Here is a 56,184-nt window from a genome sequence, read left to right as displayed (position 1 = left end):
GGGTTCCTGCTCGGCGTCCTTGGCTATGCCCGTCCGCGCCTGCGCCCAGTGCTGCTCGGCGCGCTCGACCTGATGCAGACCGTGCCGGCCTTCGCCTATCTCATCCCGCTCTTAATTCTGTTCGGCTTCGGACCGGTGGTCGGGCTGATCGCCAGCGCGATCTATGCCACGCCGCCGATGGTGCGAAACACGATGCTCGGCCTCGACCGCGTGCCGGACGCCATCAGCGAGGCCGGGCTGATGAGCGGCTGCACCCGTCGCCAGCAATTCTGGCAGGTCGAGGTGCCGACCGCTCTGCCGCAGCTTCTCGTCGGCTTCAACCAGACGACCATGGCGGCGCTGTCGATGGTCATCGTCGCCGCCATCATCGGCGGCTTCGAGGACATCGGCTGGGAGGTGCTGTCCTCGATGCGCAAGGCCGAGTTCGGTCAGAGCATTCTCTCCGGCCTGGTGATCGCGCTGCTTGCCATCCTCATCGACCGCCTCACCATCGGCTTTGCCAGGGAGCCCGAGGCCGGGCCGACGCGCGCCATGCGGTGGATGACGCCGCGTCGGCTGATCTTGTCGCTGCTGCTCGCTCTGGGCATCGCGGTCGTCATCCGCCTCGTCGCGCCGGAGGGAGCGTTGTTGCCGGAAACCGGGCTGCGTACGGAGATGGGCGCCGTCAACCAATGGCTGCTTGGGATCGTGCGCGACTATGCCTGGTTCTTCGACGGTGTCCGCAACGCGGTCCTTTATTGTCTGCTTCTGCCGCTGCGGGTCGGCATTTCGGGCTCCGCCACGCCGGCCATCTGGGGCTTCGCGCTGTCACCGGCGATGGCAGCCGCCTATTTCGCTCTCGTTCTCGCCGCGGCCGGGTTGATGCTGCGCGGCCTCGGCTGGCGGGCGGCCCTGGCGGTGCTGGCTGCGGGCCTCATCCTCTACACCGGGTTCCTCGGCCTTCCTTGGCCCGTCTTCATCCTCGCCGTTGCGCTGCTTGCCGGGCAGGTCGCAGGGCTGCGACTCAGCCTTTTCGCGCTTGCCGGCTTCGCGCTGATTCTGGTCAACGGGCTGTGGTCGCAACTCGTGCAGTCGCTCTATCTCTGCACGCTGGCGGTGCTGCTCTGCCTGCTTGTCGGCGGCGCGCTGGGGACATGGGCGGCGCACAGCGACCGCGTCTCGCGCATCCTGAAGCCGATCTGCGACGCGCTGCAGACCATGCCGCAATTCGTCTTCCTCATCCCGGCGCTGATGTTCTTCAAGGTCGGCGAGTTCACCGCGCTGATCGCCATCATGCTCTACGCCATCGTGCCGCCGATCCGCTATGTCGAGCATGGGCTGAGGCATGTGCGCGCCGACGTGGTCGAGGCCGTCGAGCAGATGGGCGCGACGCCGACGCAGACGCTGCTGCAGGCCAAGCTGCCGCTGGCGCTGCCGGTCGTCATGCTCGGCCTCAACCAGACCATCATGGCGGCCTTGTCGATGCTGGCGATCGCTGCCCTTGTCGGCACCCGCGATCTCGGGCAGGCGGTCTATGTCGCGCTCGGCAAGGCCGATGCAGGCATGGGCCTGATCGCCGGCCTGTCGATCGCCTTCCTCGCGATCCTTGCCGACCGGCTCATCCAGGCGGCGGTAAGGCAGCGGACGCCAGCCCCCTAGAGCGTTTCACCGTTTCATGGAAACGGCGAACCGCTCTATCTCTTTGTTTTTACGCAATTCCGGACGGAGGCTACGGCGAAGGCGCCGAGCCTAACCGTTACACACTTTTCCTGGAATTGCTCCAGAGCGGTTCACCTCTCGACGATCCGATAGGCTGACGAAAATATCTCGCTTGCAGGCGGATGGCCGAAGGTGCGCTGCGGATATTTCTGCATCAGCCCCTCGAATTGGCGCTGCGCGCGCACCGCGTATCAGGAGTTCGTTGGCCGTCATGCTGGCCAGCAGCGTATGGAAGTCGCCGGACAGCCTTATCGATTCGGGGCCGTCGCGGCCCTGGGCCCGTTCAGCCACAACCTGGCTGCGGTGCGCCACGTCTCGGATCGTGTCGCGGTGATGTATCTGGGACGCATCGTGGAGGAGGGTGCGGTCGACGAGGCATTCGACCGGCCGAAGCATCCCTATACGCGTTTCCTCCTCGACACGGTGCCCAACCTCGACCAGCCGCAGCGCGACCGCGTCTCGGCGGCGATCGACCTGCCGAGCCCGATCAACCCGCCGCCCGGCTGCAGCTACAATCCCCGCTGTCCGCTCGTCACCAGCCTATGCCGTAGCCAGGCGCCCGAGGTTCGCCCGTTGGGCGGCGCCCTGGTGCGCTGCCACAACACGTGGGCCGAGCGCCGCCGCGGGTGAGCCCGTCTTCCGTCTCGGGTGTCCGCGACCTCAATTGCCACCAGACCAACAAAGGAGTTCCAATGATCAGACCTCGTCATTTCATTGCCTGCTTCGTCGCGCTGCTGAGCAGCGGCGCTTCGGCGGAAGTGCTTCAAGAACGGAACATGCCGATGGACATTGCGCTCGAGCTTGCGCAGGGCGCCGTCAAGGCGTGCGCCGCGGACAATTACAACGTGTCGGCGGCGGTCGTGGACCGCGCCGGCGTCCTGCGGGCGCTGCTCCGGGCGGACAACGCCGGCGTCCACACACCCGACGCGGCGCGGCGCAAGGCCTATACCGCGGTCTCCGCGCGCGCGCCCACCAGCGCCATGGCCAAGAATGTCCAGGACAATCCCGGTGCGGCCCAGCTTGTCGCCATAGATGATTTCCTGATTCTTGCCGGCGGCGTGCCGGTCAGGATCGGCAATAGGACCATCGGCGCGGTCGGCGTCGGCGGCGTTCCCAGGGGCAATTTGGACGAGGCATGCGCGCTGGCGGCGATCAAGGAGATCGAGGGCAGGCTGAAGTAACCGGCCCGCCGTAGTCGTTCGTGCGAGGAGGACGCAGGGCGCCCCTCGTCGCGACCCGAAGGGAATGCGCCCGCCAGGGCGCCGACCGAAGCCGGCGCTTGTGCCGATGCCGAGGACGATGTCCGTATGCGGGAAGGCCCGAGCCGCGCTCCCGCCCCATTCCGGCCTTTTCGCCATGCGATAGAGCGTCCGCTAGCCGCTCGCTCCTTTTGCCCGTGACAAGATTTCCGGTTGAGCCGCCGGCGATAGGGCGATAGGTTATGCTGCAGTGCACAATAAACCCTGGCCGGGCCGCACGTTGGCGAGCGTCGGCAGCGAAGGCTCAACGGGCGAAAAATCCGGCATGAAGATTCCGAAATCCAATCTGCTCGATCCGGAGGCAAACAAGGCCTATGGCGCCTTTGCCGTCATGGTTTCCGTCTTTGCCTTTGCCTATTCCAGCAGTTTCGGCCAGGTCCTGATCCTTGCCTATTACGCGGTCTGGCTGCCGCTGCTCTTTGTCGACTACAGGCACTTCACCTGGAACCTCTCGAGCGCCTGGTTGCCGGTACTCTTCGCGACCTATGTCTGCCTGTCGGTCTTCTGGTCGCAGGCTGCCGGCACTAGCGCGCGTGCGGCGGTGCAATATTCCTCGCACATCGTCTGTGCCTATATCGCGGCCCGCACGATCAGCGTCCGGACGCTGGTGCTGGGCTCGTTGATCGGCATCTTCGTCGTCCTGCTCTATTCACTGAAAGTCAACGCTTACGCGCTCGACACGATCGACGGCACCTTCAATTTCGTCGGCGCTTTCGCCTCCAAGAACCAGGTCGGTTTCTTCTCGTCGCTCGGCATCTTCTTGTCCATCGTCTTCCTCATGTTCTACCGGCGCAACTGGCTGAGCTTCTTCTGGACCGCACCTATCATCCTGATGTCGGCATACATGCTGGTGATCGCCCACTCGGCGACATCCGTCGCCTCGCTGCCGGCAGTGCTCGGCATCGTTATCTTGCTCACCATGAGCAGGGTCCTGTCGCGCCGTTACCGCCGTGTGCTGTTCGTGGTCGGCGGCGGCGCGCTGGTGGCCGGCGTGGTGGCCGCGCTGAACCTTGGCCTGCTGGACTTCGTGCTCGGCATCTTCGGCAAGGATTCGACGCTCACCGGCCGCACCTACCTCTGGCAGCAGGGTTGGGAGGCGGCGCAGTTGCATCCGTTGCTCGGCTACGGCTATGCCGCCTACTGGGTGCAAGGCTTCGCCGATCCGGAACGGTTGTGGGCGGAGTTCTACATCACGACCCGTACCGGCTTCCACTTCCACAACACCTATATCGAAACCCTGGTCGAGATCGGCTTCGTCGGCGTCACCATGCTGGCGCTGATCATCCTGCGCGCCTTCTATGGCCATATATCGAAGGTGGTATTCGGCGCCTGGAACGCCGATTCGGTGGTGCTCGCCGGCGCTGTCGGGCTGATGCTGATCCGTTCCTTCTTCGAGGTCGAGATCCTCGGCCCTTACTTCATGGCCTCCTTCGTCGTCTACTACGGCCTGTTCAAGCTGAGCCCGATGCCGGCCGCCCGGCGACGGCGGGTTGCCATCCCGGTCCAGGATGAAAAGCCGGCCGCCGGCCACATGCCCGCCCCGGTCTGACCGACTGCAACTGGGAAAAGTGGCGGGGCGGGTTCCGTCGGGAAAAGCTGAACCGCTCCAAGGTCTGTTGAGATTCAGGTCAGGCCGAGCCGGAGTCGAAGACGGGCGCGAAGCGACCAAAATGATGGCTTCCGAGAACCGGAGCGGAGCGTACTTGAGGTCCGTGAGCACCGGCCTACGCCGACCGCAGCCTTAATTGCCACGCCACTCTCATGTCATGGATGCTTCGGCCGGCGAAGGCCGGAAGCGCAGGAAGCCGCCGTTCGCAGGCCGGCATCGCCTGATTCTCAACAGACCTTAATGCATGTTGCCCAAAAGTGCGCAGCGGTTTTGGGAGAACGACATACATAAAGACAAAGATCTAAAACGCGTCGCCTGAATCCGCTTCAGCGCGACGCGCTTTACGCCACGGCCCGCGAGCGCTGCATCTGCCGCTGCAGGAAGCGGCGCACCGGCTCGTCATAGATGCGGGTGGCTATATCGGCGATGACGATGACCGCAGCGGCCATCAGGAAGCCGAACCAGGGATGGTGCGCGAACGGGTCGACCGAGACCGCCTTGCCGGCGCCGGCGATGATCATCAGCATCGGCGTGTGGATGATGTAGATCGGGTAGGAAATCCGCCCCAGCCAGCCATAGAACCCCGCCAGTCGCGGAGCGGTCGGCGCCACGGCGCCGGTCACCACCATGATCGGGAAGACGATGGCGACAGAGGCGAGGTCATAGGCGACGCGCCCGGCAGCGCCCGCAGGCGCGATGGCAAAGACGATCAGCGTGAGCAGGATCGCGGCCTCGACCCACCAGCCCCGCCGCAGGAAACCGAGGCCGTCCTGATAGCGCGCCATCGACCGGCAGAGCAGCACGCCCAGGAAGAAGGAGAACGACACGCGCGGCAGCCCGCTGACGATGGTCTTGCCGGTCATGCCGAAATCGAGCGTGCCGACGACCACAGAGGCGACGATCAGCAGCACGAGGCTGACGGCGATCAGCGCTGTCAGCACGCGCCGTGACAGCAGGAAGAAGACGGCGACATAGGCGACGTTGACGATAAGCTCGAAGAACAGCGACCACGAAGCGGGATTAAGCGGAAAGATCGTATGGTAGGCCTCGCCGACCAGCGGAATGAAGAACATGCCGGTCGTCAGCTGCATGCCGATCTCGGATATTGGTATGTATTCGGCCGGCATCAGCCTGTTCTTGACCAGTAGGTAGAAGAAGCCGAGCAGCGTGCCGGCGAGATAGAGCGGATAAAGCCGGATCAGGCGGATGGCCACGAATGTGCCGAAGCCCATGCCGTTCTCGATCTTGCGGTCATAAGCGTGGGCGATGACGAAGCCGCTGAGCAGGAAGAACAGGTCGACCGCGAGATAGCTCGAAGGCAGCACCTTGCCGTCGGCCAGGAACGGCGAGAAGTGATAGAGCATCACGCTGATCGCGGCCACGCCGCGAATGGCGTCGAGATTGAGGTAGACGTGACGCGGGGCGGCGGGCTGCATTCTGTGCCTTCAAGCGGTCCAAACAGATCGCTCGCCCGCACCTTGGCGCGAACGAGCCTGCCATGTTCCTCCCGCCTCCGTGACACAGGCCTCGCTCAGCAAGGCCTGTGCGGTGGCGCTATTGGCTGGCCGTCGGCGCCAGCTTGACCTTGATCACGTCGCCCGGCAGCACCGGCGTGTCTTCCTTGGCCTGGACCTCGCTGGTCTTGCCGTCGGCAACGCGCAGCAGCGAGTAGAGCAGGGTCGGTTCCTCGCTGCCGGTGATGGAAGCCATCGTCGCGGGATCCGACGCCTGGGCGATCAGCCCTTTCTGCATGGCCGTCCTCAGCGTCGCCTCGTTGAGGTCCGCTTCGGCCTGCTGCCGGCTGGCGGCCAGGTTGGAGTTAAGCGTGTTGCGGGCGTCGATGGCGTCCTGCTCAGCCTTGCTGATCGACTGCTTGGCGGTGAGGATGGCTGTTTCATAGTCTAGGATCTTGCCCTGCAGGTCGGCCACCGACTGTTTCGAATCAAGCAGGCGCGCATTGGCGACCAGGCCCTTCTGCGCCAGCGGACCGATGCTGGTGAGCTGCTGCTGCGCCAGATCCACCTGCTGCTGCTGGTTGGCGATCTTCTTCTCCAGCGATTCGATTTCGCCCTGCAGGACACCCTTCAGGTCGTCGAGCGCGTCCAGCTTCAGCTTCAGCGCCTTCTGGTCGGCCGTGAGGATCTGCATTTCGTCAGAGGCTATCGCCTGCACGCGCGGGTCGCCCTCCACCTCCTTCGGCACGTCGAAGCTCTCCTTGCCGGCGAGCTCAGCATCGATGCGGGCACGCTTGACGAGCAGCCGCAGCCGCTGGTCGTCATAGATGTCGAAACTACCCTTGGCGGTGACGAGGTCCTTGCCGAGCTGAGGGCCGTAGTCGGCGCTGCGCCGGATGCCGCCGGCGATGCTCACCGCCTTCAGCACCGTCAGGTCGGGCACATAGGGAAACTGGCCGGGGTTCTGCACTTCGCCCGAAATGTAGAATGGCCGGAACTGCGCCATTTCGACCGAGGCTTCGGGTTTGTCGGGCAGCGCCAGCTTGCGCTGCAGCGCCAGCCCGATCGCCGCCGCGATCTCCGACGTCGTCTTGCCGGCAGCCTGCATCTCGCCGACGAACGGCACCGAGAGCGTACCGGCAGGGCCGACCGAATAGTCGCCATTGATGGCCGACCAGTCGCGGAACGTGCCGTCGACCGTCTGCCACTCGGCGACACGGATGTTGAGCTTGTCCTGGGGACCGAGACGATAGTCTTCGGCCGTCGCCATCTGCGGCGTCGCAAGACACATCACAAGCGCCACGGCCGCAAAGCGGCTGGGCGCCTTGGAAAGGAGTCCGAAGGGGTGTTTTCTCAAATGAACGTTTCCGATCCGCGTTGGCCCCATCCGCCCGATGAGATCACTGCCGGACGCCTGCCCCGGGTTTGGCGGGGCAGGTCCGTCGGTCAATAGCTGCCGCGCGACATCCACACGGCAGGCACGGTCTTCACGATGATGCGAATGTCCTCGACCATCGACCAGTTCTCGACATAATGGCGATCGAAAGCGACGCGCGTGTCGTAGGACACGTCGTTGCGTCCGCTCACCTGCCACAGCCCCGTGAGGCCGGGGCGCGACTTCAAATAGTAGACGGCGGCGCTGCCGTAGATTTCAAGCTCGTCGCGCACGACCGGGCGCGGCCCGACCAGGCTCATATCGCCCTGCAGGATGTTGATGATCTGCGGCAGCTCGTCAAGGCTGAGCTTCCGCAACACCTGGCCGACACGCGTCACGCGCGGGTCGTTCTTCAGCTTGCGCGTCGCCGCCCATTCGGCAGCAGCGTCCGGATTGGCGGCCAGATGCGCGTGGAGCACCTTCTCGCCATCCTGAACCATGGTGCGGAACTTGAGGCAGGCGAAGATCCTGCCGCCGCGACCGATTCGCTTGTGGCCGTAGAAGATCGGACCGCGGTCGGAAAGCTTGACCAGCAGGGCGACCATCAGGAAGAGCGGGCTGAGCAGAACCAGGCCCGTCAGGGAACCGACGATATCGAAACTGCGTTTGAGCAGACCGCCGATGGGGGGTGGAAAATCAATGCCAGCCTGCGAAAAACCCGCATTGGCCGACTTGGCGACGTCCCTCATGCAAAAGCTCCATACGTTGAACGGATGGTTTACGGCACGATATCAAAAAAATGCTGCAGCGCAACACACAATTTCCCATCTGGATGAAATGTTCACGTCATGAATTGATTAAATAATAAACGTACCCTGCTCATAATTTGGCCTTTGTGGCATGTTTATGACGAGATGAGAGAAAATCGAGGAAATGTAGTGCGCCATTTGGGCCGTTTTTGGACAACGCATTCTTTGCTGCAGACGATTGGCGGTTGCATGGCGGCCGAATCACTCGCGTGGGTAAGTTCCTAGCGTAAAATACTAATTAATATTTTGAGTTTTACTGTAGTAGGTTTAGCGATCTTGAATGTATGGCGGTGCCCGAGTGTGCGTCGCAGCATGGTAGAGTCGATCCCGCAAAACCATTGGAAATCTCCTGCGCCTGGCCTTGCTGCGAAGGTCTCGCCTTAATAGAGTCGCAAACTGTTTCTGTCATAGTCTGGATGGGTCAGAAAGGCCGGAAGCAACCGGCCGAATTGGGCAGCCAGAAATAGCTCTTTGGCGGAACGGGGAGTTGCGCGGGTGGGTAAGTCAGTGCTTTTGCGCGCTCGTGCCGGTTGACGGGACGACGAGCATGTCTTTGCCAAAATTCATCGTCGGGATGATATTCGCACTCGCGATCGTGGTCGGCTGGTCTTACTTCGACGGCGCGTCGCTTGGCACCATCATCATGCGTGCCGTCATTTGCGCCGTCATTATTCAGCTGGGTTATTTCCTTCTGGTCTTCGCCATGGTTGCCAGGAACAGGCCGATGCCCGCCGACAGGGCGCGAGAGGCCGACCGCGGCATCAAGGTGGCCGAGGGCGAAAAGCTAACCGCCAGGCGCGGCAGCGTCCGCTGATTGTTCAGTCGGCACCGGGAGCGGCGCCTTGTCGGCCAGCGTTGCGGGTTCCGGCCCGGCCCCTTCGCCGGAGAGCATCCTGGCTAGCCGGCTGCCCGGCTTTGCCTTCAGCCGCTGATATTGCCCGACCTCGACGATACGCCCGTTCTCGATGGCCACGACCCAGTCGGCGAAAGCGATCATCGATGGCCGGTGCGCGATGGTGAGGATGGTCATCTGGCCCCGCAGTTCCTCGATCGATTGGGCGATCAGCGACTGATTCTGCCAGTCGAGCGCGCTCGTCGCCTCGTCGAGGATGAGCAGCGAGGGCTTGCGCAACAGCGCCCGTGCCAGCGCGATGCGCTGACGTTCGCCGCCCGAGAGCCTGACACCGCGGTCGCCCACCACCGTTTCCAGCCGCCGGTCGAGCCGCTCGACGAAGTCGGCCGCATGCGCCTTGCGCAGCGCCGCCCAAAGCTTCTCGTCGCCGGCCTGCGGCGCCGCCAGGCGCAGATTGGCGGCGATCGTGTCATGCAGCAGGAACACGTCCTGCGGCACATAGGCCACCTGGCTGCGCCAGGCCCTGCGATTTTGCACGGTGATCTCGACACCGTCCGCCAGGATAGTGCCATGGGTTGGCTCGAGCAGCCCAAGCAGCATGTCGGCGATCGTGCTCTTGCCCGAGCCGGACGGACCGATCAGCGCCGTCACCTTGCCGGCGGGAAGGCCGAAGGTGATGTCGCTGACCACCGGCTTACCGTCGCCATAGGCAAGCGAGACGTCGCGGATGTTGAGGCCGCTGTCGAGCGACAGCCTTGCGTTCTGCGCGCCATCGCCCGGCTCCATCTCGCGCTCGGCGTCGAAACGTGCCTGCAAGGCCTGCATGGCGGTGTAGGCCGGCAGGTTGATCAGCATTTGCTGTGCCTGCACCTGCATATCCATGAAGCGCGGCGCGACCCGCATGAAGACCAGAAGCAGCACGACGATTTCCGCAAGCGACAGGTGGAAGCGCACCAGCGCGACGTAGATGAACAGGCTGAGCCCGATGACGCTCGCCACCTGGAACAGCGCGGTGCCGACGGTGCTGTTGCGGACATAGGCTACGTTGTCCGCTTTCATCTTTTCGAGCGTCGCGCGGAGCTGCGCGAAATAGCTGGCCTCCACGTTCAGGCTCTTGGCCACCTTGATGCCGCCAAGGAACTCCGAGACCGTGCGGTACTGCTCCTGGCGGCTGCCGGTCAGAACGCGGCCATAGGCGGTGGCGCGCGCACGGAAGGGCTGCAGCGCAACGAACAGGATCACGCCGATGAGGATGGCGAAGGACGTCATCACCGGCGAGATGAACAGCGACACCACGAGATAGCCGGCAAGCAGCAGCGCCGTCTGGGCGAGCATCAGCAGCGAGAAGGCGGCCGCCTGAACGCGATCGATGTCGCCGGTCAGCGCATGATCGAGATCGGAGCTGCGCATGCGGGTGAAGACGCCCCAGCGCGCCTTGCCGATGCTCTCGAACAGGTTCATGCGCACGCGGTTGACGAAGTCGTAGAGCAGCCGCGCCATGTAGAGCGACTTGAAGCGGTTGAACATCGCCTGCAGCGCGACCAGGGCGACGAGCAGGCAGAGCACCGTCGCAAGTGATAGTGTCCCATCGGGCTCCAGCCAGCGCAAAGCGTTCGGCACCCGGACGGCGAAATCCTGGTCGGCATTGCCGATCAGATGCAAGAGCGGGATCAAAAGCAGGATCGAGAGGCCTTCGGTCAGGCTTCCGAGGATCAGGAATGCTAGCGCCGTCAGCGTGCGCTGCCCGCCTATATGCGCCATCATGCCGCCGAAGCCGGCAACATCCCGCAAAAGCGACAGGCGAAGTTTTGAGGACCAGGCCATGCCTCTGCTCACCTTGCCTGTGCGCCGGCCGCCGGATCGCGCTCGATCAGGGCGACGGCTTCATCGATCCGCTCCAGACCTGCCGGCACGTCGAGCCGGCTGACGCCGATCCGGGCGGCAAGCTGCGCGCATTGAGCGAGATGCGTGGACGCGAAATCGCCGACCAGCGCCTGCCGGCCGAACCGGGTGACGTAGGAGAACTTGATGGTCGCTGCCAACGCGCCGGCGCCCGGCAGCGGCGTGATCGCCGCCTGCTCGCCGCGCTCCAGCACATAGATCCGGGCCGCCGGCACGGCTTCGCCGGAAAATCCTTTTTGCAGGCGATGCTGCGCTTTCTCGATCTGCGGATGCACCTGCGGCCGCACCTCCGCTTGTCCGATCCGGATGACGTCGGCGGCATCCGCGGCAAGCTTGAGCTGCGGAAAACCGGGCAGGATCATCGGCCGTGAAGGATCGGACAGGTCCAGCGCCACGACATCGTCGGTAAGCAGAAGGTGACCGGCGCGGATCATCGCGCCCGCCGTGGTCGACTTGCCGGCGCCCTTGTCGCCCATGAAGATCACGCCTTGCCCGTCCACGGCGATCGCGCTGGCGTGCAGGACAAGCAGACGGCGCTGATGCAGGGTGAGCGCCAGCACCGGACCCAGAAGCGGAAAGGCCAGCAGCGGATCGTCGATACCCGGCGCCGGATCGACATCGATCCTGGAAGCATCGCTGATCAGAAAGGTGCCGACGGCTTGCCAGGACAGGTATTGGCGCGTCGGCTCGAAACGAAAGGCCGTGGCGTTCGGCGATGCGGCCTCCGGAAAATCGATCGGCCCAACAGCGATCTCGATGTCCGATGTTGCCGGCGCGGTCGGTTCCAGCTCCGGCAAAATCACTTCGGACCCGATCGTCAGGCCGTACGCCTTATAGAAGCGCCGGGCACGTCCCTTTCGAATGGCCGCTTCGACGGCGGAGCCAGGCCTCGTGGCAAGAGAAGCGACCGGAGGGTTCATGCAGGGCTTCCATCCCGTTGGACCTGCCGCAGCCACAGCGACAGCGAGGCCGACCGCCAGATATGCTGGACATCGGGCAGCGTCGCCTGCTCGGGCCGCCGCAGCATGCGGGCATAGACGGCGTTCACTTCGGGCAGATTGACATAGGGGGCGATCAAGTCGCTGTCCGACACCAGTAGCCTGTCCAGGAGATCGCGATGGTTGACGATCATGCCTTTGACCAGGCTGGCGGTAAAATCGATCTTGTCACGCCGCCACTGCACCGCCGGTGGCAGCACGCCTTCCATCGCCCGGCGCAGCACATGGCGGCCGAAGCCGTTGTGCAGTTTTTCCGCGCCCGGCAATGCCAGGCAGAACTCGACCAGCGGTTTGTCCCAGAATGGATAGCGTGGCTCGATGCCGAAATTGGCGGCGGCCTTGTCGAGGACCTCGAAGGCGTGCGGCACCAGGCCGGTGGACAGAAGCCAGCGATGCGTCAGCGCTTCGCTGGTACTGACATTGGCGGGCATGTAGCCGGCGCGATGGAAACGCTCGGCGAGGTCGGTGCGCCTGGCAAGCTCCGGATTGACCAGTCCCGCCCAGGCGGCGCGCGGCGCGTGCAGTGGTCTGCGCCGCAGCTTGCCGAGGAAGCGTTTGGCCATCGCTCTCATCCTGGCAACCCGCCAAGCCGGCCCGTAGGCGGCGAGGAACTTGAAATACAGAGATAGCATCCCCTCGCCATAGGTCTTGGCGGCGCCGTGCAACTCGCGCCACAGGTCTAGCCACCTGCCGCCATGGGCGAGTTCATGTAGGTGCCCATAGCCTTGCGATACGACCTCGTCGCCGCCATGGCCGTCGAGAAGCACCTTGACGCCCTTGACGCTCGCGGTGCGATAGATGCTGCGGGTCAAGGACAGGCCGGGCGCCAGGAAAGTCCCTTCCTGTTCCTCCAGAATGCGCTCAAACTCGGCGAAGGGCGCATAGTCGCCGACGGCAATCAGTGTGCCGTCGAGCTGATATCGGTCAAGCACCGCATCGATGAAGGGCTGCTCGTCCATCGACGAACCTTTCTCGAAGACCAGCGAGAAGGTTTTGAGCTTCGGCTTCTGAGCCGCCGCTGCTTGAAGTCCGGCCACGCAGGCGATCGAGGACGAATCGAGGCCACCGCTCAGCATTGCGCCGACGGATGGCGTGCCGCGCATCCGGTTCTGCACCGACTGGGAAAAAAGATGCCTGAATTCCTCGGCCGCATCCGAGCGCAGCGGCTTTGCCGAAGGCTCGATCTGCCAGTAGCGACGAAGCGTCACCTGGCTGCCCGTCACCGTCAGGGTGTGGCGGGCCGGCAGGCGGAAGATTTCGGCATAATGGGTTGACTGCGGATCGTCCGGCAGGCCGGCGAGGAAGCCGGAAATCTGATGCTCGCTGAGATTCCTGCCGACGCCATCCAGGGTAAGCAGAGGGCCGATCTCGGAGGCGAACGCGAAGCGCCTGGCGGTCGAGTGATAATAGAACGGCTTGACGCCGAAATGGTCGCGCACGCAAAACAGCGCCCGGCGCTCGGCATCCCAGATCGCGAAGGCGAAATCGCCTTGCAGATAGGTCGGACAGGCCTCGCCCCATTTGAGATAGGCGCGCATCAGGAGCATCGCGTCGGCGACTGGCCGGTCGCGTATGCCGAGCCGCGCCAGAAGCTCGTCGCGGTTGTCCAGCCGGCAATCGGCCGTGATGGCGAGCTTGCCTCCGGCCATGGTCAGGGGGCCGGGGCCGTCCTCGCCCGTGGTGTCGAGCCAGGCATGGCCAAGCGCCGCACTTCTGTCCGTCCACCACGAGCTGCCGTCGCGCGCCCGGTGGCGCATGCGCGCCAGCATCTGCTGGATGTCGGCTGCCGCGGCGGGCCTGCCGTCCTGTCTGAGCAGAATTCCGGCGACGCCGCTCATGGGCCTATTGCCCGTGATCGACGAGATGGGCGAAGCCATCGATCGAGCCGCCAAGCACGATGTGGTTGCCGCTGACCAGCCACGCATGCGCCTTGAGCTCGACGCCGGTGTCGCGCTCGATGCCGATGCGGATCTTGGAAGCATTGCCCTGGCGGGCAAGCAGATATTGTCCGGCGAGCGCCTGGGTGAGGCAGCTGGCGCCGGGCACGAACCGTGCAGCGGCGGCAACGCCCCATGCGACGCGCCGCAGATCGGCGATACCGGCGTCATTCCTTGCCTCCAGCCGGTTCACCAGAATGCGCACGCGGTTATAGGAGGAGAGTGTCAGCCCCAGCCGCACGGCGCTGACCACCGCCAGACAGTGCGCCAGAAACAGCATCTCCGGGCCGCTCAGCGAGAGGACCCTAGGCCAGTTCCTCATGGTGGAGCCTCGCAAGCCCGGCTTCGAGCAGCCCCTTGAGCAAGCCTTCGACATCGGCCTTGCAACGTTCGGCATCGACGTCATAGCGCGCGAGCACCGCGCTTTTTATGTCGACGATCGGTCGCGGTTCCTGGATCAGCTCCCAGATGTAGGCGCCGACGCCGTTCAGGCTGTAGTAGATGTTGGATTTGAGATGGAGCAGCGCCAGTCCGTTGCCGAATTCGCAAGCCACCGCATCGCCGGTCGCGACCACGCGGTCATGGTCCGATGGGTTCCAGTGCATCCTAAAACCTCATTGTTTGAACGCCATGCGTGACCTGGATCGGGATCGGTTGCCTGCGATCGCCCGGCCAGGAAGCCGGGGGATACGAGCCCCCGGCCCACTGTTCAAAAGAGAACGCCCGGAGCCACAACTGCGACAACCCCAGGCGCCTGCAAGCTCAGGAGAAGGTGAGCTCACCGACCGGCGTGTGCGCGGGAAATGCCGCGTCCAGCGCCGTCGTGCCGGAGGCACCCTGCGTGATCGTTTCGATCGAACCATGAACCGTCAGGCTGGGGGTCTCGTACTCTTGCTTTTCAACATTCTGTTCCATTCTACTCTCCAACTGAGGACTGGAAGCGGCGTCAGAATGCCGCCAGCATACTGCTATGCTGCGTTGCAATTGCTGCACGGCAACATTTATGAGTCAAGCGTGATTTACCTTGCATTAATCAATTCTTGGTTGCGCCGGCATCCGCCGATGATGGAGCGGCAGACATTCCCATTTTAGGCGGATGTCATCCGGTAGCTAGGCGGCGCATCTTTGCCGTTTAAGTAAGCGTATGATTTATTTGCAATAACTTCATAAGCTCAAATACCTGTCTCACGACCGCGGGGAGAATGCTGCAGAAAGTATCGATTGCCGGCTTACGTCACCGCAGTCGGATCTGTCTTCAAAAGTGATCGGCGAGATGGCGAATATGAACGCTAAGGTTGCAGGGGCGAGGCCGCTTCGGAAGGCGCTGGATGGCTGCCCTGATTTTTGGCGATGCTTTTCTTCGCAGTTGCGGTATAAACGCCGCCGCGGGCGGTTTTGCGGAGAAACGACAACGGGGCATGGCCGTGCAGGACGCTTCTTACGACAGGCTGCGTGCGGCCGGCTGCGCCGACGAAGTCGCCTATGTACAGGCCTGTCTGCGGCTGTTCTTCAACCCGGCTGCGGGAGCCGTCGATCATGGCCGCATGCCGGTTCCGGCAATCTCGGTGGCCAACGTCGCCGACATCGCGAGGTTGAACAAGGTCGCTGTCTTTTTGCTCAAGGCTCTGGCGCGGGCGGCGACCGGCGCGGCGCCTCCCGAACTGCTCGCATGGCTCGAAGCTTATCGCCGGCGCACTCTGTCGATGAACGCCGCCTGCATCGGCGATTCGATCGCCATCCATCAGGTGCTGCGTGACAGGCAGGTAGACTTCGTCTTCCTGAAGGGGCCGCTGCAGCAGCAATTGCTCTATGGCGATCATTTCATGAAGCCGTCCGGCGACGTCGACATCCTGGTTTCGCCGTCCGGTTTCTCGGCAGCTCGCGAGGCCCTCCGCTCGGCCGGCTATGAGGTCGCGGGCAAGTCCCGTTCGGTCTGGTGGGTGCGTTTCCTCGGCGAGCAGCACATGGTCCGCGACGACGGCGTGCGGGCCGCCACGGTCGATCTCCATTATCGGCTGCAGCAGCCGGGTTCGCCAAGTCCGCGCGATATCGACTGCTTCCTGCGCCGCAAGCGCGAGGTCAAGGTGGCCGGCGCCGCCATGCCGCTGATTTCGGCATCCGACACGTTGCTTTTGTCCTGCATCAGCGTCGCCAAGGCCTTCTTCAATCGCGAGCCTTGCGCCGGCTATGTCTGCGACGTCAGAGCCGCGGCCAGCCGGCTGAACGAAGCCGAGCAGCAGAAAGTGCTCGACCATGCCGCCGAGCAGGGCCTCGCCGACACGCTGCTGCTCGGTCTGCGCGCGGCCGATGTCCTGCTGGGCGGTACCGCCACGCTGCTTTCGGATCGCGCCACACGGATCCTGGCGCGCATCGACAATGCCGACCTTTTCCACATGGTGATCGCGCCCTGGCTGTCGTCGCTGTGCTGGCCGCAGCGGCGCACAGTGCTGTGGGAGCTCTGCGGCCGCGAGCCCGTGCGCTATCTGGCCGAGGCCGGCTGGGCGGCCTCCGCCGATCTCAGCCGGCGCATCTTCGAGCGGCCGGCCACCACGCCGGCGCGGGGCAACGGATGAAGACCGGTTTTGCATTCATGGGCGGGCTGTCACTCACGCAATCGAAAGGTGAATCATGCCCGTGACGACCCCCAGGGTCTGCGTCATCATCGCCGCCCGCAACGCGGCGCGGACCATACCGGTCGCCATCGCTTCGGCTCTGCGCGAGGCGGAGGTGGCGGAGGTCGTCGTGGTCGACGACGCCTCCACCGACGACACGCAGTATGTGGCGCGGGCCGCCGATGACGGCAGCGGCCGGCTCAAGGTGATGCGTCTCGATGTCAATCGTGGTCCGTCCTTTGCCCGCAACGCCGCCATCCAGGCCTCTGTTTCGCCTTTCATCAGCATCCTCGACGCCGACGATTTCTTCCTCGAAGGTCGTTTCCGCCGGCTGTTTGACGGCGCCGACTGGGATTTCGCGGCCGACAACATCATGCTGATCAGGGATGATGCCGCGGCCGATCCCACCAAGGTCTCGGCTCCGTCCTTTGCGCCCGAACCGCAATTTCTCGATTTCGAGCGTTTCATCGACGGCAACATTTCCCGCCGCCGCGTCCAGCGCGGCGAACTGGGCTTCCTCAAGCCGGTGATCAGCCGGGCATTCCTCGAGCACCACGGGTTGAGCTATGACGAAAACCTGCGGCTCGGCGAGGATTACGAGCTCTATGCGCGCGCGGTCGCCTGCGGAGCGCGTTTCAAAATCATCAAGTCCTGCGGCTACGGCGCGATCGTTCGTGCCGATTCGCTGAGCGGCCGCCACCGGACGCAGGATCTGAAACGGCTTGCCGATGCCGACCTGGCGCTGCTGGCGCTGGGCAACCTGCCGGAGGGTTCGAAGGCCGCATTGCGGCGCCATGAGCGCCATGTGCGCGACAAATACCGGCTGCGCAATTTCCTCGACGTGAAGGCGGAGCGTGGCCTGGCGTCGGCCGCGGCCTATGCCTTCGCCAGCCAGTCCAACCTGATCCCGATCATTCGCGGCGTGGCCGCCGACAAGCTGGACGCTCTCTTCCGTCGCGCAGGCATTGCTGCAAAGCAGCAGGTGCCGCCGATGCGCTTCCTGATGCAGGCAACAAGTGCCGCAAAGGAATGATCGGACAAAGGCGCCAGCTGTTCCCAAAAAAATCCGCTTTCCGAAACTACGAGGTTGCCTAGTTACTCCGAGAATGGCACTCTATGTTGCGGTGCAGCAATTTCGAAAGACCGATCGAATGGCTTCGATTTTCGGCTTCAGATCCAGGGACCCGGCCCGTGACCGGCAGACTGATCTCCAGCGGCTCGACCGTCTGGCGAAGCTGTTCGACCAGATCAGCGCCGAGATCGAAGCGGAAAAGACCGGGCTGGAGAACCGCTATCGGTCGACGGCGACCAACGCGGCTTTCCTGGTCGAGGCAATGGAGAACGGCTCCGCGTCGACGGATAAATCGTCGGACGTCAGCGCGATGACCGGCGCGATCCTGAATTACGAGCGGCGCATTGCCGAGCTCACGCGCCAGAAAGGTCTGATGAAGGAACTGCGTCATTCACTCGACGCGATTGTCGACGACAGTGCCGGGCAACCCGGTTCGCAGCCCGGACAGGCAAGGTCTGCGGGAAGAGGCTGACAGCGCATCCAGGCGGCGTCATCGGTACAAGACACTGGGTCATCGGACACTGGGTCATCGGTAGAAGACATTAGAGAGGAGTCCAAAAGGGCGGAGGATCAGAAGCGGCTCTCTGGAGGCGGGCCAGGAATGACTTTGGGTTGGGGCGGACAGCACAAAGGTAAGATGTCATGAACGCATATCCGAACGACACCTCCACCGTGGCTGCTTCCAGCATGCCGCGCGCGCATACGAATAGGTCAACGAGCCTGCACCTCTGCCTCGCGGGCGCGTTGCTTGCGGCTGCGGCCGCTATTGTGGCCCCACCGCATCCGGCGCATGCCGAGGAGATGCAGAGCGCGCCGTCCTTCGTCGACAATTTTTCGAATTTCGACCGTTCGCGCTGGTTCGTCTCCGACGGCTGGAACAACGGCAATCATCAGAACTGCACATGGTCGAAGGACCTTGTCCGGCTTTCCGACGGCGTGCTCTCGCTGAGCTTTGAAAAACGCAAGCTGAAGGATCGCGAGTTCGCCTGCGCCGAGGTCCAGACCAAGCAGCGCTATGGTTACGGCGTCTATGAGGCGCGGATGAAGACGGATACCGGATCCGGCCTCAACGCCGCCTTTTTCACCTATATCGGGCCGCAGGACAAAAAGCCCTGGGACGAGATCGACTTCGAGATCCTCACCAAGGACCCGACCAAAGTCCAGGTGAACAGCTACATCCAGGGCAAGCCGAAGAACGGCAAGCTGGTCGATGTCGAAGGCGGCGCCGACAAGGGCTTCAACGATTACGGCTTCGTCTGGGAAAAGGACCGGCTGCGCTGGTATGTCAACGGCAAGCTGGTCAACGAGGTGACCAATCCGGACGAATTGCCGACCAATCCGCAAAAGATATTTTTCAGCCTGTGGGGCAGCGACAAGCTGACCAACTGGATGGGCGCCTTCGCCGATCCCGGCCGCAAGGTAACGATGCAGGTCAAGCGCATCGCCTTCACCGCTTTGGGCCAGCCATGTCAGTTCCCGGAATCGCTGGCATGCAGCATAAGTAACAGCAACTAGGCATGATCCCCAAACCGGGAACCGGTTTTGGGATAAGATCATGCGGAACATCTGGGCCCACGAAGGGCCTGGGGGACATCTGAACCGGCCGGGCCGCCTTGCGGCCCGGCCTTGAACAGGAATAGAACCGAATGAACTTGACGGTGTTTGGAATTGGCTATGTCGGTCTCGTCCAGGCCGCGGTGCTCGCGGAGGTTGGGCACGAAGTGGTGTGCGTCGACATCGATGAAGCGAAGGTGGAGCGGCTCAATCAGGGCTTCATCCCGATTTTCGAACCCGGGCTGGAAGCTCTCGTCAAGGAGAACCACGCCGCCGGCCGCATCCGCTTCACCACCGATGCGGCCGCGGCGGTCAAGCATGGCCAGATCCAGATGATCGCGGTCGGCACGCCGCCCGGCGAGGACGGCTCGGCCGACCTGAAATATGTGCTTGCCGTCGCCGAAGCCATCGGCCGCGAGATGGACGCGCCCAAGATCATCGTCGGCAAATCGACCGTGCCCGTCGGCACCTGCGAGAAGATCAAGGCCAAGGTCGCCGAAACGCTGAAGAAGCGTGGCCGCGAGGACCTGGCCTTCGACGTCGCCTCGAACCCGGAATTCCTCAAGGAAGGCTCGGCCGTTGCCGACTGCATGAAACCGGACCGCATCATCGTCGGCACGTCCAGCGAGGACACCGAGGCGGTGATGCGCGAGCTCTACGCGCCGTTCAACCGCAACCACGAGAAGATGATCGTGATGGATGTGCGCAGCGCCGAGTTCACCAAATATGCGGCCAACTGCATGCTGGCGACCAAGATCAGCTTCATGAACGAGATGGCCAATCTCGCCGAGCAATTGGGCGCCGACATCGAGGAGGTGCGCAAGGGCATCGGCAGCGATCCGCGCATCGGCTACCACTTCATCTATCCGGGCCTCGGCTATGGCGGCTCGTGCTTTCCCAAGGACGTCCGCGCGCTGATCAAGACCGCCGAGGGCGTCAAGTTCGACGCCAAGCTGCTGCGCGCCGTCGAGGAGCGCAACAACGCGCAGAAATCGGTGCTGTTCGACAAGGTCGACCGCTATTTCCAGGGCGCTCTCAAGGGCAGGACCTTTGCGGTGTGGGGACTGGCCTTCAAACCGAACACCGACGACATGCGCGAGGCCCCGTCGCGCACGCTGATGGAGGCGTTGTGGGCAGCGGGCGCCAAGGTGCAGGCTTATGATCCCGAGGCCATGCAGGAATGCCAGGCCATTTACGGCCTGCGCGAGGACCTTCTGCTGTGTGGCACCAAGGAAGCAGCGCTGCGCGGCGCCGACGCGCTCTTGATCTGCACCGAATGGAAGAGTTTTAGGGCGCCCTCCTTCGATGCGCTCAAGGACGCGCTGACGACGCCGGTCATCTTCGACGGCCGCAATCTCTACGATCCGAAGGTCATCGCGCGCTATGGCATCGAATACCATTCGATCGGCAGGATGGCGGCATGACGGTGGTGCGCGTCTCGGGAAGGGGTTCGATCCGATGGTGATGGATGTTCAGCCCGAACAAATCGCCAGCGAGCATTTCGATCTCGTCGTCATCGGCTCCGGTTTCGGTTCAGCCTTTTTCCTGCATGAGTTCCTGAAGCGGCGCAAAGCCCGCGCCCTGGTGCTGGAATGGGGCCGCCACAACACGCATGAATGGCAGCTCAACCAGAACGCCAACACGGACATAGACGACGAAAGCACCTACAAGACCGACAATGCCGACAAGCCGTGGAACTACACGATCGGCCTCGGCGGCGGCACCAACTGCTGGTTCGCGCAGACGCCGCGCTTCCACCCCAACGACTTCAGGCTGAAGAGCACCTACGGCGTCGGCAACGACTGGCCGATCAGCTATGACGAGCTGGAGCCGTTTTACTGCGATGCCGAGGAGGTCATGTCGATCTCCGGCGATCCCGACATGGCCCGCATGCTGCCGCGCTCGCGGCCGTTCCCGCAGCCGCCGCACCGCATGTCGACGCCGGACCGGATGATGAAGGCGGCGCAGCCCGAGCAGCATTTCGTCATGCCGACCGCCCGTGCCCGCGTGGCGACGGCGCAGCGCACCTCATGCTGCGCCAACCTCAGATGCTGGCTGTGCCCGGTCGATGCCAAGTTCACCGCCAACAACGGTTTGATGCACGTCTTCCAGCACCCCGACGTGTCGGTATGCCTGGGCGCCGAGGTGCGCCGGCTCGACCATTCAGGCGGCGCGGTGCGTTCGGTTACCTTCGTGCGCAACGGCAAGGACTATTCGGTCAGCGGCGATCTCGTCATCCTCGGCGCCAATGCCATCCAGAGCCCGGCCATCATGCTGCGCTCCGGGCTCGGCGGCGAGTTCGTCGGGCTCGGCCTGCACGAATCCTATGGCTGGAACTACGAGGTCTATCTCGACGGCGTCGACAATTTCGACGGCAGCACCATCACCACCGGCTTGAATTTCGGCCTCTATGACGGCCCGCATCGCGCCGAGCACGCGGCGGCGCTGGTCTATTTCGAAAACCGCTGGCAGCATGGCATGCGCGCCGACAAGGGGCGGCTGCGGCAAGTGCTGCCGCTGGTCATCGTCACCGAAAATCTGCTCGACCCGGAAAATCGGGTGGTCCTCGACAAGGACGAGAACGCTTTCGTCAGCTTCAAGGGCGCGTCCGACTATGCAACCAAGGGCATGGCCAAGGCGCTCGAGAGGCTGCCGTCGCTGCTCAAGCCGCTGCCGGTCGAGCAGATCTTCGATCGCGGCATCAGGCCGACCGAATCGCATGTGCAGGGCACCTTGCGGATGGGCACGGGCCCGGCCGACTCGGTGGTCGACCGCGACATGATCCACCACCAGCTCCGGAACCTCGTCGTCGTCGGCACCAGCACCTATCCGAGCTGTTCCTGCGCCAACCCAAGCCTGACCGCCGCCGCGCTTTCGTTGCGGGCGGCGAGCCGGCTGGCATGAAGGAGGGGCCGATGAAGATCACGCGACGCGCTGCACTGGCCGTTGTTGCCGGCGGCATTGCTTCGACCGGCATTGCCGCCGCGGCCGTATCGTCCTTCTCGGATGAGGATCTGGTCCGCGTCACGCTCGAGAAATATTTCGGCCCGCTCAATATGCGCATCGAGCATCTGCAACAGTTCGTGCTTGAATTCCGCAACCGTAATCCGTGGGTATTCCCGAGCGACAAGCTGGCGGATGCGGTGACGCTTTTGGAGACCGTGAGGCTCGACAAGGCGCGCGAATTGCTGCCCAGGCAGAAGCAGCAGGATGTCGGGAATTTCGAGCGCTGGGTCATCGCCGAGTTCCACATGCTGACCGACTACGCCTGGCGCAGCTCGCCCAATGATCCGATCCGCTTCACCGGCTGGCATCCATGCACCAATCCCTTTGCCAACCTTGAGCAGCAGAGTGCCTGACACTGCTCGGCGGCATACTCGCCGCCAAGCCAAGAAACGACTTGGCCAAGAAAAATGTGACAAGGAGCCGAACCATGAAAGTTCTCTTCGCAGGCGGCAACGGCTATCCGCCGCAATTCAGCGGCGGCGTCCAGTCGAGCACCCATCACCTGGCCGAACAGCTGATCGAACATGGTCATGAGGCATCGGTGCTCGCCGCTTTGTTCGGCCAGGGCATGTTTGGCTACAAGGCGCGCGCCAAGATGAAGCTCCTCGGCCAGCGCGCCGTCATCGACAGCTTCCCCGGCTATCCGGTGGTGCGCGCCTGGTTTCCCTGGGAAGCGGCGGCCTTTGCCGTCAAGAAACTGCAGCCGGACGTCGCGGTGGTCCAGTGTCATAAGTCGGTTCCGCTCGGCAAGGCGCTGGAGGCCGAGGGCGTGCCGCTGGTGGTCTATCTCAGGAACGTGGAATTCCATGAACTGGGCGGCGATCTGCGCGAGCTGAACTCGGCATCTTACATCGCCAATTCCGAGTTCACGGCGCGCACCTACAAGCGGCAGTTCGGCATCGATTCCACGGTGATCCCGCCGACCATCAATCCGGCCGCCTACAGCACGCCGACGACGGGCGAGTACGTCACCTTCATCAACCCTTACGAGGAAAAGGGCTTCGAGCTCGCTGTGCGCATCGCCGCGGCCTGCCCGGAGATACCTTTCCTGTTCGTCGAGAGCTGGAAGCTGGAGGACGATCACCGCGCCCGTGTCGCTGAGACGATCGCGCCCTTCTCTAACATCAAGCTCGAGAACCGCACCGACGATATGAAGACCCTCTATGGCCGCACCAGGATCCTGTTGGCGCCGAGCAAATGGGAAGAGGCCTGGGGCCGCGTCGCCTCGGAGGCCCATTGCAGCGGTATTCCCGTCATTGGCTCGCGGCGCGGCGGTCTGCCGGAGGCGATCGGCTCGGGCGGCGTCGTGCTGGATTATGACGCGCCGCTCGAGGACTGGGTCGCGGCGGTCAGGCGGCTGTGGAACGATCGTGAGGAATATGAACGGCTCTCGCAGGCGGCGCTCACTTTCTCGCAGCGCCCGGAACTCGATCCCGAGCGCCAGTTCGCCACCTTCTTCGCCTTGCTGGACAGGGCTGCCCGGCAGCGCGCCCGGCGCGCTGCATAGAATTTGCCAGACAGCGCGCTCGGTGCGCTGCTTAAAATTTGCGTAAGATTTTACTTACGCAGGCCTTTTGACGCGGCTTTTCAGCATTTCGTAGACGCGTTCGCCAAGCAGGGCGCGGGCGGCGGTCTTGAAGACCTTCTTTCGCCCGGCGGGCGAATTGATCTGCCTGAGCCGCGCCGGCAGGTTGCGCGCCGCCTGCTCCAGCGCCGGCAGGGAAAGCGCGTCGGGAAAGCTCACAATGTTGGTTTCGACACAGAGCACCGGCTTGCCCGACAGCTTGGCGATCTTGAGCGCCTGCTCATGCTCGCTCTCGATGAACAGGATGGCGTCCGACTTGCGGTAGAAATCAGCCTTGAAGCTGCCATGCGCGCCGAGCCGCTGCCGCTCGGCCTTGCTCGGCAGGTCGAGCATGATGAGGTGGTCGTATTTGATTTCGTGCTTTGCGAGCCATGCCTCGGTCAGCTTGCGGTACTTTTCCAGCCGGCTGGTCACCAGCCAGCCGATCTTGCGCGTCGGCCCGAGCAGCGGCCGCGCCTCGGCGAGGAATTTCTCGTAGGCCGGACCGTCGTCATTCTCTTCCTCGGTCGGATCGAGGCAAAGCACGCCGTCTATGTCGACGCAGCATTGCTCGAGGAAGACGTGGTGCATGAAATTCCACTGGAACATCCTGGGATGCGGCACGACCTCGAAGACGATGTCGGTTTCCTTGTGCTGCGACAGCAGCCCGAATACGGCCGCGTACACGAAATCGCCCTTGATGCCGGCGGCCGCGATCTTGCTGCGTGCATCGCGCATGGCGTTGCCGCCGCTGACGCTGTCGTCGATCACCAGGATCTTGCGCATTTCGGAATGTTGCCGGTCGAGCGCGGCGCGCCGCTTGGTGATCCCCGACGTGTAGATCTTGCCGGCGAGGAAGCTGTCGAGATCGGTCATCGGAATGTTCGCCGTCAGGCTGACCAGCGTCGCGGCGAGGATGCCGCTTCTCGGCACGCCGACCACCAGGTCGATGTCGCGCGGCAGCCGGTGCAGGTTCCGCGCGATCGCGTCGTTCATGTCTGAAATCGATCGGTAATTCATGCTGTTGCCTTACCCTCAAAAATCAGTGGTTTTGCGGCTGTCCCGGCTGCGGCCGGAATACCATCCGGTTGCGCCGGCAAGGTCATTTCGCCTCGCTGGGCGCGGGGGAAAACCCGCGCGCCGGGATCAGCCGCAAGGCCTCCCGAAGCGCCTCGCGGCCGGCGCCGAAGGCGAGCGCTACGATGATGGTGACGACATAGGACAGCACCGCGCCGCCTGCCAGGGCAATGACGGGCTGCGCCGGCAGCATCGGCTTGGCGAGCCAGACCAGCGCCAGCGCCAGATGCGCGCCGAGCACGAATGGGGTTGCCGCGTGCAGCACATGACTGGCCTTGAGCGGTCCGGCCTTGCCGACATAGAGCCAGAGGAAAGGCGTCCGCAGATATTCGCTGATCGCGTAGACGACCGCGACGCCGAGCGCGCCGTAGGGCAGGCCGATGGCGAAGGCCAGCACCGAGGTCACCGCGGTGATGATGCCCCAGCGCATGAAGTCGCCCGAACGGCCCTGGCTGACGAACAGCCATCCGGCCGGATTGTTGAGCGGCTGCAGCAGGCCGGCGAAACCCAGCGCCAGGAAGATGTTGGCGCTCTCGCGCCACTGCGGGCCGAGCACGAAGGGAATGAGCGTGTCCGACATGGCGGTGGCGAAGGCCACACCCGGCAGCGCCACCAGAAGGATCAGCGGCATGACCCGCAGATAGGCGCTGCGGTAGCGGTCCGGCTCGTCCTTCAGCCGCGAAAGCGCCGGCACCATCACTTTCGACAGCGGATTGGTGATCTGGCTGAGCGGGAATAGCAGCAGCTTGTAGGCGCGGTCGTAGAGGCCGAGTTGCGCCTCGCCCCAGTATTTGCCGATCAGCACGTTGTCGAGGTTGCGGGCGAAGAAATTGGCGAAGTTGAAGCCGGTGATGCCGGCCCCGAAATTGATCAGCTGGCTGATGCCCTCGACCTTGCGCGGCAGCCCGGGGCGCCAGCGCGAGGACGCCCAGTAGCAAAGCGTCGGCAGCACGGCGCCAGTCAGCGTGCCGGCAAAAAGCGCCCAATAGGAGCGGTCGATGAAGGTCCAGGCGATCGAGACGACAAGGCCGGAAACGGCGCTGGCGACGTCGATGATGGCGAGCCGGCTGAATTCCATGCGGCGCGTCAGCAGCGCCAGATGCTGGGCGCCGAGGCCATAGGCAATAATCTGCAGGCCGAACGCGGCAACCAGCCCCGTCACGCGCGGCTCGCCGTAGAAGGCAGCCACCAAGGGAGCCGCCGCGGCGAGCACGCAGGCCAGGATCGCGCTCACCGCCGTGTTGATCCAGAAAAGGTAGTTGACCTCCTCATGCCGGATGCCGGTTTTCTGGATCGTCGCCTGGGTCAGGCCGAAATCCTGGAACAGCGCGATGAAGGCAAGCACCGGCGCGCACATCGCCACGACACCGAAATCCTGTGGCGACAAAAGCCGCGACAAAACGATGACGGAGACGATCTGGGTAGCGACCCGCACGCCCTGCGCCATCGCGGTGACGACGGCGCCGCGCCCGACCGATCTGCGCAACGAGCCCTCGGGCGGATCGAATGCACTGGTTTCCAAATTCAGGAATCCCTGTTTTTGCACCGGCCCGACATCGTCGCGACCGGCGCCCGCCGCCATCCACAAACTACCGCAAGAGGTTTTTGCAGCGCAACAAAAAATGTGCGGCGTTTGCTACGCTGCACCAAAAATGTTGCGATGCAGCAAAAGCTGTACTAGCATCCTCTTTGGGTGGCGGGCCCAACTGCGGTCGAGTTTTATGCTGCATGTCTTGTACCTTGTGCATGACGTATCAGACCCGGCGGTGCGCCGGAGGGTCAAAATGCTCAGGGCAGGCGGTGCCAGGATCACCCTGGCGGGTTTCCGCCGCACTCCCAATCCGATCGCCGAGATCGAAGGTCTCGATCCGGTCGACCTCGGCCCGACGCGCGACGGCCGATTCGCGCAGCGCATCGGCGCTGTGGCCAAGGCCGCCATGTCGATCGGCGCCAAGTTCGCGGGCGTGGCGCGACCCGACCTGATCATCGCGCGCAACCTCGAGATGCTGGCGCTTGCCCGCCGCGCGAACCAGGCTTTCGGTGCCGGCGTGCCGATCGTCTACGAATGCTTGGACATCCACCGGCTGGTGCTGCGCAACGACCTGATCGGCAAGACGCTGCGCAGCGCCGAACGCCATCTCGCTCGCGACGTGAAGCTTCTGGTGACCAGCTCTCCCGCTTTCATCGCCAACTATTTCAAGCCGTTCGGGCAAATCGCCGCACCGGTCGAGCTGATCGAGAACAAATATTTCGACACCATGCCGGTGCCGGCCGACGGTCTGCCTGAGAAGGAGGGCCCGGCAGCGCCGCCCTGGCGCATCGGTTGGTTCGGCGCGCTGCGCTGCCACCGCTCGCTGGAGCTCCTGGCCGAATTCCCCCGCCGGCAAAGCGGACGCTTCGAAGTGGTGCTCAGGGGTCGTCCGGCGCTGTCGGAATTCCCGGATTTTCACGCCTTCGTCGAGGCCGAGCCCTGGCTTTCCTTTGGCGGTGCCTATCGCAATCCGGAGGACATGGCAGCGATCTACCGCGAGGTGCATTTCTCCTGGGCGATCGATTTCTTCGAGCAAGGCCAGAATTCCGAATGGCTGCTTCCCAACCGCCTTTACGAAGGCTGCCGCTTCGCCGCCGTGCCGATCTCGATGGCGAGCACCGAAACCGGCCGGTTCCTCAAGCGGCAGGACATCGGCGTGCTTCTGTCGGAAGCCACTCCTGAAGGGCTCGACACCGCGCTTGGCCGGATGGACCAGAAACGCTTCGGCAAGCTGAAATCCCGCGTGCTGGCCCGCAATCCGAGGACCTGGAGCTACGACCGCGGCGATTGCCTGGCTTTCGTCGACAAGCTGCGCGCCCTGACCGCCGTTCGCGGAACCTTCGCGACCGAGGCGCTGGCATAGGATGGCTGAGAATGGACAAAAGCCGATGACGCGGACCACCGCATCAAGCCTGATCGTCATTCCGTGCCTCAACGAGGCCGCCCATATCGGCACGCTGCTAGGGCAATTGCGTCCGGCGGCGGCGCGGCTTGGCGCACGCATCGTCGTCGCCGATGGCGGCAGCACCGACGGCACGCAAGGCATTGTCGAAAGGGTTGCCGCCGAGGACCCGCGGGTCATGCTGCTAGCCAATCCAAAGCGCATCCAGAGCGCCGCCATCAACCTGGCGGTGGCGACGTTCGGCGACGACGCCGACTATCTCATCCGCATCGACGCGCATGGCGGCTATCCCGCCGATTATTGCGACCGGCTGGTCGAGGAGGCGATTGCAACAGGTGCCGATTCGGTCGTCGTCTCGATGCTGACCAGCGGCACGGGCGCGATGCAGAAGGCGGTTGCCGCGGCACAGAATTCCAAGCTCGGCACCGGCGGCTCGAAGCATCGCCACATGTCGGCGGGTGAATGGGTCGACCACGGCCACCATGCGCTGATGCGCATCGCCGCCTTCCGGGCGGTCGGCGGCTATGACGAAAGCTTCAGTCACAACGAGGACGCCGAGCTCGACCATCGCCTCCGACTGGCCGGCTACCGCATCTGGATGAGCGGCAGGACGCAGATGGTCTATTATCCGCGCTCTACGCTGAAGAGCCTCTTTTTCCAGTATCTCGGCTATGGCCGCGGCCGCGCCAGGAACGTGCTGAAGCATCGCATGATGCCGAAGCTGCGGCAGATGATCCCGTTGCTGGTATTCCCGGTGGTGCTGCTGACGCTCTTGTCTCCAATCTTTATGCTGGCGGCCGTGCCGTTTCTGATATGGGCGGCGGTCTGCCTTGGTTATGGCGTCCGGACCGCGATCAGCCAGCGCAATCTGGCCATCGTGCTGGCCGGCGTGTCGGTGATGGTCATGCATTTGGGCTGGTCCATGGGCTTCTGGCTGCAACTCCTCGGCCCGCAGCCATCGCGCGAGGCGGCGTGATGGCTGCAAAGAAGAACGGCAGCGTCGACATCTGCATCTGCACCTTCCGCAGGCCGGAGCTTGCAGACACGCTGCGCTCCATCGCCGCGCTGGAAAGGCCCGCCGGCCTCGAGATCGGCGTTGTCGTCGCCGACAATGACGACGAGCCGACGGCACAGTCGCAGGTGAAGGCCTTGGCGCAGGAGCTGAAGCTGCCGATCCGCTATCGCCACGCGCCAGCCCGCAACATCTCGATCGCCCGCAACGCCTGCCTCGATGCCAGCGTTTCGGATCTCGTCGCCTTCATCGACGACGACGAGACGGCCTCGCCGGGTTGGCTCGTCGAGCTTGTCGCAACCGCTAAGGCGACCGGCGCGACGGCCGTGCTCGGCCCGGTTCGCGCGACATATCGCCAGGATGCGCCGGACTGGATGCGCAAGGGCGATTTCCACTCGACCTTGCCCGTCTGGGTGCGCGGCGAGATCCGCACCGGCTACACCTGCAATGTCCTGCTCAGGATGACCGAGGAGAGCCTGCGCAACCGGCGTTTCAGCCTGGCGCGCGGCCAGACCGGCGGTGAGGACACCGAATTCTTTGACAGCATGGTCAAGGCCGGCGGATGCATCGCCTTTGCCCCGCGGGCCTTTGTCGACGAGGTGGTGCCGCGCTCGAGGGCTGCCTTCGAGTGGCTGCGCCGCCGCCGCTTCCGCTTCGGACAGACGCATGGCCACCTCATTGGACGCAACGTCGGCGGCCTGCGCCGCGCCGGCCAGGTCGGTCTCGCTTCGGCCAAGGCAGCCTATTGCTTCTGCATGGCGCTTTTGACCGCGGTCAGCCCTGTGCGACGGAACCGCAGCGTGCTGCGCGGCATTATGCATGTCGGTGTCGTCAGCGGTTTGGTCGGCGTCCGCGAAATCCGCCAATACGGCCTGAACCCACAGGAAGGGGACAAGCGTGCAGCCTGACGTCAGCTTCGTCATCGCCGCTTACAACGCCGAGGCGACCCTCGATCGGGCGATCCTCAGCGCAGTGGCGCAGCGCGACGTCTCCGTCGAAATCATCGTCGTCGACGACCGGTCGAGCGACCGCACGCTCGATATCGCGCGCGCCTATCCCGAGGACATCGTCAGGGTGGTCGCGCTTCCGGCCAACCGGGGTCCTGGCGGCGCCAGGAATGCCGGGCTCGGCGTAGCCCGCGGTCGCTGGATTGCCGTGCTCGATTCCGACGATGCGGTCCTTCCAGGCAGGCTGGCGGCGATGATCGCGCGGGCGGAAATGGCAGGTGCCGAGATCGCGGTCGACAATGTCCAGGTCGTACGCGAGGACGGCACGCCCGACGACATCATGTTCCCGACCACCTATCTCGAAGAACTCGCCGAAATATCTCTTGCCGACTACATCGCCGGCAACGTGGTCTTCGAGTCGCGCTTCAACCTCGGCTATCTGAAGCCGATCTTCCGGCGTCGTTTCCTGGACGAAAACCGGCTCCGCTACGACGAGGATCTGCGCATTGGCGAAGACTACATTCTTCTGGCGAGCGCGCTGGCAAAGGGCGGCCGTTGCGTGGTGGAGCCGACCGTCGGCTATGTCTACCACATCCGCACCGGCTCGATCTCGCGGGTGCTCGAATTGCACCATGTCGAGGCGATGGCCAAAGCCGACGCAGCCTTCGCCGCCGCGCATTTCATGGACGAAGGCGCCAAGGCGGCCTTCGCCAGACGCGGCCGCAGCCTGCGCAAGGCGGCCTCGTTCCTGTCATTGGTTCAGCACATCAAGGCGCGTGCGCCGCTCAAGGCGATCCGCACGGCGCTCAGCGATCCGGCCGCGGTCAGGCACATGAGCATGCCGATCGCGGTTCGGCTGAGAAGGGTTGCGGCACAGTTTGCCGTGGGCATGGGGAGGTGAAGCATGCGGGCGCATGGAATGCGGTTTCATAGCCAGCGATAGGTAAAAATCGATCTCCGCAGAAGGAATAAGCGATGCAGAAAGTCAGGAAGGCAGTCATACCGGTGGCGGGGCTCGGAACGCGGTTCCTGCCGGCGACCAAATCGATGCCGAAGGAAATGCTGCCCGTCGTCGACAAGCCTGTCGTGCAATATGCCGTGGACGAGGCGTTCGAGGCCGGGATCGAGCACATCGTCTTCGTCACCGGCCGCAACAAGGCGGTCATCGAAGACTATTTCGACCTGCATCCTGAACTGATCGGAACGCTCGAGCAGACCGGCAAGAAGGCGCAGCTCCAATCGCTGGAGAGCCTGCTGCCCGTGGCCGGCGCCACCTCCTTCATCCGCCAGCAGTCGCCGCACGGCCTCGGCCATGCCGTATGGTGCGCGCGCGATGTGATCGGCAACGAGCCGTTCGCGCTGCTGCTTCCCGACATGGTGTCCTTCGGCGCGCCGGGCTGCCTCGCCGAAACCGTCGATCTCTATCAGCGGACCGGCGGCAACGTCATCGCCGTCGAGCGCTGCGATCCTTCGGAAACCGGCAAATACGGCATCGTCGGCCGCGGCACCGAGGTGGCCTCCGGCTTCGAGGTGACCGCCATGGTCGAGAAGCCGGCTCCCGCCGACGCGCCGTCGAACTTCTACATCAACGGCCGTTATATCCTGCAGCCGGAGATATTCGCCCTGCTCGGCACCCAGCAGCGCGGCGCGGGCAACGAGATCCAGCTCACCGATGCCATGGTTCGCCTGGCCGAGAGCCAGCCCTTCTATGCTCAGCCTTTCAACGGCCGCATGTTCGACTGCGGCTCCAAGGAGGGCTTCATCGAGGCCACCATCGCCTTTGCCCTGGCGCGCGACGACATGAAAGGACCTGTCTTCGAAATGCTGCAGCAGTTCGTCCGGTCGCACGAGCGCCGGGAAGTGGCCGCATAATGCCCATTTTTTGGGTGCATATGCGAATTCGCGATGGCGTGACAGCCGCGCAAGCGCTTGGCCTTTCTGGCCAGGCGCCCCATGGCACGGATGTTGCGTGGTCTTTTCTGGTAACGACGCCACTCTTCGAAGGCCGGTAGCGCCTGCAACCTGGAATTGGACCGAAGATGAATTACGCCAACTTTCCTCTCGACAAGAGGATGCCATTGCCCAGCACCGAACCGGAAAAGGGTGAAGATTTCATCGACGTCGAGCGCCTGCTTGGCATGGCGGCCCGGCAGGCCAAGGTGGTGGCGGTCTGCGCCGTCATCGGCCTGTTCCTGGGTCTGATTTATCTTCAGACGACGCCCAAGCAATACACGTCCTTTGCGAGCGTGCTGATCGACGAGGGCCTGAACAAGGTCGTGGACGACATCTCGGCGGTCAGTGCCACGCAGCAGACGGACGCGACGATCCTCAGCCAGATCGAAATTCTCAGCTCCGCGCGACTGGCGTCGGAGGTGGTCGACAAGCTGAAGCTCGATCAGAACCAAGAGTTCATGAACCCGCCGCAATCGGCTTTGGCCAAGGGTGTCGGGTTCCTGCGCGGTATCGTTGCCTATTTTCGCGGCAGCGCGGCCAACGAACTCCCTGGGATCGAGAATGTGGATGCCGCAACGCGCGAAGCCATGATGAAGGCCGCGACCCATGACTATGCGGTCCTCGTTCTGCAAACCGGATTGATGGCGGATCGCAACGGCCGCAGCAACGTCATTACGTTGGGCTATCAGTCGACGAATCCGGCCCTCGCCACGGCCATCACCAAGGCCTATGCCGACGCCTATCTGGCTGATCAGCTCAATGCCAGCTTCGACGCCACCGAGCGCGCGGCTGTCTGGCTGCAGGGCAGGCTGACCGAACTGCGCCAAAGCTCGCAGGCGGCCGCCATGGAGGTCGAGAAATTCAGGGCTGAGCACGGGCTGTCCGCAAACAGCGACGGCCAGCTGATCAGCGGCAAGCAACTGTCCGACCTCAACGCCCAGCTCATCATCGCGCAGGCCGATACGGCGCGCGCCAGCGCCCGCTACCAGCAGTACAAGGCGATCGTCGACAGCGGCTCAGAGAATGCTTTCAACGATTCGGCGATTGCATCCGATCAGCCGAGCAGCTCGGTCATCATCGGACTCAAGACGCGTTATCTCGCCGTCTCCAAGCGGCTGCAGGATGTCGAGGCGAATTTCGGCAAGGACCACCCGCAGGCGGTGGCGCTCGCCAGGGAAAAGGCCGATGTATCGGCGCAGATCTTCGGGCAGTTGAAGCAGATCACCGAAAGCTATCGCAACGACTTCCAGGTGTCGCAGGCGCGCGAGGCCGAACTCAGGCAGAAGATCACGACCGCTGCCGGCCAGAGCTCGGTCGACAATGAGTCGCAGGTGAAGCTGAGGGAACTGGACCAGCAGGCGCAGGCGCTCTCCACGCTCTACCAGACCTTCCTCAGCCGCTACCAGGAGGCCTCGCAGCAGCAGTCCTTCCCCGTCGGCAAGGTGCGCATCATCTCGGACGCGAACATGCCTCTTGCCGCGTCAAGCCCCCGCACCATCAGGGTTCTGGCGCTCTCGCTGGTGCTCGGCCTTATGCTCGGCGCCGGTTTCGGCGGCCTGAACGAATTCAACGAGCGCTTCTTCCGGACCGGCGAGGACGTTCGCGACCGCGTCGGCCTGAAGTTCCTCGGCTATCTGCCGACGATCGGCGGCGGCAGGGCCAAGGAGGCGAAGCCGGACGACTTGCCGGCCGACGGCAAGGTCGCCAGCCTGTCGGCCGCCGAGAAAAGGGCGCGCATGCGGGTTAGCCTCGATGCGCCGGCCTCGATGTTCGCCGAGACACTCCGCAACGCCAAGATCGCGTTCGATGTGGTGATGGAAGACAAGGACAGCCGGGTGATCGGCGTCATCTCGGTCCTGCCCGGCGAAGGCAAGTCGACGGTTGCGGCAAACCTCGCCGGTCTGCTCGCCGCCAATGGCGCCAAGACGTTGCTCATCGATGGCGACCTGCGCAACCCCGGCCTCAGCCGCAGCCTCGGCATGGAGTCCGAGCACGGGCTGATGGAAGCAGTGGTCAACGGGCAGACCTGGCAGTCGGTCGGCAAGGTCGACCGCCAGACCAAGCTGGCGATCATCCCCGCCGTGCTGCGCGGCCAGTTCTCGCACACCAGCGAGCTTCTGGGCTCGGCCGGCATGCGGCGCTTCATCGAGAACGCCAGGGAGACGTTCGAATACATCATCGTCGACTTGCCGCCGCTCGGACCGGTGGTCGACGCCAAGGCCTTCGCGCCGCTGGTTGACGGCTTCGTGCTCGTCACCGAATGGGGCCGCACGCCGCGCGCCATGGTGCGCTCGATGCTGGAACAGGAACCCTACATCGCCGACAAGATCGTCGGCGCGGTGCTCAACAAGGTCGAGCTGAAGAAGCTGGCGAAATACGGCTCGCTTGGCGGTTCGGAGAAGTTCTTCGACCGCTATTCGAGCTACTATCTGGAGAAGTCGGAATCGCGCGCCAAGCAGGCTGCCTAAAGCAATTCCAGGAAAAGTGCGTAGCGCTTTTCTGTCCGGAATTGCGCCGGGATAAAGAGATGGAGCGGTTCTGCGTTTCCGTGAAATAACGAACCGCTCTATCGGTGACCATCGCGCGCCCGAGACGAGGATTGATGCGCGATAAGCGAGACAACGGCCTCACGGACCCAGCGTTGGCCGCTGTGGCCGTGACTGCGCTCATGCCACACCATTCCCACGGCAAAGCCTTCAACGGGAAATGGACAGTCTATGATTTTAAGCTTGTCCGCACTGTCGCGTACCAGGCGTTCTGGGACCAGTGCAACAAAGTCCGAGTGAGATACGATCTCGGGGACGAACAGGAACGAAGCCGCGGAGAGCACCACGTTACGCTTGTGTCCGAGAGCGGCCAACGCACTGTCCACCGGCGTCACGAAGCCGCCGCCATCCAAGGACACGATCACTTGCTCTAGTTTGGCGAATTCAGCGACGCTGATTTCTTCCCGCAGCCGTGGATGCTTCCGGCGACCGATGAGCACATAGCGCTCATCGAACAGATGTCGGGCGCGAAGACTTGGCGGGGCCGCTTGCGGCGTCATCAGTGCCAGATCCACATCACCGCGCGCCATCTGCGCTTCCAACTGCGACATGTCCAGATTGCGTATCGCGACGCGAACACCGGGTGCTCGCGTCCTGAGCTCCACAACAAGCGGCTTGATCACCGCTGCTTGCAGATAGTCTGTACAAGCGATTGCGAAGGTTAGCTTGGCCTTCGTCGGATCGAAGTTCTTATGCGAGGTGAGCGTGGCGCGAACTTGATCAAGGGTTTGGCGCAACGGACCGAGCAACTCCATTGCTTTAACCGTCGGCGTCATCCCTCGCTGGGCGGGAATTAGCAATTGGTCGTCGAACTCGTGCCTGAGACGGTTTAACTGGGCGCTGACTGCTGGCTGGCTCAGATGCAGTCGGGCAGCCGCCTTCGTGACGTTCCGCTCGATCAGCAGCGTCTCCAGGGTAACCAACAGGTTGAGATCCAGGCGCTTGGTATCCATGGAGCGGATAGTAGCCGAATATTTCTACGATTTCAAAAATAGCTTGGAGCAGTCGAGACTTCGTGGTCAGGGCCGCGCCGACCGTCGATCAGGCGGAGGCGGTTTCCACCCTCAGACCGGGATGATTAGCATGATACAAGCCGATACTTCCAAACCTCTGATCAGCGTTGTTGGTGCCTCGAGTAAGCAAGGTCGCAGCGTCGCCAATTCCCTGCTCGACAGTGGGCGCTACCGGGTACGCGCCCTGACGCGGCGCCTCGACAGCCAACCTGCGCAAGCCTTGGCGCAGAAGGGTGCCGAAGTCGTGGCGGCACCGCTTGAACTCGGTAGGCAGGCCGAACTGACCGAGGCACTGAAAGGTTCGGCCGGGGCATTCCTGATGACGCCGCCCATCGTCAAGGTGCCGCCGGCGGAACCCGAACTCAACCTCGGCAAGGAGTTGGCCGATGCGGCGGTGGCGGCCGGCGTGGAACACGTGGTGTTCAGCGGGCTCGAAAATGTCGAAGCGATCACCGGCGGCACCAAGTGGGCGCCGCATTTCACGGACAAGGCGAAGGTAGAGGACTATATTCGCGGCTTACCTGTCCGCAGCTCGTTTGTTTACCTGGCGTTTTATTACACCAACTTCCTGGAGTACTACGTGCCGCAAAGCGAGGAGGACGGCATAACGTTCGCCATATACTTGCCGCCGGACATCCCCATGCCCTTCTGCGATCCGCTCACCGCGGCCGGCCCGGCGGTGCGCGAAATCTTCGATCATCCGGCGCGATACGCCGGCGAAGTCCTGCCGGTAATCGGCGAGTTTATCTCGGCGCGGCAAATGGTGGACACGTTTGTGCAAGTCACCGGAAAGCCAGCGCGCTACGCCTCTGCGTACTCGCGCGAAGACTTGTTGCGCCACTTTCCGAGTTTCGCCGGCAACGAGCATCTCGTGCGCGAGTTGGTGGGTATGGTCGAATACTGCGTCGAATATGGCTACTACGCCCCCGAGCGCGATCTGACCTGGAGTCGGAAAATCGATCCGAATGCACTGACTTGGGAACAGTTCCTCAAGCGCAGCAAATGGCAAGGCGATCTGCTGTCCTATGGCGCCGCCGCCGAGGCCGAGCTTGCGCCGACCTGAGAGCGGCGAACGCTCCAGGGCCCTCTCCCTAATCGCCGGAAGATAGCAGCCGTCCATATTTGCCGACGATCCTGAGGGCGGTCAGCCGACCGCTCTGGAAGGCGCCCGTGTCGATGCCGAGCCGGCGCCCATCGAGTGTCGGAGCATCCACGATCGTATGTCCATGCACGACCCAATGATCGAGGCGATGCGCCGCCGCCAGGAAATCCGATCGGATGTTGAGCAGGTCGGCCTCGTCCTGGGCTTCGAGCGCGATCCCGGGCCGGATGCCGGCGTGCACGAACACGAACTCATCCGAGCAGACCATCACCGGCAGCGTGCGGAGGAAGCCGATATGGCCGGCAGGAATCGTCTCGCGGATGCGCTCATCGACCTCTTCGCTCGAGGCGTAGAGATTGGCGAGATGCGCCGGATCGATGCCATAGGAATAGAGGGTCTCCCGTCCGCCGACCGCGAGCCATGGCTCCCGCGACAGGGAGCCGTCGAGATAGGCGAGCATCGCCACTTCGTGGTTCCCGGCTAGGCAGACGCGCAGGAAGCCTTTTGGCGGCGGCGCCATCAGATGCTCGAGCACGCGGCACGAATTGGGCCCGCGGTCGATATAGTCGCCGAGCATGATGATGACCTTGCGGCCACGGAATAGCTGCGCGTCGAGCAGGATCTTCTGTTCGAGCGCGCGCAACTCGTCATAGCAGCCATGCACGTCGCCGATCGCGTAGACCACCGTGTCGCGCATATCCATCACCAGCCGTTCGCGCGGCAAGGGTCGGGGTCGTCTCGATCGCTGGAACAGGCTCACGGATTGAGGCTCGGTATTCGAATTTAGATCGCGCCACGGAGCGTGGACTAAGCCTCGATATCACGCCGAACGCAAACAATTCCACACCGGCCGGCGATGCATTGCCGACGCGAGGACCGGACGCTGTTGCTGACTTAATGCATGTCGCGCAAAAGTGTGCAGCGGTTTTGCGAAAACGACACGCATAAAAACAAAGACCTAAAGCGCGTCGCCTGAATCCGTTTCAGTGCGACGCGCTTTAGGCGGCTTTCAACCGGTAGCGGAAGAGCGTGTGGTCGAGCAGCAGGCGGATGCGCGGCTCGGCCTCGGCCGCCACCAGCCAGCTTGCCGCGATCATGGCCGCGCCGACGATCGGGATCGAGACGAGGTAGGGCACGCCCGCCCGGATCAGGGCGCCGAGCACGGCCGCGCCGACGACGTCGTGGATGAGGTAGAGCGGATAGGTCATCAGCCCGATCCGGCGCCAGCCGCGCCAGGAAAGATCGAGGCGCAGCGACCAAGCCATCAGCGCCACCGCGGCCAGGAAGATGATGATCGGCGGCGCGTAGGGCATCGCGGCCTCCACCTTGATGCTGTGCACGTCGACTGAGCTGACGATCTGCAGCGCGCCGCCGGCGAGGAACAGGCCTGAGAAGCCGAGGCGCGGGATGGTCACCGCCTTGAAGTGCATCAGCCACAGCAGCACGCCGACGGCGAAGAAAGCGCCATGATGCACCAGGGTGAGTTGCAGCCAGCGCGTTTCGGCAAGATCGGACCAGTCGAAGAGAAAATAGGCGCACCAGAACAGCGTGCTGACGAGACCGATGACAACGGCGACGGCTTCCATCAGGTCGAATCGGCCAAGCCTGAGCAGGATCCAGACGATGGCGTAGAAGGCGATCTCGATGCCGAGCGTCCAGTAGACGCTGTCCACCCATGGCTCGAACGGCACGAACAGCGCCGTGCGGGCAAGCCGCACTACGGCGTCCGTCGGCCAGGAGAGGCCGACGAGCAGCAACACGATCGCCGAGATCGGCGCGCAGACCCAGACGGCAGGCGCCAGCCGCCTCACGCGCGCCTCGAAGAACTTGAGTGGAGTAGAATTCTCGGCGCTGAAGGCGATGACGAAGCCGCTGATGACGAAAAACACCTGCACGCCGACCCAGCCGGAGCCGACGAAGGCCATTTCGGGATGGGCTGGGATGCCGCCGGTCGAGCGCGCCGAGACGCCGTCGGGAAATGCCCATACCCAGAAGCCATAGTGATAGAACATCACCATGACGGCGGCGAGGAAACGCAATATGTCGACGCCGCCGAATGTCATCTTGTGCTGAGCCATGCCGTGCCTTCGGAATGGCCCCCCACGCTAACTTTACGGACTGTTGCTGCATTGCACAACAGTCGATTGCAGTGCGGGATGAATTCGTACAAGCGCCTGACGTCGCAAATCATCGGCGCTTGCGAAGCAGCCTAAAGCGCGTCGCGATCTTTCAGATACGCTCCGTGATTTTGATTTTACGCAAGTCTTTGTCCCGAAACCGGTTCCCACTTTCGGGAGACATGCTTTAAAGCCCGATGCCGCGGCTCTTCAGCGCCGCCGTGATCTCGTCCAGGATCACGGGGTCGTCGATGGTCGCCGGCATGGTCCATTCTTCCTTGTCGGCGATCTTCTGCATCGTGCCGCGCAGGATCTTGCCGGAGCGCGTCTTCGGCAGCCGCTTGATGGTCACCACCGTCTTGAAGGCGGCGACCGGACCGATCCGCTCGCGCACGAGCCCCACCACTTCGCTTTCGATGGCGCCGGTATCGCGCGACACACCGGCATTGAGCACGACGAAGCCGAGCGGAACTTGACCCTTCATCGCATCGGCGATGCCGATGACGGCGCATTCGGCGACGTCCGGATGCGCGGCCAGCACCTCCTCCATCGCGCCGGTCGAGAGACGGTGGCCGGCGACATTGATGATGTCATCGGTGCGGGCCATGACATAGAGGTAGCCGTCCTCGTCCATCATGCCGGCGTCGGCCGTCTTGTAGAAACCGGGGAACTCCTCGAGATAGGCTTGACGGAAGCGGGCATCGGCATTCCAGAGCGTCGGCAGGCAACCCGCCGGCAGCGGTAGCTTGACCACGACGTTGCCGAGTGTGCCGCGCGCCACCTCATGGCCGGCATCGTCGAGAATGCGAATATCGTAGCCCGGCATCGGCACGCCCGGCGAGCCGTATTTGACCGGCAAAAGTCCGAGCCCGGCGGGGTTGATCGTCATCGGCGAGCCGGTCTCGGTCTGCCACCAATGGTCGATCACTGGACGGTTGAGCTTCTGCTCGGCCCATTTGATGGTCTCGGGGTCGGCGCGTTCTCCGGCGAGGAACAGGGTGCGGAATTTCGACAGGTCGTATTTCGGCACGAACTCGCCCGTAGGGTCCTGCCCCTTGATGGCGCGGAAGGCGGTCGGCGCGGTGAACAGCGCGACCACGCCGTGCTCCGAGATCACCCGCCAATAGGTGCCGGCGTCCGGCGTGCCGATGGGCTTGCCCTCGAAAAGCACGCTGGTGCAGCCGTGCAAGAGCGGCCCGTAGACGATGTAGGAATGGCCGACCACCCAGCCGACATCGGAAGCCGCCCAGAACACTTCGCCCGGCTTGACGCCGAACTCGTTGTCCATCGTCCATTTCAGGGCGACCATATGGCCGCCATTGTCGCGCACGATGCCCTTCGGCTGCCCGGTCGTGCCGGAGGTGTAGATGATGTAGAGCGGGTCGGTGGCCAAGACCGGCACGCAGTCGACATTGGCTCCCGCCGCCCGCTCGCGGGCAACTGCGTCGGCATAGTCGAAGTCGTAATTGTCCTTCATCTCGCAGCGCAGTTGCTCGCGTTGCAGGATCAGGCAGGCGTCGGGCTTGTGCCTCGACATCTCGATCGCCCTGTCGAGCAGCGGCTTGTAGGCGACGACGCGTCCGGGCTCCAGGCCGCAGGAGGCGGTGATGATCAGCTTCGGCTTGGCGTCGTCGATGCGGGTGGCGAGCTCATGCGAGGCGAAGCCACCGAACACCACCGAATGCACGGCGCCGATGCGGGCCGAGGCGAGCATGGCGATGGCCGCCTCTGCCACCATCGGCATGTAGATGATGACGCGGTCGCCCTTGGTGATGCCCCGGTTCTTGAGCACGGAGGCGAGCGCGACCACCTCGCGCTTCAATTCGGCATAGGTGAATTTCCGGATCGTGCCGGTGATCGCGCTGTCATGGATCAGCGCCAACTGGTCGGCGCGGCCGCCCGCCACATGGCGGTCGATGGCGTTGAAGCAGGTGTTGCAGGTGGCGCCGGTGAACCAGCGGCCGTAGACGCCGGCCGTCGGATCGAAGACGCTTTTGGCCGGCGAATACCAGTCGATCGCCTTGGCCGCCTCGGCCCAGAACGCTACGGGGTCGCGTTTCCAGCCCTCATAGACTTCGCGGTAGCGTGAGGCCATCGACTTTCCTCCCCAGGAACATTTTCGTCGTCTGGCCATAGCCTAAGCCGCTTCTCACGGCCATGTCTTCCTGCATTTTGGTCGACGTCGCTTGGGAAATTTGTCCTGGCGGCGCTTCCGCTTGGAGCGCCGTTCGACCGGTCGCGGATTGAAAGCCGGCTTAGAGCGGCAATGCCGCCAGCATCAGCCCGACGCCGCCGGCGATCAGAATGGCGGCCGCCAATGCCTTCCGGGGGCGCTCGAATGCCGTCGGAGGCCGATCCCAGTTGTAACGCATACTGTCCACTCCCCCGAAAACCCCGGCGGACTCTTAGCTTACTTAAGGGAAAGATCGCAACCCTGACGGGAAGCGCCAACTTGACAGCCGGCACAGCCCGCCGTCATCCTCGCGCGTGGATTTTTTTCTTGGGGGATTTTGATGAAGAGAACTTACGAAAAGCCGGTACTGGTCAAGCGCGAGAAGCTGTCGAGTGTGGTCGCGGGCGGCTTGAGTGGCCCGACGGGTGTGACCGGCTGATGACCCTGCCTGCCTGACATCAGGCGATGGACAGCGCCCTTACGTCGCGCTAATTGCACTTCGGCAAGGGAGCGGGCGCATGGTCGAAATCGCCTCTGAAATGGTTCTGCGGCTGGCGGAGGACGCCTCCGTGCAGCATGTCGGCGACGGCGCCGTCGTGCTTCTGGCGCGCAGCGGCCAGCTCTACACCTGCAACGGCACCGCCGAAGCCTTCCTCGACAAGGTCGACGGCGAGCGCAGCCTCGACCAGATCGTCGACCTGTTGTCGGACGAGTTCGAAGTCGACAAGGCCACGCTCGATGAGGATATCGCCGCCCTTGCCGCAGAGCTGGTGGCCGAAGGCATCCTCGCCGACCCGGGCGCGTAATGGCCGACGGACCGTTCCTGCGCACCCTGTTCCGCACCCATCTGTGGCTGAGCGCCCGCGTGCTGCCGGTACTGGTCGCCCGGCGCGATTTCGAAAGCGTGCTGAAATTGGCGCCATTGCAATTGCCCGCACCCTATCGCGGCCTGCCGTGGAGCTACATCGTCGCTTGTGTCAACCGCACGGTCCGGCACCCCTGGGTCATGCGTGATCGCAGATGCCTGAGGGAGGGGCTGCTCGGTTTCCGCTTTCTGCGCATGGCGGGTTTCGACCCCGACCTCCACTTCGGTGTCGATGCCAAATCGATGCACGAGCCGCGCCTGTCGGCGCATTGCTGGGTCTGCCTCGACGGCAAGCCGGTGGTCAGCGACAGCCTTCCCGACATGGTTGAAATCTACCGCCATCCCGGCGGCAGCGTGAAGGCGCGCGCCGCTTGACCGGTCCGGGAGCCACCTTCTGCTATGACCTCAACGGCCAGGTCATCGGCATATCGGCGGAGCGCACCGAGCTCTGGCCGAGCTTCGACCTGATGCTCGGCGCCTTGCGTGTCGATGAAGCGGTCGAACCCGGTTTTCGCATCGATATCCTCGAAACGTCGGCGCTGCCGGAAAACCCGGAAGGGAAGCTGGCTTTCGACGGCGATATGCCGCTGGACGGCCATTGCCGTATCATCGACGCCGGAGACGTCTTCCATTTGGTCTTTCCCGGCCTCCAGACGGCCTCGATCCATGCCGATCAGGGCTCGGCCGAAATCCGCGTTCATCCCGACAGCAAGGTCAAATGGACGCTGCTGATGATGGTGCTGGACGCCGCGCTGGATGCGGGCGGGCAGCACATGCTCCATACCGCCGGCCTGACGCTGCCCGAACGCGAGGCGCTCGTGCTGATCCACGCGCCGAGCGGCACCGGCAAGTCGACGACGTCAATGGCGCTGGCATCGCGAGGCTTCGGCCTTTGCTCGGACGATGTCATGATCCTCAGCGCGACACCTGATGGCACCTTGGCCTGGGGCATGCCGCGGAAGGTGAAGATCCATCGCAACACCGCGGCGATGCTGCCATTCCTCTCCCCCTGCCTTGGCGACACATGGGACGCGGAGGGCGAGCAGGCCGTCTCGCTGGAGCGCCTCGGCGAGATCATCCGCGTCGAGGAGGTTCGTGCCAGGCCGGTCGCGGCGCTCTTGCATCTGGCGCGCTCGGCCGACGGCCACACCCGACTCACGCCCTTGGCCAGGACCGATGCGATGGTGGCGCTTGCCACCGACAATGTCAGGACCGGCATGACCGGCCTCTTGCCGATGCAGAGACGGCGCATGGCGTCGATCGCGGCACTGGTCAAGGCAGTCCCGACCTTTACGTTGGAAGTCGGCTCTAGCCCGGCGGACGCGGCGGCGTTGATCCGCGCCGTGCTGGCTCGGGCCTAGACCGGATACCTCCCCCATCGAGGGCTCTCAGGCCGGATAGGGCCTTGGCCGGGCCAACCGCTGGACCCAGCGGAAGGCATCGCGGCTGAGACGCGACCGCATCTTGTCCCGCGAATTGACCCTAAGCAGCATGTTGCCGGTGATCAGCCACTTGGCGAGCCGTATCGACAGATCGGGCTTGATGCGGTTGGCAAGCTCGATCGCGCGCGGTTCGTCGAACAGGCGTCCGGTCACGTTGAGGACAGTTGCCAGCTCGAGCTCGATCCCGGTCATGCGCGCAGCCTCGAGCAGGCACGCTTCCGCCTCCGGCGACCGCAGCGCGCGCACCCCCTGCAACACGTCGACGCAAAGCTGCAGCCGGTGGAATTTGTGGCCGCCGGCCACGTGAACGATGGCGATGGTGAGCAGCGATGCCGGCGTATCGGTCTCGCGGCCATCGATGGCCTGCAGCTCACGAAAGCCGAGCGATAGCCGCCGCCGCATGCCGGTGTCATGCACCAGGTTGCCGTGCAGCTCGATCAATAGGCTGGAGTTCTCCTTCTCCAGCCACTTGAACTCCTGCAACTCGTGCGACTCAGCCTCGCCGCTGCCGAGGACGAAGCCGCAGCCGGCGATCACGCTGTTGGCCTCGCCGATGCTGGCGGGACCGACAAGAATGTCGATGTCGGTGAACGGCCGATCGGCGGCATGGCGATAGAGCTTGCGCGCGAAGACCGGTCCCTTGACGATGCGGGCGGGAACGCCTTTCGCCGCCAGCGCCTTCATGATGCGGTCGCCGTGATATTGCAGGAGCATCGACTGCCCGGTCGCCAGCGTCGCCTGGTCGCGCAACTCGGAGAGTTTCTGCCGCAAGGCGGCATCGTCCGGCAGGTTGGCGTCGCCGCGCTCGCGGAGCTTGCGCAGCATGATCGGCAGCACGCCGTGGAATTCGGCATTGGCGAGCAACGCCTTCAAGCCGGTTGCCGAAAGATTCCGGTCTCGATCAGCCGGCGTCTCGGGGTCGGCAAAGTCGAGCAGCAGTTTTTCTTCGGCAGGCGAAAGCGGGGGCAGCATCAACCGGGCAGCGTCGCGAATGGCAAATTCGGCGAATATGGTCGCAGAAAAGCCCGGGCGGCGCCAGCGGAGGCTACATCCCCCAGCGCAGCGCCGCCGTATGCACCGGGGCATCCCACAGCGCCGCCGTCTCGTCGTCGAGCATCGTCAGCGTGATCGAGCAGCCGGCCATGTCGAGCGAGGTGACATAGGAGCCGACCAGCGAGCGTGTCACCGTCACCCCGCTCTTCTCGAAGATTCTGCGGGCGCTGTTGTACATCAAATAAAGTTCCATCGACGGCGTTCCGCCAAAGCCGTTGACGAAGAGCAGCGCCGGTCCCTTGGCGCGTTTGCCGAGGTCGCCGACGATGGCCGCGCAGATCTCCTCGGCGATGGCGTCGGCGCTCTTCAGCGCGTCGCGCCGCCTGCCGGGCTCGCCATGGATGCCGACGCCGAATTCCATCTCGTTGTCGCCGATCTCGAAGGTAGGCCTGCCGGCCGCCGGCACGGTGCAACTGGTCAGCGCCACGCCCATCGAACGCGTCGCGGCGTTGACGCGATCGCCGAGCGCCTTGAGCTCCGGCAGCGTCATGCCCTGCTCGGCGGCGGCACCCACGATCTTCTCCACCACCAGCGTGCCGGCGACGCCGCGCCGCCCGGTCGTGTAGGACGAGTTCTCGACCGCGACATCGTCATTGGTCACCACCTGCAGCACACCTTCCGACATTTCGGCCGCCATGTCGAAGTTCATCACGTCGCCTTCGTAGTTCTTGACGATGAACAGGCAGCCGGCGCCGGTGTCGACGGCCTGCACGGCCGCGAGCATCTGGTCCGGCGTCGGCGAAGTGAAGACCTGGCCCGGGCAGGCGGCGTCCAGCATGCCGTCGCCGACCAGCCCGCCATGCAACGGCTCGTGGCCGGAGCCGCCGCCCGAGATCAGCGCTACCTTGCCGGGCTTGAGCTCCTTGCGGCGGACGAATTTGTGCTCATCGCCGAGCACGAGGATGTCGGAATGCGCGGCGACGAAGCCGTCCAGGCTTTCGGTCAGGACTGTATCGACCGCGTTGATAAACTTCTTCATGGCAGTCCTCCCAACAGTCTTCATTTTACGCAATTCCGAACGGAAAACCGCTGCACACTTTTCCTGGAATTGCTTTGCTCAGCCGCTGCTGCCCTTGCCGGCGATGCTGGTTATCTTCTGGATGAATTCGTTGATCGCCCGGTCGAGCGCGGCATTCTGCTTGTCGTCGCCGAAATCCGGCACGATGAGCGAAACGTGGCGCGTCTTGCGGGGGCCTGAAGCCGCCGGCAGCTTTCCGGGATGCGCCTGGTGATAGGCGACCAGGAATTGGTCGCGCTCGGCCGGACTGAAATGGCAGACAGTGAAGATGGAAGGCAAATGCTTTGACGGGATCGGGATCGAATAGGCCGGGCTTGAGATCTGCGTGACAAAGCTGCGATGCTTGCCGAGCGCATCGGCAAGACGCTGGCGCATGCCGGAAGGTCGCTGGTCGATGACCTGCGACAGGATCGTCTTGTAGGCGCGAATCGCGTCTTCCGCGCCGGCTTCTTGTATCTTGGCTGCCTTGGCCATGCCGTGCTTACACCGAGACGCCCGCGATGGCTGCCTTGGCCATGGCGAGTTGTGCTGGAGCCACCGAAAGGTCGCGCAGGCCGGCTTCGAGCAGCGCAGGGATAGCGGCCGGATCGCCGCCGGCATCGCCACAGAGGCTAACGGGAATCCCTTGCTCCCGCCCGAAAGCCGCGACCGAAGCGATCAGCCGCAGGACGGCCGGGTGGCGGACCGAATTGAGAGGCGCCACGGCGGCATTGTCGCGCGCGGCCGCCATCACATATTGCGTCAGGTCGTTGGAGCCGATCGAGAAGAAGGCGACGTTGGCGAAGGCTTCCGGCGCGATCGCTACCGACGGCACCTCGACCATGATGCCGAGCGGCGGCAGCTTGTGCGCAGCACCGCCCATCGCAAGAGCGGCCTGCTCCTCCGCGAACAGCGCGGCGGCTTGGCTGTACTCTTCGGCGGTGGCGATCATCGGAAACATCACCTTCAGATTGCCGTGTACGGCGGCGCGCAGCAATGCCCGGATTTGCACCCGGAAAATGTCGCGTCGCGCCAGCGACAGCCTGATGCCGCGCAGGCCGAGGAAGGGATTGGTTTCCTCGACGGTGAAACCGGGAACCGGCTTGTCGCCGCCGGCATCGACGGTGCGGATGGTCACCGGTTTGTCGCCCGCCCATTCCAGCACCTTGCGATAGGCATGGTACTGCGTCTCCTCGTCCGGCAGCGACTTGCCGAACAGGAATTCAGTCCGCATCAGGCCGACGCCGTCACAAGTCTCGATATCGATGCCGTCGACATCGGAAGGGTAGGCAATGTTGACCTGCACCCGCACAGGAGTGCCGGTCCTGGTCACGGCCGGCTGGGCTAGAAAAGCCTGCGCCTTGCCCTGTCGCGTCGCGAAGGAGGAGGATGACTGCCGGAACGCTTCGAGTTCCGCAGGCGAGGGCGAAAACACGATGCCGCCATGCTCGGCGTCGAGCAGCGCGTTCCCTGTGGGTCTATCCGCCGAAGCGCCAAGCCCCACCACCATCGGCACGCCGCGCGAGCGCGCCAGCATGGCAACATGGCTGGCCGAACTGCCGCCCTTGAGCGCGATGCCGCCGCCGCTGCTCCAGTCGGTTTCGAGGAAGCGCGTCGGCGCGATGTCCGTGCCGTAGAGGATGGCGCCGGGGGATGCCGCCAAGTCGCTGTCCTCGCTCAGCGCCCGCAGCACCTGATCACGGATGTCGCGCAAGTCGGCGGCGCGCGCGCGGAAATAGTCCTGGTTGGATGCCTCGTAGTCGGCGATCTCGCCATCCAGCGCCTGCCGCCAGGCGACGTCGGCAGGCTCCCCGGAGCCGATCGACACGAAGGCCGGACCGCTCAGTGCGTCGTCCTCCAGCATCGCGATATGAAATTCGAGTATGCCGGCGGCGTCGCCGTCGGCGTTTTCGACAAGTGACGTTAGTCGGCTTAACGCCTTGCCGATCGCCGCCTTCAGTGCTGCTTTTTCCTCCGCCGCGCCCGCCTTGCTTCTGTAGGCGGCCGGCGGCCGGTCGAGGTCGAACAGCGGCCCTTCGGCATAACCTGCAGAGGCGGGAATGCCTTCAATTCGCACGGTCAACAGCCCTTGCGGCTGGCGAATGCGTTTCGCCTGTTTCAAGCGGACCGGGCATGGTCCCTGTCCTCGTCGAAGTCGCGCTGCACCAGGTCGACCAGCGCTCCCACCGCTTCCACGGCGCCGTCACCTCTTGCTCTTATGTGCAGCAGAGTTCCCTTTGGTGCCTTAGCCGCCATCACCTTGACGATGCTCTTGGCGTCGAACCAGGGACCATTGGCGGCGATTGCCACTTCCACATCGGCCGCGAACGACTTGGCGAGCTTGGTGAACTTCACCGAAGGGCGCGCGTGCAGACCCACCTCGTGGGTGATCAGTACCGTGGCTTCGGCGGATGCGGACATTCAGTCGGTTCCCGTTCACTCACGACGGCGACAGTTCATGCGCCGTCGCCACCACTTCCTTGAGCGAGGCGCCGCCGGAGGATTCCGTCGCCGCCATCACCGCGCCCTCGACGATCGGCGCGTTGCAGACGACAATTCTGTGCGCCCGCGGCTCGCCGATCATCTCGACCGCCATCTCGCTGTTGGTCTCGGCGCCGCCGAGATCGACCAGGATGGCGACGCCAGCTTCCGACCAGGCCTTGTCGATCGCACCCATGATCGCCTCGACGCTGGTGCCGAGCCCGCCATGACCATTTCCGCCGCACCATGCAAGCGGCACTTCGTCGCCCACCATCTGGCGCACCATGTCGGCCGTGCCTTCGGCGACCAGCGGCGAATGCGAGACGATGACGATGCCGACATTGCTCATCAAAAACCCTCGACAGTTTCTGCGACTGCGCGCACCAGCAGCGCGGTCGAGCGCGCCCCGGCGTCCATATGCCCGATAGAGCGCTCGCCTAGGAAGGAGGCGCGCCCGCGCAAGGCCTTCATCGGCACGGTTGCATCTGCTGCGTGATCGGCGGCGTCGGCGATTTCGCTAGCCGTCTTGCCTTGCGCCAGCGCCTCATACACCGGTTGCAGCACGTCGAGCATGGTTTTTTGTCCCGGCTGCGATTTGCCGCGCGCCGAAACCGCCGCGATCGCCTTGCCCAGCGCCGCCGTCAGCGCGGCGCGGTCCGGTGCCGGGGACAATTCCTTGCCAAGCGCCATGAACAGCGTGCCGAACAGCGGACCGGAAGCACCGCCGACGGTCATCACCAGCTTGGTGCCCACAGCCTTCAGCGCGTCCGGCAGGGACTTGGCTGCAAATGCGTCCTTTTCGGCGCGCACGGCTTCGAAGCCGCGCTTCATATTAAGCCCGTGGTCGCCGTCGCCGATCGCCTGGTCGAGCGCGGTCAACTCGTCGGCATGCGCCGCGATCGTGTCCGCCGCCGCAGCGATCAATCGTGAGAAATCGGATGCGGCCATTCTCTGTCCTTCAAGCCGGGGCGAACATGGCCGCCACGGCCGCGAATACTTCTGCCACCGCAAAGGCGCCCGGATCCGCTATGTCAAGCTGGCGGCCGATATAGGCCGAGCGCCCGGCCTTCGCCTTCTGCATTGCGGCGGTCGCCTCCGCGCCGTGCCGTGCCGCCTTGGCCGCCGATTCCAGCCCGCTCGCGTCGAGCGCTTTCAGCGCCGGCTCCAGCGCATCGACCATTGTGCGGTCGCCGACCTTCGCGCCGCCGTAGAAGGTCATCCGATCGAGACCGGCAAGCAACGCCTTGCTAACCGGCACGCCGCCTCTGAGCGACTGCGCCGCTGCCGTGAAGAAGATCGACAAAAGCACGCCGCTGGAACCGCCCATCGAGGTCCCCAATATATCGCCGATTGCGGCAAGCGTTGCAGCCCGGTCGGCAAGCGGCAGAGTATCGAGGCGGTGAAGCACGCTGCGCGCGCCGGTCGCCACCGTCGACCCGGTGTCGCCGTCGCCGGCCTTGGCGTCTAGTCCGTTCAGTGTCTGTTCGAGCGAGATCAGTTTCTCGCAGACCGTGGCGATCAGCCGCTCGGCACCGGCATCGCGGCTGGCCGCCCTGGCGGCGTCGCGAATGGCAGGTTTGGCCGCCTCCACCACGACCGGCTGGCGAACCGGCTTCGCCGGCAGCCAGGCGTGCGGGCCGACCGGTGCGAGCAGCGCCGCCTCGCGCTCGGCATCCAGCTTGATCAGCGACAGCGAGAAACCGTTCATGTTGAGGGCGGTCATCAGATGTCCCGGACCGACCGTCAGCGTCACCGCCTTTGCCAGCGGCGAGGCAAGCGCCGCGTTGGCGATCAGCGACATTTCGAGCGGTGGCACCGATCCGAGATTGTTGATCAGCAGGGCGTAGTGGCCATGCGGGTCGAGCCGCGCGGCGAGACGCTCGGCCATGATGGCAACCAGCTTGGTGGCGCTCTGCAGAGCGATGCGCTCGACGCCCGGCTCGCCATGGATGCCGAGGCCGAGCTCGCCGTCATCGGCGCCGAAGCGATCCTCATGCGCCTGTCCAGGGATCGAGCAGGAGGAGAGCGAGATGCCGAGCGAAACGATGTCCTTTGCCGCCCCGCGCGCCGCCGCCGCGACCGATGCCAGATCATGGCCAGTCTCGGACAGATGCCCGGCAATCTTGTGCGCGAACAGTGTCCCGGCGACGCCGCGCGGCTGGGCGATGTCGGGCAGCGCGATGTCGTCGCCGACGATCACCATTTCGACCGCAAAACCTTCCGCGCGCGCTTTCTCCGCGGCGAGGCCGAAATTGAGCCGGTCGCCCGTGTAGTTCTTGACGATCAGCAGGCAGCCGGCTGGCCCGGTCGTCGCGCGGATCGCCGCCAGCACCGCCTCGACGCTCGGCGAAGCAAAGATCTCGCCCGAGACTGCCGCTGTCAGCATGCCGGCGCCGACGAAGCCGGCATGCGACGGCTCGTGCCCGGCGCCACCGCCGGACACGACGCTGACTTTCGTCTTGTCCCAGTCGGCGCGCAGCACGACCTTGATTTCGGGATAGCCGTCGAGGCGCGCCAGCGCGCCGGAGCCAGCGGTGGCAAGAAAGCCATCCAGCGCTTCGGTGACGATCGTCTCTTTGCGGTTGAAAAAGTGCTTCATGGATTTCGTCCAGTCCGTATCTGCGGTCGTGAAAACATGTGCGTGAGCCGGCTACATCAACCTTTGCCCGTCCGAACCGAAATAAAGCGGCGCGCGATAGCGGATCGTCACTCTGTCCCCCTTTTCGAGCGGTGTGTCGGGATCGGTCAGCGTCACCAGCTTCTTCGCGCCCACCGTCACATGCAGATGGTTCTGGTCGCCGAGATGCTCGACCCAGTCGACGACGCCGTCGGCATGGCCGTTCGCCGCCTTCTCGATCGACAGATGCTCGGTGCGGGCGCCGATCGTCGTCGTGCCGGTCGGCGCGCCGCCGTCGGGCAGCAGGCCGGCCGGCAGAAGGTTGATCGCCGGCTGGCCGAGGCGGGCCGCGACATGCAGGTTTGCCGGCTCCGAATAGATCGCGCGCGGCGTGCCGATCTGCACCAGAACGCCTTCCGAGAGGATGCCGATGCGGTCGGCCATAGTCATCGCCTCGATCTGGTCGTGCGTGACATAGAGCATGGTGGCGCCGAGCTCCGACTGGATGCGTTTCAGCTCGAGCCTGAGGTCGGCGCGCAGCTTGGCGTCGAGCGAGGACAACGGCTCGTCCATCAGGTAGATCGCCGGCTTCCGCACCAGCGCGCGGCCGATGGCGACGCGCTGCATCTCGCCGCCCGACAATTTGGTCGAGCGGTTGTTGAGCTTGTGGTCGATGCGCACCATCCGCGCCACTTCCTCGACCCGGCGACGCACCGCCTCTTCGGGGAAGCGCCGCGCCGGCGAGCGCAGCGGGAAGGCGAGGTTGTCGTAGACCGACAGATGCGGGTAGAGCGAGTATTGCTGGAACACGAAAGCGGTGTCGCGCTCGGCCGGCGACAGCATCGTCGCGTCGTGGCCGCCGATGCGGATCGTGCCGCTGTCCGGCCGCTCCAGCCCGGCGATCAGCCTGAGCGTCGTCGTCTTGCCGGCGCCGGTCGGGCCGAGCAGCACGACGAATTCGCCGTCCTTGATCTGCAGATCGAGATTGTCGATGGCGACGGTCTCGCCGAAGCTCTTGGTCACCCCCTGGACATGGACGTCAGCCATGGCGCGCCTCCGCTACCTGATCGTGCATGGCGGTCCTGACCGCGCGTCCAGTGCCTTTCTCGAACAGCGACAGCCGCGCGCTGCTCAACGTCAATCCGACCTGCTCGCCCGGGTTCAGATGGAGGCCTGCCGGCACCCGGGCCTTGATGATGCCGTCCGCCGTCTCCACCGCGACGATCTGGGTGGTGCCGAGATATTCGGTGCCGTAGATCGCGCCGCGCAGCTTCGAAGCGTCGTCGAAGCGGATATGCTCGGGCCGGATGCCGAGCGCCATGTCGGCGGGTGCGATATCCTCACGCACTTCCGGGACCGCGACTTTGGCACCCTGCACGACGATCTCTTTCGCGCCCTTGGCGAGCCGGCCGCCGAAGCGCAAAAAGTTCATAGGCGGCGAGCCGATGAAGTCGGCGACGAACATCGTCGCCGGCCGGTCGTAGATTTCGCGCGGGCTTCCGAACTGTTCGATGACGCCGTGGTTCATCACCGCGATCTTGTCGGCCATCGACATCGCTTCCATCTGGTCATGCGTGACATAGACGGTCGTGGCGTGGATGCGGTTGTGCAATTCGCGCAGTTCATGGACCATTAGGTCGCGAAATTCGGTGTCCAAAGTGCCGAGCGGCTCGTCCATGAGAAAACATTTCGGTCGCCGCACGATGGCGCGGCCGAGCGCCACGCGCTGGCGGTCGCCGCCGGCAAGGCCGGAGACCGACTTGTCGAGCAGATGGTCGATGCGAAGCAGCTTCGCCGTTTCCTCGACGCGGGTGCGGATCTCGGCCGAAGCCATGCCTTGCGCCAGCAGCGGGAAGCCGATGTTCTTGCGCACATTCATGTGCGGATAGAGCGCGAAGAGCTGGAAGACGAAGGCGATGTCGCGCTCGCGGGCGCGGCGCATGGTGACGTCCTCGCCGCCGAGCAGGATCTTGCCGCCGGTCGGCAGTTCGAGGCCGGCGATCATTCTCAGCGTCGTCGTCTTGCCGCAGCCCGACGGTCCGAGCATGACGAAGAACTCGCCGTCCTCCACGACGAAGTTGGAATCCTGCACGGCGACGAAATCGCCGAAGGCTTTCCTCAGGTTCTGAACACGGATCTCTGCCATGGCTATTCCGGGAATTTCGAGACGATGATGAACATGGCCGTGCCGGCGAGCATGGTGACGAAGGAATAGCTGTAGAGCGACAGCGCGAAGGGCTGGAACAGCATCAGGAAGCCGATGGCGATGATTGCGGTGGCGATGTTTTCCATCAGGCCGCGCCTTGCCCAGGTGGGCCAGCGCGATTTGCGTTTTGCGGGCTGGATCGTGCTCATTTACGCACCGCGCCGAAGGTGATGCCGCGCAGCAATTGCTTGCGGAGCAGGATGGTGAAGACGAGGATCGGCACCAGGAAGATCGTCGTGCCCGCGGCCACCGCCGGCCAGTCCTGTCCGCCTTCGCCGATGATGGTCGGGATGAAGGGCGGCGCGGTCTGCGCCGTGCCCGACGTCAAAAGCGCGGCGAAAGCGTATTCGTTCCAGGCAAAGATCAGGCAGAAGATGGCGGTCGCCGCGATACCCGTGGTCGCCTGCGGCAGCACGGTGCGCCAGAAGGCCTGCAGCCGCGTGTAGCCGTCGATCATCGCCGCTTCCTCATATTCGCGCGGGATCTCGTCGATGAAGCCCTTGAGCAGCCAGACGGCCAAAGAGACGTTGACCGCAGTGTAGAGCAGGATCATGCCGAGCGCGGTGTCGGAAAGGCCGAGCTCGCGGTACATCAGGTAGATCGGGATCGCCACCGCGATCGGCGGCATGAAGCGCGTCGACAGGATGAAGAACAGAAGATCGTCGGCCAGAGGCACCTTGAAGCGTGAGAAGCCATAGGCCGACAGCGTGCCGAGGAACACCGCGCAGAAGGTCGAGCCGAAGGCGATGATCAGCGAATTGACGAAGCGCGGCAGGAAGTTCGACGGCCCGGCGATCACCATGTTGCGCTTGCGCACCGTCTCGTCGCAGAAGCCGGTCGCCGGTCCGAGCGAGTTGATGTATTCCGGCGTCTGCCTGGTGCGGGTCGTAAACAGGTTGCAATAGCCCTCGATGCTCGGCTGGAAGACGATCTTCGGTGGATAGGCGATCGAATCCGGCGGCGTCTTGAAGCTGGTGGCGAAGATCCACAAGAGCGGCACGATCGAGATCAGCGCGTAGCCGACGACGAGCACGCCGGCGATCCGCTTCGAATTCGACGACGGCGCTACGACGGAATGGGCGGTGGTCAGGCTCATCTCTGCTTCACCTTGTTGAGCGCCTTCACGTAGATGTTGGCCAGCCCGAACACCGCGACGAATAGGATGATGGCGAAGGCCGAGGAATAGCCGGTGCGCCAGCTTTCGAAGGCCTGCCGCTTCAGCGTGATCGAGGCGACCTCGGTGGTCGAGCCGGGCCCGCCGCCGGTCAAGAGGTTGACCATGTCGAACATCTTGAAGTTCTCGATGCCGCGGAACAGCACCGCCAGCATGATGAACGGCAGCGCCATCGGCAGGGTGATCGACCAGAACTGCCGCCAGTTGGAGGCGCGGTCGACCTCGGCCGCTTCATAGATGTATTCGGGGATCGAGCGTAAGCCCGCGAGGCAGATCAGCATCACGTAAGGCGTCCACATCCAGGTGTCGACGATGATGATCGCCCATGGCGCCAGCTCGACATTGGACAGCATCTGCACATTCGTCGGCGGAATGCCGGTGACGAATGAGATGACATAGGAGAACAGCCCGATCTGCGGCTCGTACAGGAAGCGCCAGAAATTGCCGACCACGGCAGGCGACAGCATCATCGGCACCAGGATGATCGTCGTCCAGAAGGCGTGGCCGCGGAATTTGCGGTCGATCAGCCAGGCGAGCGTGAAGCCGATCACCGTCTGCAACAGGATCGTCCAGAACACGAAATGCGCCGTCGTCTGCATGGCGATCCAGACGTCCTGGTCGCCCAGGATGCGCCGGTAGTTGGCGAGCCCGAGGTTCTTCACCACCTCGTTGGGGCGGTTGGCGCGGTAATTGGTGAAGGACAGATAGATCGCCCAGAACAGCGGAAAGATATTAATGGCGAGCAACAGAAGGATCGTCGGCGAGATGAACAGCCAGGCGAGGCCCTTGTCGCTGATGCCCCGGATCTTCTTGGCCAACGGCTCCGGTGTCGCCCGGGCAACGTTGTCCGCAGTCCGATTGAGCATGGTTAGTCCTGCATCGGTCACTGGTCAGTCTCGGCGATGGAATTTATCTGAACTGCGTCCCGTGCCAAGGGCGGCACGGGACGCGTCGGTCGGGCTCGGGAGGAGCCTTACATTTTGCCGTCATCCTGGAAGATCTGCGTCCAGTCCTTGACGAGACCGTCGAGCGCATCCTTGGCCGAGCCCTGGCCGGCGACCACATAGTCGTGGAAGCGCTTCTGCGAGGCCTGCAGCAGCGGCGCGTAGCTGGGTTCCGCCCAGAAGTCCTTCACGATCGCCATGGAGTCGAGGAAGGCCTGCGCATAGGGCTGGCTGGACGGGAATTTCGGGTCCTTGACGACTGAGTTCAGGCAGGAATAGCCGCCGAGCGACCACCATTTCGCCTGCACATCCTTGTTGGCGAACCACTTGATGTATTTCAGCGCCGATTCCTGCTTGTCGGAGTAGGACACCACCGAGATGCCCTGGCCGCCGAGCTGCGCGAACTGGTCGCCGTCGGGACCTTTCGGGTTGACGAAATAACCGATCTTGTCGCCGCCGACATTCTCGTCCTTCTGCAGGCCCGGCCAGGTGAAGGCGAAGTTCATATGCATCGCCACCTGTCCGGATTTGAAGGCGTCGACGCCTTCGCCCATATAGCTGTTCGAGGCGCCGGGCGGCGTGCAGCAGTCATAGAGCGCCTTGTAGAATTCCAGCCCCTTCGCCGACTTCTCGGAATTGACGAAGCCTTCCATCTCGTAAGGCTTCTTCGGGTTCTCGTACTGGAAGCCGTAGCTGTAGAGCACGTCCATCGCGCCCATGGTGATGCCTTCCGAGCCGCGCTCGGTGTAGATCGATGCGCCATAAACGGTCTTGCCGTCGATCTGCCGCTTCTGGAAGAACTCGGCGATCTGCTTCAATTGGTCGAAGGTCGTCGGCGGGGCGAGGTCCCAGCCATATTTCTCCTTGAATTCCTTCTGCAACTCAGGCCGCGAGAACCAGTCCTTGCGATAGGTCCAGCCGACGACGTCGCCCATGGCCGGCAGCGCCCAGTAGTTCGGCGTGTTCTTCGGCCATTCCGAATAGCCGACCACGGTCGCCGGCACGAAGTCGTCCATGCTGATCTTCTCCTTGTCGAAGAAGTCGTTCAGCTTGACGTAGTGGCCGTTCTCGGCGGCGCCGCCGATCCACTGGCTGTCGCCGATGATCAGGTCGCAGAGCTTGCCGTGCGAGTTGAGCTCATTGAGGAAGCGATCGGCATAGTTGGTCCACGGCACGAACTCGAACTTCATGCCGATGCCGGTTTCCTTGGTGAAGTCCTTGGACAGTTCCACGAGCGCGTTGGCCGGGTCCCAGGCTGCCCAGCAAAGCGTCAGGTCTTCCGCATGCGCGGCGTTCGAGACGGCGGTCGACGCGGTGATCGCCGAGGCCAGTCCCAACGCCAGTTTCCAGGTCGATTTCATGCCTTACCTCCCATTTGCGAAACGCGTCCGGATGACGGTTTCAAGAGCCCCGTAACCCTCGCTCCTCCGAGGGCCTGAACATGACGCGCGATGCGCTGCCGATGTTTAGTAATTTGTTTAGTGATGCTCTTTTTACTAAACAACGCAAGTGAATTCGTTGCTGCGCCGCAGCATGGCGAAACGGATGGTTGAAATCATTGGGAAATAGCTGCCGGCCACTGCGGCCGGTCGTTCGTCAGTCTGCTCGGAGCAATTCCAGGAAAAGTGTGAAACGGTTTTCCGTCCGGAATTGCGCAGAACGCAAACTGACCCGACCGGTTGCGCGCTGTGCATCGCCGCTGATATGCGGGCGCCATGAACGCAGGACTTTTGCCGGAGCTTCCGGTATCCGCCGTGCTGCCGGCGCTCGGGCAGGCGCTCGGCGAGCGCAACAGCGCCGTGCTGGTGGCGCCGCCCGGCGCCGGCAAGA

The 56,184-nt window shown here is 63.9% G+C and carries 53 protein-coding genes (1 of these 53 only partly in view); 24 read left to right on the top strand and 29 right to left on the bottom strand.

All coding sequences use genetic code 11. The features are described from left to right. The 4 genes from DH10_RS04555 to DH10_RS04540 form a co-directional block, all read left to right on the top strand. Positions 1 to 1,638, top strand: the 3' portion of a protein-coding gene (locus tag DH10_RS04555) for an ABC transporter permease (RefSeq protein ID WP_192384263.1). Its footprint begins 216 nt before the window's first position; the window shows 1,638 of its 1,854 coding nt (coding positions 217-1,854); its start codon lies beyond the left edge, outside the window; its stop codon occupies positions 1,636 to 1,638. A gap of 192 nt (positions 1,639 to 1,830) precedes the next feature. After that, complete coding sequence (locus DH10_RS37805; RefSeq protein WP_210325159.1) at positions 1,831 to 2,328, top strand: oligopeptide/dipeptide ABC transporter ATP-binding protein; 498 nt, start codon at positions 1,831 to 1,833, stop codon at positions 2,326 to 2,328. Positions 2,329 to 2,390: 62 nt separating this feature from the next. Continuing rightward, positions 2,391 to 2,879, top strand: a complete 489-nt coding sequence (locus DH10_RS04545) for a GlcG/HbpS family heme-binding protein (RefSeq protein WP_192251111.1) — start codon at positions 2,391 to 2,393, stop codon at positions 2,877 to 2,879. Between the two features lie 343 nt (positions 2,880 to 3,222). Next, positions 3,223 to 4,506 carry an O-antigen ligase family protein gene (locus tag DH10_RS04540; protein ID WP_192384267.1) on the top strand — a complete coding sequence of 428 codons (1,284 nt, stop codon included), beginning with the start codon at positions 3,223 to 3,225 and terminating at the stop codon, positions 4,504 to 4,506. A 401-nt stretch (positions 4,507 to 4,907) separates the two neighbouring features. Here the strand turns inward: DH10_RS04540 and DH10_RS04535 are convergent, their stop codons facing one another. From DH10_RS04535 to DH10_RS04525, 3 genes are all read right to left on the bottom strand, one after another. Then, on the bottom strand, positions 4,908 to 6,002 hold the full coding sequence (locus DH10_RS04535; RefSeq protein WP_192251116.1) for an acyltransferase family protein: 1,095 nt from the start codon (positions 6,000 to 6,002) through the stop codon (positions 4,908 to 4,910). 118 nt (positions 6,003 to 6,120) lie between these two features. Continuing rightward, on the bottom strand, positions 6,121 to 7,311 hold the full coding sequence (locus DH10_RS04530; RefSeq protein ID WP_192251261.1) for a polysaccharide biosynthesis/export family protein: 1,191 nt from the start codon (positions 7,309 to 7,311) through the stop codon (positions 6,121 to 6,123). Between the two features lie 155 nt (positions 7,312 to 7,466). Beyond that, positions 7,467 to 8,144, bottom strand: a complete 678-nt coding sequence (locus tag DH10_RS04525; RefSeq protein ID WP_192251118.1) for a sugar transferase — start codon at positions 8,142 to 8,144, stop codon at positions 7,467 to 7,469. 607 nt (positions 8,145 to 8,751) lie between these two features. On the opposite strand from DH10_RS04525, the gene DH10_RS04520 reads away from it, so the two are divergent. Then, complete coding sequence (locus DH10_RS04520) at positions 8,752 to 9,018, top strand: exopolysaccharide production repressor protein (protein ID WP_192251120.1); 267 nt, start codon at positions 8,752 to 8,754, stop codon at positions 9,016 to 9,018. Here DH10_RS04520 and DH10_RS04515 read toward each other — a convergent pair. The 6 genes from DH10_RS04515 to DH10_RS04490 all read right to left on the bottom strand — a co-directional run bounded on the left by DH10_RS04515 (position 8,989) and on the right by DH10_RS04490 (position 14,809). Beyond that, entirely contained in the window at positions 8,989 to 10,881 is a 1,893-nt protein-coding gene (locus tag DH10_RS04515) for an ABC transporter ATP-binding protein (RefSeq protein ID WP_192251122.1), read from the bottom strand. The two genes, DH10_RS04520 and DH10_RS04515, sit on opposite strands and share 30 nt — an antisense overlap. An 8-nt stretch (positions 10,882 to 10,889) precedes the next feature. After that, positions 10,890 to 11,879, bottom strand: a complete 990-nt coding sequence (locus DH10_RS04510) for an HPr kinase/phosphorylase (RefSeq protein ID WP_192251124.1) — start codon at positions 11,877 to 11,879, stop codon at positions 10,890 to 10,892. Further along, a complete protein-coding gene (locus tag DH10_RS04505; RefSeq protein WP_192251126.1) occupies positions 11,876 to 13,795 on the bottom strand; it encodes a lasso peptide isopeptide bond-forming cyclase in 1,920 nt (639 codons plus the stop codon). Before DH10_RS04505 ends, DH10_RS04510 begins: the two co-directional genes overlap by 4 nt. 4 nt (positions 13,796 to 13,799) lie before the next feature. Beyond that, on the bottom strand, positions 13,800 to 14,216 hold the full coding sequence (locus tag DH10_RS04500) for a lasso peptide biosynthesis B2 protein (RefSeq protein ID WP_246506244.1): 417 nt from the start codon (positions 14,214 to 14,216) through the stop codon (positions 13,800 to 13,802). Then, positions 14,200 to 14,499, bottom strand: coding sequence for a PqqD family protein (locus DH10_RS04495; RefSeq protein WP_192251130.1), 300 nt, complete (start codon positions 14,497 to 14,499; stop codon positions 14,200 to 14,202). The genes DH10_RS04500 and DH10_RS04495 overlap by 17 nt, the downstream gene beginning before the upstream one ends. Before the next feature lie 157 nt (positions 14,500 to 14,656). Beyond that, positions 14,657 to 14,809: a lasso peptide gene (locus DH10_RS04490; RefSeq protein WP_082953851.1), complete on the bottom strand. Its 153-nt coding sequence runs from the start codon at positions 14,807 to 14,809 to the stop codon at positions 14,657 to 14,659. A 503-nt stretch (positions 14,810 to 15,312) separates the two neighbouring features. Here DH10_RS04490 and DH10_RS04485 point away from each other — a divergent pair. The 8 genes from DH10_RS04485 (at position 15,313) to DH10_RS04450 (ending at position 23,645) form a co-directional block, all read left to right on the top strand. Beyond that, positions 15,313 to 16,467 (top strand): nucleotidyltransferase family protein, encoded by a 1,155-nt coding sequence (locus DH10_RS04485; RefSeq protein WP_192251133.1) that lies wholly within the window; start codon positions 15,313 to 15,315, stop codon positions 16,465 to 16,467. Between the two features lie 55 nt (positions 16,468 to 16,522). Continuing rightward, positions 16,523 to 17,539, top strand: a complete 1,017-nt coding sequence (locus DH10_RS04480; protein ID WP_192251136.1) for a glycosyltransferase family 2 protein — start codon at positions 16,523 to 16,525, stop codon at positions 17,537 to 17,539. Between the two features lie 118 nt (positions 17,540 to 17,657). Then, entirely contained in the window at positions 17,658 to 18,050 is a 393-nt protein-coding gene (locus DH10_RS04475) for a hypothetical protein (protein ID WP_192251139.1), read from the top strand. Positions 18,051 to 18,220: 170 nt separating this feature from the next. Further along, complete coding sequence (exoK, locus tag DH10_RS04470) at positions 18,221 to 19,093, top strand: endo-1,3-1,4-beta-glycanase ExoK (protein WP_192251142.1); 873 nt, start codon at positions 18,221 to 18,223, stop codon at positions 19,091 to 19,093. A gap of 131 nt (positions 19,094 to 19,224) precedes the next feature. Continuing rightward, positions 19,225 to 20,556: a UDP-glucose dehydrogenase family protein gene (locus DH10_RS04465; protein ID WP_192251145.1), complete on the top strand. Its 1,332-nt coding sequence runs from the start codon at positions 19,225 to 19,227 to the stop codon at positions 20,554 to 20,556. A gap of 34 nt (positions 20,557 to 20,590) precedes the next feature. Further along, on the top strand, positions 20,591 to 22,036 hold the full coding sequence (locus DH10_RS04460; protein WP_192251148.1) for a GMC oxidoreductase: 1,446 nt from the start codon (positions 20,591 to 20,593) through the stop codon (positions 22,034 to 22,036). 11 nt (positions 22,037 to 22,047) lie between these two features. Next, positions 22,048 to 22,491, top strand: a complete 444-nt coding sequence (locus tag DH10_RS04455) for a hypothetical protein (RefSeq protein ID WP_192251151.1) — start codon at positions 22,048 to 22,050, stop codon at positions 22,489 to 22,491. A gap of 74 nt (positions 22,492 to 22,565) precedes the next feature. Further along, positions 22,566 to 23,645 (top strand): glycosyltransferase, encoded by a 1,080-nt coding sequence (locus DH10_RS04450; RefSeq protein WP_192251154.1) that lies wholly within the window; start codon positions 22,566 to 22,568, stop codon positions 23,643 to 23,645. Positions 23,646 to 23,699: 54 nt separating this feature from the next. Here the strand turns inward: DH10_RS04450 and DH10_RS04445 are convergent, their stop codons facing one another. Then, positions 23,700 to 24,722: a phosphoribosyltransferase gene (locus DH10_RS04445; protein WP_192251157.1), complete on the bottom strand. Its 1,023-nt coding sequence runs from the start codon at positions 24,720 to 24,722 to the stop codon at positions 23,700 to 23,702. Positions 24,723 to 24,804: 82 nt separating this feature from the next. Continuing rightward, the gene (locus tag DH10_RS04440) at positions 24,805 to 26,301 is read right to left on the bottom strand and encodes a lipopolysaccharide biosynthesis protein (protein ID WP_192251160.1); all 1,497 of its coding nucleotides are present in this window, start codon (positions 26,299 to 26,301) and stop codon (positions 24,805 to 24,807) included. A gap of 199 nt (positions 26,302 to 26,500) precedes the next feature. Here DH10_RS04440 and DH10_RS04435 point away from each other — a divergent pair, with 199 nt between their 5' ends. The 6 genes from DH10_RS04435 (at position 26,501) to DH10_RS04410 (ending at position 34,092) form a co-directional block, all read left to right on the top strand. After that, positions 26,501 to 27,673 carry a glycosyltransferase family protein gene (locus DH10_RS04435; protein ID WP_192384260.1) on the top strand — a complete coding sequence of 391 codons (1,173 nt, stop codon included), beginning with the start codon at positions 26,501 to 26,503 and terminating at the stop codon, positions 27,671 to 27,673. A 25-nt stretch (positions 27,674 to 27,698) separates the two neighbouring features. Further along, the gene (locus DH10_RS04430; protein ID WP_192251167.1) at positions 27,699 to 28,688 is read left to right on the top strand and encodes a glycosyltransferase family 2 protein; all 990 of its coding nucleotides are present in this window, start codon (positions 27,699 to 27,701) and stop codon (positions 28,686 to 28,688) included. Further along, on the top strand, positions 28,688 to 29,632 hold the full coding sequence (locus DH10_RS04425; protein WP_192251170.1) for a glycosyltransferase family 2 protein: 945 nt from the start codon (positions 28,688 to 28,690) through the stop codon (positions 29,630 to 29,632). The genes DH10_RS04430 and DH10_RS04425 overlap by 1 nt, the downstream gene beginning before the upstream one ends. After that, a complete protein-coding gene (locus DH10_RS04420) occupies positions 29,622 to 30,572 on the top strand; it encodes a glycosyltransferase family 2 protein (protein ID WP_192251172.1) in 951 nt (316 codons plus the stop codon). The genes DH10_RS04425 and DH10_RS04420 overlap by 11 nt, the downstream gene beginning before the upstream one ends. A gap of 74 nt (positions 30,573 to 30,646) precedes the next feature. Then, positions 30,647 to 31,543 (top strand): UTP--glucose-1-phosphate uridylyltransferase GalU, encoded by an 897-nt coding sequence (galU, locus tag DH10_RS04415; protein ID WP_192251174.1) that lies wholly within the window; start codon positions 30,647 to 30,649, stop codon positions 31,541 to 31,543. 167 nt (positions 31,544 to 31,710) lie between these two features. Then, the gene (locus DH10_RS04410; RefSeq protein ID WP_192251176.1) at positions 31,711 to 34,092 is read left to right on the top strand and encodes a polysaccharide biosynthesis tyrosine autokinase; all 2,382 of its coding nucleotides are present in this window, start codon (positions 31,711 to 31,713) and stop codon (positions 34,090 to 34,092) included. 98 nt (positions 34,093 to 34,190) lie between these two features. Here DH10_RS04410 and DH10_RS04405 read toward each other — a convergent pair whose 3' ends face one another. Then, positions 34,191 to 35,123: a LysR family transcriptional regulator gene (locus tag DH10_RS04405; RefSeq protein ID WP_192251178.1), complete on the bottom strand. Its 933-nt coding sequence runs from the start codon at positions 35,121 to 35,123 to the stop codon at positions 34,191 to 34,193. Between the two features lie 130 nt (positions 35,124 to 35,253). On the opposite strand from DH10_RS04405, the gene DH10_RS04400 reads away from it, so the two are divergent. Further along, complete coding sequence (locus DH10_RS04400; protein WP_192251180.1) at positions 35,254 to 36,246, top strand: NmrA/HSCARG family protein; 993 nt, start codon at positions 35,254 to 35,256, stop codon at positions 36,244 to 36,246. A 28-nt stretch (positions 36,247 to 36,274) separates the two neighbouring features. Here the strand turns inward: DH10_RS04400 and DH10_RS04395 are convergent, their stop codons facing one another. The 3 genes from DH10_RS04395 to DH10_RS04385 all read right to left on the bottom strand — a co-directional run bounded on the left by DH10_RS04395 (position 36,275) and on the right by DH10_RS04385 (position 40,497). After that, the gene (locus DH10_RS04395; RefSeq protein ID WP_312891290.1) at positions 36,275 to 37,009 is read right to left on the bottom strand and encodes a metallophosphoesterase; all 735 of its coding nucleotides are present in this window, start codon (positions 37,007 to 37,009) and stop codon (positions 36,275 to 36,277) included. A 274-nt stretch (positions 37,010 to 37,283) separates the two neighbouring features. Then, on the bottom strand, positions 37,284 to 38,363 hold the full coding sequence (locus DH10_RS04390) for an acyltransferase family protein (protein WP_192251185.1): 1,080 nt from the start codon (positions 38,361 to 38,363) through the stop codon (positions 37,284 to 37,286). Between the two features lie 226 nt (positions 38,364 to 38,589). Further along, positions 38,590 to 40,497 (bottom strand): propionyl-CoA synthetase, encoded by a 1,908-nt coding sequence (locus tag DH10_RS04385; protein WP_192251188.1) that lies wholly within the window; start codon positions 40,495 to 40,497, stop codon positions 38,590 to 38,592. Positions 40,498 to 40,915: 418 nt separating this feature from the next. On the opposite strand from DH10_RS04385, the gene DH10_RS04380 reads away from it, so the two are divergent. From DH10_RS04380 to DH10_RS04365, 4 genes are all read left to right on the top strand, one after another. Next, positions 40,916 to 41,014 carry a putative RiPP precursor gene (locus tag DH10_RS04380; RefSeq protein WP_192251191.1) on the top strand — a complete coding sequence of 33 codons (99 nt, stop codon included), beginning with the start codon at positions 40,916 to 40,918 and terminating at the stop codon, positions 41,012 to 41,014. 79 nt (positions 41,015 to 41,093) lie between these two features. Then, positions 41,094 to 41,381, top strand: a complete 288-nt coding sequence (locus DH10_RS04375; RefSeq protein WP_192251193.1) for a PqqD family protein — start codon at positions 41,094 to 41,096, stop codon at positions 41,379 to 41,381. Next, complete coding sequence (locus tag DH10_RS04370) at positions 41,381 to 41,815, top strand: lasso peptide biosynthesis B2 protein (RefSeq protein WP_192251197.1); 435 nt, start codon at positions 41,381 to 41,383, stop codon at positions 41,813 to 41,815. Before DH10_RS04375 ends, DH10_RS04370 begins: the two co-directional genes overlap by 1 nt. Beyond that, positions 41,812 to 42,801 carry a serine kinase gene (locus tag DH10_RS04365; RefSeq protein ID WP_192251200.1) on the top strand — a complete coding sequence of 330 codons (990 nt, stop codon included), beginning with the start codon at positions 41,812 to 41,814 and terminating at the stop codon, positions 42,799 to 42,801. Before DH10_RS04370 ends, DH10_RS04365 begins: the two co-directional genes overlap by 4 nt. A 27-nt stretch (positions 42,802 to 42,828) precedes the next feature. Here the strand turns inward: DH10_RS04365 and DH10_RS04360 are convergent, their stop codons facing one another. The 14 genes from DH10_RS04360 to DH10_RS04295 form a co-directional block, all read right to left on the bottom strand. Then, positions 42,829 to 43,854, bottom strand: a complete 1,026-nt coding sequence (locus DH10_RS04360; RefSeq protein WP_192251203.1) for a nucleotidyltransferase family protein — start codon at positions 43,852 to 43,854, stop codon at positions 42,829 to 42,831. A gap of 73 nt (positions 43,855 to 43,927) precedes the next feature. Next, a complete protein-coding gene (gene dhaK, locus DH10_RS04355; RefSeq protein WP_192251207.1) occupies positions 43,928 to 44,914 on the bottom strand; it encodes a dihydroxyacetone kinase subunit DhaK in 987 nt (328 codons plus the stop codon). Positions 44,915 to 44,992: 78 nt separating this feature from the next. Continuing rightward, positions 44,993 to 45,427: a hypothetical protein gene (locus DH10_RS04350; RefSeq protein ID WP_192251210.1), complete on the bottom strand. Its 435-nt coding sequence runs from the start codon at positions 45,425 to 45,427 to the stop codon at positions 44,993 to 44,995. Between the two features lie 7 nt (positions 45,428 to 45,434). Continuing rightward, positions 45,435 to 47,009, bottom strand: a complete 1,575-nt coding sequence (gene ptsP / locus DH10_RS04345; RefSeq protein ID WP_192251264.1) for a phosphoenolpyruvate--protein phosphotransferase — start codon at positions 47,007 to 47,009, stop codon at positions 45,435 to 45,437. A gap of 41 nt (positions 47,010 to 47,050) precedes the next feature. Beyond that, positions 47,051 to 47,353 carry an HPr family phosphocarrier protein gene (locus DH10_RS04340; protein ID WP_192251213.1) on the bottom strand — a complete coding sequence of 101 codons (303 nt, stop codon included), beginning with the start codon at positions 47,351 to 47,353 and terminating at the stop codon, positions 47,051 to 47,053. A gap of 19 nt (positions 47,354 to 47,372) precedes the next feature. Continuing rightward, positions 47,373 to 47,762, bottom strand: a complete 390-nt coding sequence (dhaM, locus tag DH10_RS04335; protein ID WP_126086216.1) for a dihydroxyacetone kinase phosphoryl donor subunit DhaM — start codon at positions 47,760 to 47,762, stop codon at positions 47,373 to 47,375. After that, positions 47,762 to 48,361 (bottom strand): dihydroxyacetone kinase subunit DhaL, encoded by a 600-nt coding sequence (dhaL, locus tag DH10_RS04330; RefSeq protein WP_192251216.1) that lies wholly within the window; start codon positions 48,359 to 48,361, stop codon positions 47,762 to 47,764. Before dhaL ends, dhaM begins: the two co-directional genes overlap by 1 nt. 10 nt (positions 48,362 to 48,371) lie before the next feature. After that, entirely contained in the window at positions 48,372 to 50,012 is a 1,641-nt protein-coding gene (locus tag DH10_RS04325) for a dihydroxyacetone kinase subunit DhaK (protein WP_192251219.1), read from the bottom strand. A 51-nt stretch (positions 50,013 to 50,063) separates the two neighbouring features. After that, the gene (locus tag DH10_RS04320; protein WP_192251222.1) at positions 50,064 to 51,077 is read right to left on the bottom strand and encodes an ABC transporter ATP-binding protein; all 1,014 of its coding nucleotides are present in this window, start codon (positions 51,075 to 51,077) and stop codon (positions 50,064 to 50,066) included. Beyond that, positions 51,070 to 52,176 carry an ABC transporter ATP-binding protein gene (locus DH10_RS04315; RefSeq protein WP_192251225.1) on the bottom strand — a complete coding sequence of 369 codons (1,107 nt, stop codon included), beginning with the start codon at positions 52,174 to 52,176 and terminating at the stop codon, positions 51,070 to 51,072. The genes DH10_RS04320 and DH10_RS04315 overlap by 8 nt, the downstream gene beginning before the upstream one ends. A gap of 2 nt (positions 52,177 to 52,178) precedes the next feature. Next, positions 52,179 to 52,385, bottom strand: coding sequence for a hypothetical protein (locus DH10_RS04310; protein WP_192251229.1), 207 nt, complete (start codon positions 52,383 to 52,385; stop codon positions 52,179 to 52,181). Beyond that, positions 52,382 to 53,332, bottom strand: coding sequence for a carbohydrate ABC transporter permease (locus DH10_RS04305; RefSeq protein WP_192251233.1), 951 nt, complete (start codon positions 53,330 to 53,332; stop codon positions 52,382 to 52,384). The genes DH10_RS04310 and DH10_RS04305 overlap by 4 nt, the downstream gene beginning before the upstream one ends. Next, on the bottom strand, positions 53,329 to 54,276 hold the full coding sequence (locus DH10_RS04300; protein ID WP_192251236.1) for a carbohydrate ABC transporter permease: 948 nt from the start codon (positions 54,274 to 54,276) through the stop codon (positions 53,329 to 53,331). Before DH10_RS04300 ends, DH10_RS04305 begins: the two co-directional genes overlap by 4 nt. 107 nt (positions 54,277 to 54,383) lie before the next feature. Continuing rightward, the gene (locus DH10_RS04295; protein ID WP_192251239.1) at positions 54,384 to 55,715 is read right to left on the bottom strand and encodes an ABC transporter substrate-binding protein; all 1,332 of its coding nucleotides are present in this window, start codon (positions 55,713 to 55,715) and stop codon (positions 54,384 to 54,386) included. Positions 55,716 to 56,184 lie beyond the last annotated feature (469 nt).

The organism is Mesorhizobium silamurunense (genome assembly GCF_014843825.1).
In the GTDB taxonomy this organism is placed as follows: Bacteria; Pseudomonadota; Alphaproteobacteria; order Rhizobiales; family Rhizobiaceae; genus Mesorhizobium; species Mesorhizobium silamurunense.
The sequence above is the reverse complement of the archived record's forward strand: the minus strand, read 5'-3'. Positions and strand labels throughout refer to the sequence as shown.

What these genes read in the sequence shown, in the direction of transcription:
- DH10_RS04545 (WP_192251111.1), top strand. Translation starts at nt 2,391, where the DNA reads ATGATCAGACCTCGTCATTTCATTGCCTGCTTCGTCGCGCTGCTGAGC.
- DH10_RS04540 (WP_192384267.1), top strand. Translation starts at nt 3,223, where the DNA reads ATGAAGATTCCGAAATCCAATCTGCTCGATCCGGAGGCAAACAAGGCC.
- DH10_RS04535 (WP_192251116.1), bottom strand. Translation starts at nt 6,002, where the DNA reads ATGCAGCCCGCCGCCCCGCGTCACGTCTACCTCAATCTCGACGCCATT.
- DH10_RS04530 (WP_192251261.1), bottom strand. Translation starts at nt 7,311, where the DNA reads ATGTGTCTTGCGACGCCGCAGATGGCGACGGCCGAAGACTATCGTCTC.
- DH10_RS04525 (WP_192251118.1), bottom strand. Translation starts at nt 8,144, where the DNA reads ATGAGGGACGTCGCCAAGTCGGCCAATGCGGGTTTTTCGCAGGCTGGC.
- DH10_RS04520 (WP_192251120.1), top strand. Translation starts at nt 8,752, where the DNA reads ATGTCTTTGCCAAAATTCATCGTCGGGATGATATTCGCACTCGCGATC.
- DH10_RS04515 (WP_192251122.1), bottom strand. Translation starts at nt 10,881, where the DNA reads ATGGCCTGGTCCTCAAAACTTCGCCTGTCGCTTTTGCGGGATGTTGCC.
- DH10_RS04510 (WP_192251124.1), bottom strand. Translation starts at nt 11,879, where the DNA reads ATGAACCCTCCGGTCGCTTCTCTTGCCACGAGGCCTGGCTCCGCCGTC.
- DH10_RS04505 (WP_192251126.1), bottom strand. Translation starts at nt 13,795, where the DNA reads ATGAGCGGCGTCGCCGGAATTCTGCTCAGACAGGACGGCAGGCCCGCC.
- DH10_RS04500 (WP_246506244.1), bottom strand. Translation starts at nt 14,216, where the DNA reads ATGAGGAACTGGCCTAGGGTCCTCTCGCTGAGCGGCCCGGAGATGCTG.
- DH10_RS04495 (WP_192251130.1), bottom strand. Translation starts at nt 14,499, where the DNA reads ATGCACTGGAACCCATCGGACCATGACCGCGTGGTCGCGACCGGCGAT.
- DH10_RS04490 (WP_082953851.1), bottom strand. Translation starts at nt 14,809, where the DNA reads ATGGAACAGAATGTTGAAAAGCAAGAGTACGAGACCCCCAGCCTGACG.
- DH10_RS04485 (WP_192251133.1), top strand. Translation starts at nt 15,313, where the DNA reads ATGGCCGTGCAGGACGCTTCTTACGACAGGCTGCGTGCGGCCGGCTGC.
- DH10_RS04480 (WP_192251136.1), top strand. Translation starts at nt 16,523, where the DNA reads ATGCCCGTGACGACCCCCAGGGTCTGCGTCATCATCGCCGCCCGCAAC.
- DH10_RS04475 (WP_192251139.1), top strand. Translation starts at nt 17,658, where the DNA reads ATGGCTTCGATTTTCGGCTTCAGATCCAGGGACCCGGCCCGTGACCGG.
- exoK (WP_192251142.1), top strand. Translation starts at nt 18,221, where the DNA reads ATGAACGCATATCCGAACGACACCTCCACCGTGGCTGCTTCCAGCATG.
- DH10_RS04465 (WP_192251145.1), top strand. Translation starts at nt 19,225, where the DNA reads ATGAACTTGACGGTGTTTGGAATTGGCTATGTCGGTCTCGTCCAGGCC.
- DH10_RS04460 (WP_192251148.1), top strand. Translation starts at nt 20,591, where the DNA reads ATGGTGATGGATGTTCAGCCCGAACAAATCGCCAGCGAGCATTTCGAT.
- DH10_RS04455 (WP_192251151.1), top strand. Translation starts at nt 22,048, where the DNA reads ATGAAGATCACGCGACGCGCTGCACTGGCCGTTGTTGCCGGCGGCATT.
- DH10_RS04450 (WP_192251154.1), top strand. Translation starts at nt 22,566, where the DNA reads ATGAAAGTTCTCTTCGCAGGCGGCAACGGCTATCCGCCGCAATTCAGC.
- DH10_RS04445 (WP_192251157.1), bottom strand. Translation starts at nt 24,722, where the DNA reads ATGAATTACCGATCGATTTCAGACATGAACGACGCGATCGCGCGGAAC.
- DH10_RS04435 (WP_192384260.1), top strand. Translation starts at nt 26,501, where the DNA reads ATGCTGCATGTCTTGTACCTTGTGCATGACGTATCAGACCCGGCGGTG.
- DH10_RS04430 (WP_192251167.1), top strand. Translation starts at nt 27,699, where the DNA reads ATGACGCGGACCACCGCATCAAGCCTGATCGTCATTCCGTGCCTCAAC.
- DH10_RS04425 (WP_192251170.1), top strand. Translation starts at nt 28,688, where the DNA reads ATGGCTGCAAAGAAGAACGGCAGCGTCGACATCTGCATCTGCACCTTC.
- galU (WP_192251174.1), top strand. Translation starts at nt 30,647, where the DNA reads ATGCAGAAAGTCAGGAAGGCAGTCATACCGGTGGCGGGGCTCGGAACG.
- DH10_RS04410 (WP_192251176.1), top strand. Translation starts at nt 31,711, where the DNA reads ATGAATTACGCCAACTTTCCTCTCGACAAGAGGATGCCATTGCCCAGC.
- DH10_RS04405 (WP_192251178.1), bottom strand. Translation starts at nt 35,123, where the DNA reads ATGGATACCAAGCGCCTGGATCTCAACCTGTTGGTTACCCTGGAGACG.
- DH10_RS04400 (WP_192251180.1), top strand. Translation starts at nt 35,254, where the DNA reads ATGATACAAGCCGATACTTCCAAACCTCTGATCAGCGTTGTTGGTGCC.
- DH10_RS04390 (WP_192251185.1), bottom strand. Translation starts at nt 38,363, where the DNA reads ATGGCTCAGCACAAGATGACATTCGGCGGCGTCGACATATTGCGTTTC.
- DH10_RS04385 (WP_192251188.1), bottom strand. Translation starts at nt 40,497, where the DNA reads ATGGCCTCACGCTACCGCGAAGTCTATGAGGGCTGGAAACGCGACCCC.
- DH10_RS04380 (WP_192251191.1), top strand. Translation starts at nt 40,916, where the DNA reads ATGAAGAGAACTTACGAAAAGCCGGTACTGGTCAAGCGCGAGAAGCTG.
- DH10_RS04375 (WP_192251193.1), top strand. Translation starts at nt 41,094, where the DNA reads ATGGTCGAAATCGCCTCTGAAATGGTTCTGCGGCTGGCGGAGGACGCC.
- DH10_RS04370 (WP_192251197.1), top strand. Translation starts at nt 41,381, where the DNA reads ATGGCCGACGGACCGTTCCTGCGCACCCTGTTCCGCACCCATCTGTGG.
- DH10_RS04360 (WP_192251203.1), bottom strand. Translation starts at nt 43,854, where the DNA reads ATGCTGCCCCCGCTTTCGCCTGCCGAAGAAAAACTGCTGCTCGACTTT.
- dhaK (WP_192251207.1), bottom strand. Translation starts at nt 44,914, where the DNA reads ATGAAGAAGTTTATCAACGCGGTCGATACAGTCCTGACCGAAAGCCTG.
- DH10_RS04350 (WP_192251210.1), bottom strand. Translation starts at nt 45,427, where the DNA reads ATGGCCAAGGCAGCCAAGATACAAGAAGCCGGCGCGGAAGACGCGATT.
- DH10_RS04340 (WP_192251213.1), bottom strand. Translation starts at nt 47,353, where the DNA reads ATGTCCGCATCCGCCGAAGCCACGGTACTGATCACCCACGAGGTGGGT.
- dhaM (WP_126086216.1), bottom strand. Translation starts at nt 47,762, where the DNA reads ATGAGCAATGTCGGCATCGTCATCGTCTCGCATTCGCCGCTGGTCGCC.
- dhaL (WP_192251216.1), bottom strand. Translation starts at nt 48,361, where the DNA reads ATGGCCGCATCCGATTTCTCACGATTGATCGCTGCGGCGGCGGACACG.
- DH10_RS04325 (WP_192251219.1), bottom strand. Translation starts at nt 50,012, where the DNA reads ATGAAGCACTTTTTCAACCGCAAAGAGACGATCGTCACCGAAGCGCTG.
- DH10_RS04320 (WP_192251222.1), bottom strand. Translation starts at nt 51,077, where the DNA reads ATGGCTGACGTCCATGTCCAGGGGGTGACCAAGAGCTTCGGCGAGACC.
- DH10_RS04315 (WP_192251225.1), bottom strand. Translation starts at nt 52,176, where the DNA reads ATGGCAGAGATCCGTGTTCAGAACCTGAGGAAAGCCTTCGGCGATTTC.
- DH10_RS04310 (WP_192251229.1), bottom strand. Translation starts at nt 52,385, where the DNA reads ATGAGCACGATCCAGCCCGCAAAACGCAAATCGCGCTGGCCCACCTGG.
- DH10_RS04305 (WP_192251233.1), bottom strand. Translation starts at nt 53,332, where the DNA reads ATGAGCCTGACCACCGCCCATTCCGTCGTAGCGCCGTCGTCGAATTCG.
- DH10_RS04300 (WP_192251236.1), bottom strand. Translation starts at nt 54,276, where the DNA reads ATGCTCAATCGGACTGCGGACAACGTTGCCCGGGCGACACCGGAGCCG.
- DH10_RS04295 (WP_192251239.1), bottom strand. Translation starts at nt 55,715, where the DNA reads ATGAAATCGACCTGGAAACTGGCGTTGGGACTGGCCTCGGCGATCACC.